Below are 54,410 nucleotides of genomic sequence, written 5' to 3' on the forward strand. Positions count from 1 at the left end.
GGCAACTCCCGGTAGAGCGCATTGAGGTCGCGCACCAGCGTGTGGACGCCGCGGTGCATCGGATGGTCGAGCAGTGCCCAGTCGAGCTCGGCGTCGTGGTTCCATTCCTGCCACTGGGCCAGTTCACCGCCCATGAACAGCAGCTTCTTGCCCGGATGGGCCCACATGAAGCCGTAGTAGGCGCGCAGTCCGGCGAAGCGCTGCCAGTCGTCGCCCGGGCACTTGCGCAGCATCGAGCCTTTGCCGTGCACGACTTCGTCGTGCGACAGCGGCAGCACGAACGCTTCCGACCACGCGTAGACGGTGCCGAACGTCATGTCCTGGTGGTGCCACGCGCGGTGAATCGGATCCAGCGACAGGTAGCGCAGCGTGTCGTGCATCCAGCCCATATTCCACTTGAAGTCGAAGCCGAGCCCGCCGCTGGCCGCGCTGGCTGTCACGCCAGGCCACGCTGTGGATTCCTCGGCAATGGTGAGCGCGCCGGGGCAGCGTTCATGCACGACGGTGTTGAGTTCGCGCAGGAAGGCGACTGCCTCCAGGTTCTCGCGTCCGCCGAAGCGGTTAGGCACCCATTGGTCGGGGGCGCGGCTGTAGTCGCGGTAGAGCATGGAGGCCACCGCATCGACGCGCAGGCCGTCGACGTGGAAGTGTTCGAGCCAGTGCAGCGCGCCCGCCAGCAGGAAGCCGCGCACTTCGTTGCGCCCAAGGTTGTAGATCAGCGTATTCCAGTCCTGGTGGAAGCCTTCGCGCGGGTCTTCGTGCTCGTAGAGCGCGGTGCCATCGAAGCGCGCCAGCCCGTGTGGATCCGTCGGGAAATGCGCGGGTACCCAATCGAGGATGACGCCGATGCCGTCGCGGTGACAGCGATCGATAAAGGCCGCGAACGCCTGCGGGGGTCCCAGTCGCGCCGTGGGCGCGTAGAGCGACAGCGGTTGGTAGCCCCACGAGCCGCCGAACGGGTGCTCCGTCACGGGCAGCAGTTCGATGTGCGTGAAGCCCAGTTCGTGGACATAGGGGATGAGCCGGTCGGCCAGCACCTCCCAGCCGCGTGCCGGGTCGTTGGCCGCGCGCAGCCAGGAGCCGACGTGGACCTCGTAGATCGACAGCGGCGCCGCATACGGATCGACGGCATTGCGCAGGCGCATCCACTCATCGTCCTGCCACGCGAACGGAGGCGCGGAAACCTGCGGCTGCGTCACGACCGATGCCGTTGCTGGCGGCGCCTCGGTCGCCAGCGCGAGCGGGTCGGCCTTGTCGGGCAATTGCGCGTCATGCGGGTCCAGCAAGTCGAACTTGTAGCGGCAGCCGGGCCGCGCGCCCATGGCTTCGGGAATGAAGAGTTCCCAGACGCCGCTCGGGTGGCGCAGCCGCATGGGATGCCGCGCGGGCTGCCAGCCGTTGAAATCGCCGATGACCGACACGCGCCGGGCGTTGGGCGCCCACACCGCAAAGCGCACACCCTGGACGCCGTCCACGTTGCGCCACTGTGCGCCAAGACAGGCCCCAAGCTCGAAGTGCCGGCCTTCGGCAATGAGGTGCAGGTCCAGCTCGCCCAGCAGCAGTCCGAACGCATAAGGATCGTGGCTCACCTGCTGAGTGCCGTTGTGCCAGCGGACCAGGAGCTGGTAGACGGAGACCCCGGCGGGCAGGCGGCCGGTGAACACGCCGCCCGCGTGCAGCGGCGTCATGGGGGCCAGCGGTTCACCCCGCGAATCGGCCAGCATCACGGAGTGCGCCCCGGGCACGCAGGCGCGCACGATCAGCGTATCGCCGTCGCGATGCGGGCCCAGAATCGCAAACGGATCGCGATGCCGACCTTCAACCAGCGCGCCCAACTCGCCGTCGGATATGGTTTGCGTCCGTCGCTCGGGCGGCCGGGTGTCGACTCGGTTCATTGCGCCTCCAGGTTTCCGGCCATGAGCTTGCGCACCATGCGCGCGAGCCCGCTGGCCGGAAGGTCGATCCAGGCGACGCGATTGGCCGCTTCATATTCGACTTCGTACGCAGCGCGTTCCAGCAGGAACAGATCGAGTAGCGGCTGAAACTGCGCGTTGTCGGCCCACGGCGTGCCGGAGGCCTCCATATGACGCCGGTAGCAGCCCAGGAAGGCGTCGCTGGCGGTTTCGCGGAAGCGTTCGAGCAAGCCGCCGCGGCGCTCCGCTAGCGCGGGCGGCAACTCCGCGTGGGTGCGTTCCTGCCGGTCCGTGCCAACGGTCGCAGCGGCGTAGTCGATCGAACGCAGCAGCCCCGCAACATCGCGCAGTGGCGAGGTTTTGCGCCGGCGCCAGTCGAGTGGCTGACCCGGCTCGCCTTCGAAATCCACCAGGTAGGTGTCGTTCTGCGCAATCAGCACCTGGCCCAGGTGGAAGTCGCCGTGGAATCGTGTCTGCAGGCTGCCGGGCGCGGCTGCGGCAAGCCGGTTGACCAGTGCGGGCAGGGCGTCGCGCGCCTTCAGCAGCGTATCGACGTCGGCCATGAAGCGCTTGCTTGCGGATTTCGGGTCGTTCTGCGCGCGCTTTTCCAGCAATGCCAGTGCATGCGTGATAGCCGCCATGGCCTGCTCGGCCCACTGCCGCGTTTCAGCATCGGTAGCCGGCCGCGGGGCAAAGGCGGGATCGTCGGTGGGACGCGCGAGCACTGCATGCAACTCGGCCAGCCGTCGGCCGAGCGTGCCGGCCATGGTGGCGTAGCCGTTCATCGCTTCGGCGAACTCGTCCGCGCTTTCCTGCGCGGGCAGCGCGTCATCGATCACGCGACTGAGGTAGTCGAGCGTCCAGTCCCAGCCGTTGCCCTGGTTCAGGATGTAGCCCTGCACCATCATCAGCGTATGGGGCACGCCGTCCGCGCCGGTCCGGACCACCTCGCCCAGCAGGGGAGGGGAATGCGGATAACCCTGCGCCGTCAGGTAGCGCGTCATCTCCACTTCCGGATGTGTGCCGCCGGAGAGGCGCCGCACCAGCTTGAGCACGGCCGTGTTGTTGTACGCCAGCGAGCTGTTGGACTGCTCCGCTGACATCCACTGGATTTCCTCCTGCTCGGGCTGTACCGCGGACAGCCCGGGCTCGGAGCGGAAGCGGATGGTCTCCTGTGGCCCCTGCAGTTCGGCGTCTGCACGCAGCGCGCGGATGACCTCGCGCGCGAACGGTTCCAGCACGAAGCCATCCGTGGCCAGTCCTACCCGGCTGCCCTGGCGTACGCGCGCCATCGACAGCCCGTGCGCCAGCTGGGACACGCTATCGGCACTCTCGCGGTCCCACAGCACCCCAAGCGGAAGCTGGTAGCGCTCGGTACGGCCGCCGGAAAGCCTGACTTCCACTTCGCCGAGATAGATTTCCTCGCCTGTGGTGCCTTTGGTGAACGGGGCCATGTAGGCGAGTGTGGCGCGCTGGATGCTGTCGTCCTTCGCGCCGAACCAGCGCCGGCGGCGGATATAGGGCGGCAGCACTTCATCGTTGAGCATGCGGCGCGCGGCCTCCGTCAGTTCGGGCCGCCCCTTGTTCTGCAGCACGAGCGTGATCTGGTCGGGCATCTGTTCCGGGGCCGAGACGTGCCAGGCAGGCGGATGGGCATCCTCGCTGAGCACGAACCAGTAGAAGCCATAGGGGGGCAGCGTCAGCAGGTAGGTCAGCGTGCCGATCGCGGGGAACGGCGTGGCGCCCATCATCTCCACCGGCACGCGCCCGTTGAAGGCCGAAAGATCGAGTTCCACGGCCTGCGGCGCCCGCGACAGGTTCGCGACGCACAGGATGTGCTCGCCTTCGTACTCGCGCAGATAGGCCAGGATCTTGCGGTTTCCCGGAAACAGGAAGCGCAGCGTGCCCCGCCCGAACGCGCGGTGCTTGCGCCGCAGCGCCAGCATGCGGCGCATCCAGTTGAGCAGCGAATGCGGATCGCGCGCCTGCGCTTCGACGTTGACGGCCTCGTAGCCGTACAGGGGGCCCTGCAGCGGCGGCAGCACCAGGCGCTCGGGGTCCGCGTGCGAGAAGCCGCCATTGCGGTCGGGCGACCACTGCATCGGCGTGCGCACGCCGTCCCGGTCGCCAAGGTGGATGTTGTCGCCCATGCCGATCTCGTCGCCGTAGTAGATCACTGGCGTGCCCGGCATGGAAAACAGCAGGCTGTTCATCAGTTCGATGCGACGCCGGTCGCGTTCCATCAGCGGCGCCAGCCTGCGCCGGATGCCAAGGTTGATGCGTGCGCGCCGGTCCGACGCATAGACTTCCCACAGGTAGTCGCGCTCACTGCTGGTGACCATCTCGAGCGTCAGTTCGTCATGGTTGCGCAGGAAGATCGCCCACTGGCAGTCGGTCGGCAGCTCCGGCGTCTGGCGCATGATGTCGGTGATCGGGAAGCGGTCTTCGCGTGCGATGGCCATGTACATGCGCGGCATGAGCGGGAAGTGGAAGGCCATATGGCATTCGTCGCCCTTGTCGCCGGTGCTGCTGCGCCCGAAGTACTGCTGCGCATCTTCTGGCCACATGTTGGCCTCGGCGAGCAGCACGCGTCCCTGGTAGTGGGAATCGAGATGCGAGCGGATATGCCGGATCGCGGCATGAGTCTCGGGCAGGTTCTCGTTCGTGGTGCCTTCGCGTTCGACGAGGTAAGGCACCGCGTCCAGCCGCAGCCCGTCCACGCCGATGTCCAGCCAGAACCGCATGACCGACAGCACCTCGTTCATGACCTGCGGGTTGTCGAAGTTCAGGTCGGGCTGGTGCGAATAGAAGCGGTGCCAGAAGTACGCGCCGGCGACAGGGTCCCAGCTCCAGTTCGATTTCTCGGTGTCGCAGAAGATGATGCGGGTGCCGGCATAGGCCTGGTCATTGTCGGCCCACACGTAGTAGCGGCGCGCGGCGGAGCCCGGCTTGGCCTTGCGCGCGCGCTGGAACCACGGATGCTGGTCCGAGGTGTGGTTGATGACCAGTTCCGTGATGACGCGGATGCCGCGCGCATGCGCAGCCCCGACGAAGCGGCGGGCTTCGGCGAGCGTGCCGTAGTCGGGATGCACGTTGCGGTAATCCGCAATGTCGTAGCCGTCATCGCGCCGCGGAGACGGGTAGAACGGCAGCAGCCAGATCGTGTCAATGCCGAGGTCGACCAGGTAGTCCAGCTTGGCCAGCAGGCCCGCGAAGTCCCCCACGCCGTCGCCGTTCGCGTCGTAGAAGGACTTGATATGAAGCTGGTAGACCACCGCGTCCTTGTACCAGAGCGGATCCGCGTTGAGCAGCAGGGCGTTGGCGGGTTCGGTCAGGCGTTTCATCCGTATCTCCGTATGCCTTCGGTCGCCGCGCCTTCATGCGCCGTGCGGATCGGCGGAGGCCGGAGGCCTGGCATTGCGCTGTACCGGCTTGCCGATTGGGGTGATGTGCCACAGCGCAAACGGCAGCCGCGCCGGGTCAAGGCGGATGCGCTGGCGCTTGCCATGCCATGCGAAGCGGTGTTCGTCCATCAGGTCCTGCACGGCAACGCTGCCGTGATCCGGGAGGCCCCATTCCCATAGCGGGATTTCCACCGTGGCTTCCTGCGGCGCGTGCGGGTCCATGCTGATCGCCGCGAGCAGCACGTCGTCGCCGAATGTGGATTCCGTGCCGGGCACGAAGCGCGCGAAGTAAAGCACCGCGTCGTTGCCCGCGGGATAGATGCGCAGGCCCAGGTGGCTTTGGAGTGCCGGATGGCCGAGCCGGATCTGGTTCAGCCGCGTGATTTCCGCCACGATGTTGCCGGGCTGGTGCCAGTTGCGGGCACGGATCTGGTACTTCTCGGAGTCGAGATATTCCTCGCGCACCTTGCCGTCGAGCACCAGAGGCGCGGACTCGCACAGCTCGAACCCGCTGTACATGCCCCACAGGCCGGACAACAGCGTGGCCAGCGCCGCGCGGATCAGGAACGCCGGACGTCCGCCACGATGCAGGAAGTACGGGTTGATGTCGGGTGTGTTGACGAAGAAATGCGGGCGGAAGAACTCGCGCAGCGGCCCCTGCGTGAGCTCCGTCATGTACTCGGTCAGTTCGGCGCGCGTATTGCGCCACGTGAAGTACGTGTATGACTGGGTGAAGCCGAGCTTGGCCAGCCGCGCCATCATCTTCGGGCGCGTGAACGCTTCGGCCAGGAAGATGGTGTCGGGGTGCCGTGCGCGCACGTCGGCAATCATCCATTCCCAGAACGGCAAGGGCTTGGTGTGCGGATTGTCCACGCGGAAGATGCGCACGCCATGCTCGACCCAGAACATCACCACGTCGCGCAGAGCCTGCCACAGTGCCGCGGCGGCTGGCGCGGCCGCGTAGAAGTCGACATTGACGATGTCCTCGTACTTCTTGGGCGGGTTTTCGGCGTAGCGCAGCGAGCCATCGGGCCGCCGCGTGAACCACTCGGGATGCTGCCTGAGCCACGGATGGTCAGGTGAGCACTGGATCGCGAAATCCAGCGCCAGCTCCAGACCCGCCGCTGCCGCCGCGCGCCCCAGCCGCCGGAAATCTTCGAAGGTGCCGAGCTGCGAGTGCAGCGCATCGTGTCCGCCGTCTTCGGCCCCGATGGCATAGGGGCTGCCGGGTTCCTCAGGGCCGGCGCGCAGGCTGTTGTTGCGGCCCTTGCGGTGCGTCTTGCCGATCGGGTGGATCGGCGGGAAGTACAGCACATCGAAGCCCATCGCGCGGATGGCGGGCAAGCGCGCGATCACGTCGTCGAAGGTGCCATGGCGGCGATCGTCATCGCTTGCCGAGCGCGGGAACAGTTCATACCAGCTCGCGAAGCGGCTGGCCAGCCGTTCCGCTTCCACCGGCAGCGGCACCGGATGCCGGCTCGCGAACGGGCGTCCCTCTGGTTTCTGCATGGCGGCCTGCATGACCGCGGCAGTGCGAGGCGACAGCAGGATCTCGAGGCGTGCGGCGTCGTCGCCGGCACTGGCGGTCAGTTCATCGACCAGCGCCGCGAGATCGCTGTCCGGCGGCGGGGCATCGCCCTTCGCGGGCATCAGCGCATCGGCCACGATCCGGGCGCCTTCTTCGATTTCCAGCGAAATGTCTACGCCTGCCGCGCGCTTCTTGCCGATCTCGTCGAGCCAGCTCGCAAAGGCATCGCGCCACGCCTCGACCGTGAACTCGTGGCGGCCCAGCGCGACAAGCGGGAAGTTGCCGGTCCAGCGGTCGTTGACCACCAGCCGCATTGGCGCTTCGTGCCACGTTTCCTCACCGGGCGCACGCCACAGGACGGCGGCTGCCAGCTTGTCGTGGCCGTCCATCCAGATATCGGCGCTGACCTCGACCCGTTCGCCGACCACGCGACGCACTGCAAAACGCCCGGCATCGCAGGCGGGCTCGACAGCTTCTATCGCAATGCGCGGCGACGCCAGCGCGGCCACCACGCTACCGAGCCCGCTGGCCGTGATCGTTTCGCCGGGCTGCGGTGCGCGCACCACCGGTCGCAACGGCGAGGGTACGGCGCGATACAGGCGGATATCGGCAGGGGCCAGCGTGATGTCGGCCAGCGCGTCGAGGATCGTATCGGCGTCGACGCTGCCGCCCGGGCCGCCGTCGGATGCTTCGAGGCTTGCCGTAGCGCGCGGCAGCGTGGACAGCACGCGGTCGACGCCAAGCGTGCCCGGCTCCTGCGTGTCGGGGTTGACGACCACGGTCAGCGCCGATTCGGGCAGTGCCGCGCCATCAAGGCCATCCTGTGCCTGCAAGCGGGCGAGCACGGTGAGCGGCGCGTCGGGGCCGCTCAGCAGCCGTACCGACACCGCAGGCACCAGCGCGCGTGCGGAAAGCCAGGCATTGGCCTGCAGCACTTCATGGGTGATGTCATACGGCGCGCCATCCTGCGCGCCACCGTCGTCCGCCAGCGGATCGTGCGCCTGCGTGCCGCCGGTTTCGAAGCCGGCCGGCACCAGCAGGCCGTCGCCAATGGCGGCCGCCGTCCACAACGCACGGCGTGCGGACAGGGCATCCTGGCTCGCTGGGGACTGTGCTGGCGCTGCCAGCACGCGCCCGAAAGGCCGCAGTCGCGCGATTTCCTCGGTCAGCCACGCGCTGCGATAGTCCCACCACGGCAGGGAACAGAACGCGCCATCGAACTGCCCCGGCAAGAGGCCTTCCAGTTGCGCCGGAGTCAGCCCTGGTGTCCAGGCCAGGAAGAGAGGCCGCCTGGCCTGCTGTGTCCCGGCGTCGCCACGCAACGCCCCGGTCAGTGCGGCCCAGTGGCGTCCAGGCACGCGCGCTGGCGCGCGCAGGCAAAAGCCGGCAACTCCTGCTGCCATTGCCGCACGCAACTGCATGGCCCACCAATCGACTAGAGCGGTAGCCACGTCTGACCCGTGCCAGCGCAGTCGCGCGCCGGGCAGGTGATTGTCGGTATCGTGCGGGGCGAAGGCGGGCGCGGCGTGATCGATCCACGCGGGATCCATCACGGCGGCGCCGTTGTCCTGATAGCGGTCCAGCGAAACGTCGAGCAGTGGCGTAAGGCCGTGCCGGGCGCAGAGCGCGCACAGCGCTGACAACTCAGGCAGGGCGTCCCGGTTGGCCGGCACAACGGCGGGCCGGCCGGAAAGCAGGACGTGGTCAAAGCCCAGCGCGGCGACACGCCGCAGTGCATCGTGCTGCGTGTCGGGCTGGTCGGAAGTTCGGTCGAGAGTGATCTGGCAGATCCGCACGTAGTATTCCCTTGGCTGGTTGGGCCTGCATGCCCCGTATCCCCAGGCAGTACACAATTGGACTGAAGCCATGCGAAGTGCGTGCCAAGGCCGATTCCGTGCCGGCCCAACCCCGCGCTACTAACGCCGGCAACGGCGAGCGGCGGGGCGGTGTGCAACCGGCGTGGACGTTCGTCCGGGTAGTCCGTGTAAAAGGTGCAGCCGCCACCCCCGCGTTTGAAAAAATTGCCCTGGTGCAGATAGCGCCCGTGATGTGCGCGCGTAGCGGGGCCAGGTACGCTTCATGCTCGCTGGCAGGCCAGCCATGCAGCGGGGAGCAGACATGCAAGACTGGCTGGAAGCCATGCAGTGGCCGGCCATGGTGGCCACCGTGATCGCGACCTGGTTCGTGGGATCGCGTTCGGTCGCGCGGCGGCGCGCCGGGTTCTGGATATTTCTCGTCAGCAACCTCCTGTGGATCGCATGGGGCTGGCAGGGCGACGCGTACGCGCTGATGCTGCTGCAGGTGGCACTGGTGGCAATGAATGTGCGCGGCATGCGCAAGGCGGACAAGACCTGGCGCGAGACGGGGAGGTCGGGTTCCCGATGAAACGGGCTGACGGCGGAGATGTTTGCCGCTGTCAGCCACGACTGGCGCCTGTTGCCGATGGTGCCGGCCAGCTTACTGCTTCGGCAACGGATTCGGAGAATCCCCCTTCGGGCCGCTCGGCGCTTCCGCAGTCGGTGCGGGCGGTGTCCCTTGTTCACGTGGCTTCTTGTGGCGAGCGGTGGTGCCGGATTGCTTGCTTGGCGCCTTGTGCATCTTCTGGTCGGTCGCTGTGCTGGTGCCGGTGCCCGAGTTCATATCCGTCGCGGCAGGTGCATTGCGCCCGCCAGGCGCGCCTTCCATGGAGGTCGGGGGTTGGCTCGGGTTCGGCACATTGGGCGATGCGGGGGCCTGCTGGCCGTACGCCGGCAGGCAAAGCGCGGTACTAATGACCAGCGCGCTGGTGGCGAGGGTGCGTTTCATAGCGGTCTTCTCCAGTTGTCGTCATGGGACGAGCGGACGGCGCTGGTGTTCTGGCTGCCACGGCTGGTGTTGCCACGTCGGGCCAGTTCGCAGTAGTGGCACAGCCGCCCCAGCGCCCAATTGGCGGCGGCCTCGCGCACGGTGGTTCGCGGCATGCCGCCGCGGCCCGCAATTCGGGCCGGGCGCACGGTGCGGCACGGATTCAGGTGGGCGATGGCAGCGAATGGCAGGCTGTTCATCGTCCGGGCAAGCGGGTGACCGATGCGCCGTTGATCTTCCCCGGCGCGTGGGTTTCCGTGGGGTGGCCAGTTTCAGGGCCTCGCTTGTTCTTTTCCCGCACGAACGTCAGGACGCCATTGCGCTCGAGCACGACACGGCTGATACCCTCCAGCGTTTCGGCCTGCAGCGACGACCGCAGATTGGCCTTCAGATCCTCCTCGCTGACCATGGCCTGTGCGACGCGGGCATGGTCGACATCGCCGTCCTTGAGCAGGTCGATCGCCTGCCCGCTCGTGAAGCGGTCGAACCTGGGATAGCGCGACGACAGCCAGGCCACCCCGCGGTGCATCAGCACCAGCATAAGCGCGGCGGCAAACGCGGTCGGGAACGACGTGGCGCCGACGACGGCGCGTGAAAGCACTGCGCCGAGCAGCAACACCACGCACAGGTCGAACGCAGTCTTCTGCGCAAACGACCTGCGGCCAGCTACGCGCAGTAGCAGCCAGGTCGCGAGAAACACAATGACGGCACGCACAGCCCCCTGCCACCAGGCGAGGTGGTCGCCTTCGCCGAGCACGGCGTGCATGAAGCCGTTCAATGAATCCATGGCGCTCTGTGTGGGTTCGCGATGACTGACGCGGCGGCAGGTTTCGTGCCAGCCCGTCAGGTCACCTTGCCGTCGTTTCGCGAGGTTTATGCCCTTGCGGGCAGCAGAAAGTACATCCGGACCCAGCGCATCTTGTAATTCCTGCCCGCCCAGGTGGCCGTCGCGCGCACCTCCGTGCCGGCGGCGACGTGGCTTCCATCTTGCGTGGCGGCGCTGTGACCCCGGCGCGCCTGAGGGCCGGACAGCAAATCGACGGAGACAGACATGGATCGAAGCCGCAAACCATCAGCACCGGAGATGCCATGGCGCGAACCGCCGCTTGCGGATGCCGACATGCGCAGCCATTACGTGGGCGCGTATGGCATTTTCGACTACGACCAGCCGGTAGATCCGGCCGAACTGGCGGAGCCTCGCAGTCGTGGCGAATGGGCGCAAAGCCCGGAGGGCCATGGCCAGTTCCGGTACGACGCGCCTTCGCAAGCGGACGCCTACGATCAGTTCACGGGGGTCAACGAACGCGCATCGCGCAGCGGACACGGACAATACGCTGGCGAGCGTTACCGGCCCCAGGGACCGCGTGGCTACCAGCGCAGCGACGAGCGGATCCTGGAGGACATATGCGACCGGCTGACGCGCAGTGGCCGTCTCGATGTGAAGGATGTGGAGGTTCGCGTTGACAGCGGCGTGGTCACGCTGGAAGGCTGCGTGCCGGACCGCCTGCAGAAGTACCGTGTGGAGGATATCGTCGACGACGTCTTCGGCGTGCGCGACCTGTTCAATCGACTGCGGGTAAGCCGGTAGCCGGCGCGGCGCCCTGCATCGCGCGCGGTGCGGGACGCCGTGGCTTCCCTCACCGGGCAACTCAGTGCCGTTCAACCGGCAATCTTCAACCCGCGATCGCGCTCAGATCCGGACCCACGTTGCAGCCAAACGTCCGTACACTGCCGTCGGGTGCGTGGACCAGCAGGTCCACCTTCTTCCGCCGTGCCAGCGCAGTGGCGGCGCTGATCGCGGCTTGCTGCGTGGCATGGTGGGATTCGGCGTAGCGCGCGCCTTCGTGAATCACATCCCAGCCGTTTCCGTACGGGACAACGTGTAGGTTGCTGCCCATCTCTGTCTCCTGAAGCGCCGATGGTTGCGGCGCTACATCTATTGTGGCGCCTGTGGCAGGGATGTCTATCGGTCACCATCTGACAAGACGGGAGCAGCAAAGCCGACATCGGGCGGAAATTTCTGGTCATTTGTGCTTGCTCTTATAAGCTAAGCTGGACGACGATCGCCTGCAAAGGAGCAAGCCATGCGTGCAAGATTTGCGCGGGGACTGACGCAGTCTCCAGTGACTGTGGTGGCCCGCGCTTTTGATGGCGATGTGGGCTGGATGCCCCAGATCGGGGACCTCGTGACGGTCTACAGCCAGGACCAGGACACCGAGTTCGATATCCGGCTCAGCGAAGTGGTGGACGCCGGGCGCTGGCGCGGCGTAGTCTACGCGATCAGCCGTGGCCCCGAAGTACTCGTCACCGCGGAAGGGCTCGAGATCGACGATGTAGTGGAGGTCATGCGCGAGGAGATTGCCGCAGTGATTCCGTGCAGCCATCCGCACTGAGATGGCAAGCGCCCGATGGCTTCCCGTCGGGCGTAGTTGAATGCAGCGTGCCGGCCGTCAAGCGTGCTCGGCCTGGCGCGGCACGCCAAGCCACATCGACACTCCGCTTGCCACCAGCAAGGCCGCCAGCAGGTACAGCGCATTGTCGAGGCTTCCTGTCTGAACCTTGATCTGGCCGATCACCCATGGGCTGACAATGCCGCTCGTGATGCCGACGCTGCTGATAAAGGCGATGCCGGCTGCGGCGCCGCTTGCGGGCAGATGCGACGGCGGCAGCGACCAGAACACCGGCAGTGCGGCAAAGATCAGTACTGCGGCCATGGACAGGATCGCCAGCATCGCCGCCAGGCTCTGCAGGTGCAACGTGAGCGCAGCCAGCGCCAGTGCGCCGCCGACCGTACACAGCAGGAAATGCCGGTGGCGTTCACCGCTGCGGTCCGAGTGCCGCGCGATCAGGATCAGGCCAACCGCGCCAACCGCATTGGGCACGACCGAATAGAGGCTGATGGAAACGACATCAGTAATGCCGAAGTCTCGGATCATCAGCGGCATCCAGAAGCTCAGCGCCAGCGAGCCACAGGTCAGCGAAAAATAGATGAACGCGAACAGGTACACGCGCGGGTTGCGCAGCACCTGCAGCAGCGCCTGCAGCGAATGCGCCTTGACGCCGTGATCCTGCGCGCGGGCACGCTCCAGGAACGCCTTTTCGCCGTCGCTGAGCCAGCTTGCCTGGCGCGGCTCATCGACCAGGAAGAACGCGGCGATCACGCCGAGCACGATGGCCGGCGCACCTTCGATCGCGAACATCCATTTCCAGCCCTGCATGCCGAACACGCCGGCCATGTCGCGCATGATCCAGCCGGACACCAGTCCGCCCAGCACACCTGCGATCGCCACGCCCGCGAAGAAGATCGCCATGACGGCGGCGCGGCGCTTTGCGGGAAACCAGTACGTCAGGTAGAGCACGATGCCGGGAAAGAAACCGGCCTCGAATACGCCTAGCAGGAAGCGCAGCGTATAGAACTGCGTCGGCGAGGACACCGCCATCATGCCGACCGATGCCACGCCCCACAGCACCATGATGCGCGTAAACGTGCGGCGCGCACCGAAGCGTGCGAGCAGCATGTTGCTGGGCACTTCGCACAGCACGTAGCCGACGTAGAAGACCGCCGCGCCGAGGCCGTACATGGCATCGCTGAAGCCGAGATCCTGCTTCATCTGCAACTGCGCAAAGCCGATGTTGATGCGGTCCAGGAATGACACCACGTAACACACGAACAGGAACGGGATCAGGCGCAGCCAGATCTTGCGATACAGCGCGTCTTCTTCGTGCGCGGCGTAAGCGGGGGCCGCAATCGCCCCTGAGGCCAGATTGCTCATTTGCTTTGTCTCCGGTGTGAGCGCCGCCCGCGCCGGCGTTTTCTACGCCTTCGCAACGGGTCGGTGCGGGAAGGGGTGGGGCACGCGCGCGGCGTGCCCGCAGGGTCAGTTCGCGGTGGTGGTATCGCCCGCGATGCCTTCGCGTGCGGCGTGCATCGCGGCGAGCAATACGTCGTGGTCGCCGATATGGTTGGCCAGCAACAGGATGAGCTGCGCGTTGGCCGCCTGGCTTTGCGCGTCATCGAGATCGCGGTGCATGTCGATCAGCGCTTCATAGAAGTCGTCAGGACGTGCGAGGTTGGGCTCGGTGTTGAGCGTGTGCGCCTGGGTGTCTTGGGCGTGGGCCGGCATGGCGATGTCTCCGAATTCTGTATGGCGGCGGGTTGGCTTATGCCGCCATCGCGGCCGATTCATGGGCCTTGCTCGCGGGCAATTGCGCACCGCTTGCGCGCGCCAGTGCGTCGCGGATACGCTGCGCGTCGATGCGGCGCCAGCGTGCGCAGACATGCTGGTCCGGCCGGATCAGGTAGAAGGTGCCCGGCGCGGCGTTGTAACGCTGAGCCGCAAGACCTTCGTCGTCACGCAGAATCGCGGTACCGGACACGGCTTGCGTCGATGTGCCGAGGTACACGATGCGCAGCGGCAGGCCCGACTTTTCGATCTGTTCGAGCGCAAGGCGGCTATCGCCGTCGAAGCTGTCGGGCGAGCCGAACACCAGCCCCGTGAATTCCCCACCGAGATGCTGGAGCAGCCAGCCCGCACCATGCGCGTCGGAAACGGGGGCATCCACGCAGGCCGTGCCCGGCACCATCGTACCGCCGAAGCCATCGACGTCCGGCGTGTTGAGCGGCGAGCCGTGCAGCACCGCAGGCACTGACAGGCGGCCGCTGTTGACGAGCTTGCGCGCAAACGCGTGGCGCCGGGCCAGGCCCAGCACCGCATCGCGGAATACGCGGCTGACCTCGCTCTTGGGCGTGATGAAATCGGTCGAGCGGGTGGAGTTCAGGATGTTCTCGTCGGCTGCGTACTCGCGTTCGCTCGCGTAAGTATCGAGCAGGCTGTCCGCGGCGCGGCCGTCCAGCACATAAGCGAGCTTCCACGCGAGGTTCTCGGCATCCTGCACGCCGCTGTTGGCGCCGCGCGCACCGAACGGGGAGACACCGTGCGCGGAATCGCCGGCAAACAGCACGTTGCCATGCCGGAAGCTGTCCATGCGCAGGCACGAGAACGTGTAGACGCTGACCCACTCGAGCGTGAATTTCGCATCCGGGCCGAGCAGCGCCTGCACACGCGGAATCACGCGTTCCGGCGTTTTCTCCAGCACGGGATCGGCGTCCCAGCCGAGCTGGAAGTCGATGCGCCAGACGTTGTCGGGCTGGCGGTGCAGCAGCACAGACTGATGCGGGTGGAACGGCGGGTCGAACCAGAACCAGCGTTCGGCGGGGAAGTCAGCCTCCATCTTCACATCGGCAATCAGGAAGCGGTCCTTGAAGGTCCGGCCCTTGCTGTCCAGGCCCAGCAGCTTGCGCACCGGGCTGCGCGAGCCGTCGGCTGCGACTACGTAGCGGGCAGCGAGCGTGTAGCAACCGTCCGGCGTCTCGATGGTCAGCGCGACCGTCTCTTCGGGCGTGCCGGGCTGGCGCTGTTCGAGCCCGACGACCTTGTTGCGCCACCGGATCTCGATATTGGGAAGTTCCTGCGCGCGTTCAAGCAGGTAACCTTCTACGTAATACTGCTGCAGGTTGATGAAAGCGGGGCGGTGATGGCCCGCTTCGGGCAACAGATCGAAGCTGTAGACCTGCTGGTCGCGCAGGAAGACGCGGCCGACGTTCCAGCTCACGCCCGTATCCACCATGCGCTGGCCGCAGCCCAGGCGGTCGAAGATATCCAGCGTCCGCTTGGCGAAGCAGATCGCGCGCGATCCCGTTGACAGCGTGCAGTCGTCATCGACCAGCACCACGCGCACGCCGCGCTGCGCCAGGTCGATGGCCGTGGCCAGGCCGATAGGCCCGGCACCGACCACGACGACAGGATGGACCGCGCCGCCCGCTTGCCCGTCGCGCTGGTCCGCGCACGGCTGGTACTCGAATGACAGGCGCTGGTAATCAATGGCGCTGGCGATGGTCATGCCTATGTCTCCGTCCACTCTCGTTCAGTCTCTTGTATGTATCGTCTGCGCGTCAGTCCTGCAGAGCCGCCCACATTTCCTTGTCGCGCTGGGCCGTCCAGATGCGCGGGTGGCCGATGCCGCTGGCCTCGTCAAATGCGCGCGAGACGTCGAACGGCAGGCAATGCTCGTAGATGAAGACCTGGCCGAACTTCGGGTCCATCGCCAGCCGCGTATGTGCCATGGCGGCCTTCAGGTCGAGCTTGTCGGCTACGGCTTCCTTGCCGGCCTGGAACAGCGTGGTGACGAAGTCCTTGGTGTAGGTGATGCCCTTGCTGACCTCTTCGGGCGTGGTCAGCGCCGGGCCGCGGCCGGGCACGAGTTTTTCGGGCTGCAGCGCGGCCAGCGCATCGAGCGTGGCGGGCCACTCGGCGAGCTGGGCGTCGCCGCAGTAGCAAGCCGCGTCGTATTCGACCAGGTCGCCCGAGAACAGCACCTTCTGCGACGGCAGCCATACCACCGTGTCGCCCTTGGTGTGACCAGAGCCCAGGTGGGCGATGCGGACTTCCAGCTTGCCGAGGTACAGGGTGATTTCCTTCTCGAACACCAGCGTCGGCCAGGTCAGGCCCGGCACGGTCTCCACGCCGGCAAACAGACGTGGGAAGCGTTCGATTTCCGACTTCATGTCGGCCTCGCCACGCTCGACGATCATTTCATAGGTACCGCGGCTGGCGATGACCTGCTGCGCGCCCTCGGCAAAGTACGCCGATGCGCCCAGTACGCGCACCGCATGGTAGTGCGACAGCACCACGTACTTGATCGGCTTGTCGGTGACCGACCGGATCCTGGCGATCAGGTCTTGCGCCATGGCCGGCGTGGCGGTGGTGTCGACGATCAGCACGCCGTCGTCGCCGATGATCACGCCCGAGTTGGGGTCGCCTTCGGCCGTGTAGGCATAGGCGTTCTCGGACAACTGGGTGAAGGTGATCTGCTTGGCTTCCAGGTCGGCCTGGGATGCGAATGCCTTGCTCATGCTGTCGGTCCTTTTGGTGGGGGCAGGGCGAGGCAGCCGCATAAGCCGTATGCGGTACTGCAGCTGTCTCGCCCCGTTTTCATGGATCTTGGTTCTGTCGCAGCGCCGGTCGGCGCGCTGTGCGACGGGGGTACTGTCATCTTAGGAAACCGGGCTAAATTAATCAATAGCTAAGCGGTTAGCGTATGGTTAATTTACGGGGCGGATGGAAAATGCGCGGGTAAACACCGATGCCGGGAGCCGGTGCCGGTGACGTTCGATTAATATCTGGGGTTTCCGGAGAGGACGATGGCGGCAGCGGGGCGCAAGACGGCGCAGGCGGAAGGCGAGGAAAAGGTGCAGCGCGGCATCCAGAGCGTGGAGGTCGCCGGCCGCTTCCTGGGCGCGCTGGCCGCCGGGCGCGCGCCGATGACGCTGGCCTCACTCGCGGACGCCGCACAGCTAGCGCCTGCCCAGGCCCATGCCTATCTGGTCAGCCTGACGCGGCTCGGGCTAATCAAGCGCGATCATCTGTCGGGCCGCTACGAACCGGGTCCGCTTTCGCTGCAGTTGGGCATGCTGCATCTCGATTCCGACGCTGCCTACCGCGCCGCCGTGCCACGCGTGGATGAACTGGCCGAGGCGACCGGCTTCAGCGTGGCGATCAGCATCGCCGGCCCGCACGGGCCCGCCATCGTGCGCTATGTGCCGGCCGCGGCGCCGCTCCATGTCAACCTGCACGTCGGCACCGTGATGGCGCTGGCCGCGACGGCGACGGGACGCGTGTATTGCGCATTCGAGCCGCGCACGCGCTGGGACGCGATATGGCGACAGCAGCAACCGCATGCCACAGCGGCCGATGCGGCAGCGTTCGACGACAGGCTGCAGGCAATCCACGCACGCGGCATGGAGCGCAGCATCGACACGCCAAGCCCGGCCGTGAGCAGCCTCAGCGTACCGGTGCTCGATACGGATGGCGCATTGCGGCTGGTGCTGACCGTGGTGGGATCGACGGGCGCCATCGACGTCGACTGGCAAGGACCGGTGGCAAAGGCGCTGCGGGCCACTGCCAGGGCCATCAGCGCAGACCTTGGACAAGCATGACGACGCAAGCCGCCCCGAACGATGACAAAGCCGCTGACGGCGGGAAGCCCCAACGCGGCATCCAGTCGCTCGACAGTACCGGCCAATTGCTGGCGGCGCTGGTGGCGGCAGGCCGGCCGCTGCCGTTGCGCGACCTTGCGCAGGCCGCGGGCATGGCGCCGGCCAAGGCGTTTCCGCATCTGGTCAGCCTGCAGAAGACAGGGCTGCTGGCGCGCGATGCCGCCGGCAACTTCCTGTGCGGGCCGCTCAGCCTGGAACTCGGCCTGATCGCGCTGCAGCGCCTGTCGCCCACGCGCGAGGCGGAGCCCGAGATCATCGAACTGGCGGAGGCCACGGGCCTGAGCGTGGCCATGGCGGTGCTCGGGCCGCTGGGGCCGACCGTGGTGCGGCTTGAGGAATCGGCGCGGCCGCAGCATGTGAGCCTGCGCGTCGGCACGGTGCTGTCGCTGGTCAATACCGCGATCGGCCGCACCATGGCGGCCTATTTGCCGGAGAACGTACTGGCTGGCTTGCTGGAGCGTGACGACCTGCGCATGGCCGGCGTGCGGCGCGCCGATGTGCTGCTCGATGGCGGGGGCCTTGTACCGGACTACGCCGACCGGCTAGCGCACGTTCGTGCCGGACAGGTCGACAATGCGCTGAGCCGGCCTGTGCCCGGCATCGACACGCTGGCGGCGCCCGTGTTCGATCACACGGGCAGCCTGGCGCTAGTGGTGGCGGTGATGGGGTCCACAGGCAGTTTCGACAGCGGCACGCAGGGGGCTACCGCGGATCTGGTGCGCCACGCGGCGCACCGGCTGTCGTGGCGCTTCGGGGCCGTGCAGACGCCGCGCTGAACTTCCCTTTGCTTGAGGCGCTTACTGTTCCACGCGGATGTTCGCTGACTTGATCAGCCCATCCCACTTCTCGTACTGCGCGCGGATATAGCTGCCGAACTGCGCAGGCGTGGACGGGAACGGCACCGTGCCCTGGCTGGCAAGCTTGCTGGCCATTTCCGGCTGCTTCAGCGACGCGACGATCTCGCTGTTGAGCCGGTCGACCACCGCCTTCGGCGTGCCGGTTGGCGCCACGACACCAAACCACGCAGTCAGTTCATAGCCGGGAACGCCGGCAGCCGCCAGCGTCGGCACACCGGGCAGTTGGTCGGAAGGCTTCTGCGTGGTGACTGCCAGCGCGCGCACGCGGCCGTCGCGGATATACGGCAGCGCGGTCGATACGCTGTCGAACATCATCGTCAGCCGGCCGCCGATCAGGTCGGTCATGGACGGGGCGCTGCCCTTGTACGGGATATGCGTGATGCTGACGCCCGCCATATGCGTGAACAGTTCGCCGGCGAGATGCGACGAAGAGCCGTTGCCGAACGACCCGTAGGTCAGCTTGCCGGGTTCCTTGCGCGCGAGTGCGAGCAGTTCCGGCACCGTGCGCGCAGGCACCGAAGGATGCACGACCAGCACATTGGGCAAGTAGGCGACCGAGGCCACCGGGGCGAAATCCTTGAGCGGATCGTAGCCGGGCTTGTCATAGAGGCTCTTGTTGACGGCCAGCGAGCCGAACGTGCCGAAGAGCAGGGTGTAGCCATCGGCCGGGGCGCGCGCCACGGCAATCGCGGCGATATTGCCGCCCGCGCCGGGGCGGTTGTCGATGACCACGGGCTGCCCGAGCCGCACCGACAGCGCATTGCCGACCTCGCGCGCGAGCAGGTCGGTCGCGCCGCCCGGCGGAAAGGGCACGACAAGCCGCACTGGCTTGTCCGGGTACGCCGCCAGGGCACTGCCGGCCGCGGCCAGCGAAAATAGCAGCCCTGCGGCCGCATGCCTGATCCAACCCTTCATCGCTGTCTCCTCTGTCGTGTTTTGCGATGCAAAGCGGCAGTGTGTCGCAGCGCGTGAACGCGTGGGTTTCGATTTGGCAAAGGCCGCCTTTGCAGCGCGTTGCCGTCAGCCGGCGGGCATGCCGAGCATTGTCAGCGGATTGCCGCCGCGCTCGTAGACTTCGGCCGCTTGCAGCAGCGCGCCCAGTTCGCCGTGGCCATGGAGCACGGCGTCGCGGATGGCCTGCGTGACCGGAAACGTGTCTTGGATATCGCGCCGCGTGCCGTCAGGCTGCAATGGCGCCAGCGATAGCACGCCGGTCAGGAACGCCGCATCGGCCAGTGCGGCATCGTGCGGGCGGACGTGGCGCGCTGCCTGCGCCATGAAGCACGCGCGCCGTTGCGCGGCCTGGCTGCGCAGGCTGGGCTCGCCGGGCAGGCGGAAGCCATCGGACATCTGCAGCAGGCGCACCCAGCGCTGCACGCTGTCGGGCCCGAGCGCCTGCAGCAGCGCGCGCACACTGGCAATGCCGCCGCAGGGCTGGACGCCCGTGGCCACGGACAGCCGCAGCAACTGGGCGATGATCCCCGGGTTGGCGTGGAGTTCGGCCAACAGTACGTCGGTATGCGCGCCGTGCTGCAACAGCGTCTGCAGCCGCGCAAGTGCGCCGCGGTCGAGATGCGGCAGCGGGGCGGTCAGCGGCTCCGGCCGGGCAAAGTGGTAGCCCTGGAACAAGTGGAAGCCGAGCCGCTGGGCGAGCGCGAATTCTTCGGGGCCTTCGATTTTCTCCGCAATCAGAAGGCGGTCCGCGCGCAATACCGCGTCGGCCAGGCGCGGCAGTTCGGCGCGGCTGGCCAGCCTGAAGTCCACCTTGACGAAGTCGACCGCGGGCAGGGCCTTGCGAACGTGGGCGGTCAGGGTGGCCACATCATCAAGCGCCAGGCGGTAGCCGGCCATCCGCAGCCATGCCAGGCGGCGCAGCACGCAGGCATCCATCGGCACGTTTTCCAGCACCTCCAGCACAAAGTGCCCCGGTGGCACGAGCAGCAGCAGGTCGTCGAGCAGCAACTGGCGGCCTAGATTGATGAATCCGGCATGTTTGCGCAGCGTCCAGTCCAGCCCCGTGCCGCCAAGCGTGCGTGCGATGACATGGGCGGTTGCAGCGGTGTCGTCGATGACGTTTGCCCAGTTGCCGCCGGCTTCCCGGTACAGCAGTTCGTAGGCCTGCGGCGCGCCGGCGGCATCGACGATCGGCTGGCGGCCGAAGTGCAGCACCTCGGCATCGCGAAGGCCGGGCATTGGCATGGCTGACAGGGAATGTATCGAGTGCTGCATAGGAAAATTCCAGGAAAAGACCGGTAAATTCCTGATGCGGATTAAGGGGGTAAATGCGCAGAAATCGTCTGATTGCGATTTCCCGGCAGCTCCGCAAAATCAAAAATCCGATCTGGCGCAACAGGAACCATTAAGAAAGCGCCGCGATGATAGAAATGGTGCCCGCCGACTTCCTTGATCCGCGCCAATAAACCTGGCTACGCAATCGCTATGGCCTTTTCTGACAACGGTTTGCAGGCATAGCTGCATCATGGTCGGAAAACTCCTAGTGCCAATTCGGAAACTACAGATTGCTCCGTGGACGTACGTCAATAAAATTGTATTCAAGGTTTTTGTGATTTGGTTTTCCCAGTTAATTTGATTATCTGGAAAAAACCAGCAGATAAACCGTCCAGTGTGAAACTCTATGCCGAGCTCCCAATCATGTTGCTGACCACCCGCCCACCATCGCCCGATTCGATCCCGTGCTGCGCCGGATGCTCCATGGCACGTGTTTGCCTGGCCGGGAACTGCGATTCCGACGGCGAGGGACCGGCGGACGGACTGGCCCAGCGCGTGATCCGCCTGCGCAAGGGCGAACCGCTCTACCTGCTGGGCGATCCGCTCGCCGCGCTGTTCGCCGTCCGCGTGGGGACCGTCAAGACCCACGTAGCCACGGAAGACGGGCGCACCCAAGTGGTCGGCTTTCATTTCCCGGGGGAGGTCGTCGGCCTGGACAGCATTGGCCGGCGCCAATACGCGTCGTATGCCACGGCGCTTGAAGACACCAAGGTCTGCATGATCCCCATGGACGTGCTGCGGCCGCTGGCGGCCTGCACGCCTGCGCTCGCAAGCCGTGTGTTCCGCGCGCTGGACGGCTACGCGCAACGCACGCGGGCGCTGCAGACCTTGCTGGCGCTGATGACCGCGGAAGAACGCCTGGTCACCTTCCTGCTATGGATCTCGGAGGGGTTGGCGGCACGTGGCTTTTCGTCCAGCGAGTTCATCCTGCGCATGAGCCGCGAGGAAATCGGCAGCTATATCGGCCTGACGCTGGAGACGGTCAGCCGGCAATTTTCGCGGCTGGCGGAATGCGGGCTGATCCGTGTGAAGCACCGCAGCGTGGCGCTGGTCGACAAGGCCGGGCTGCGCGCCATTGCCGACCGTTCCGCGATTTCCCCGATTCCGCCCGGCACCAACCGCCGGCGAGGTGGCGAGCAGCGCGTGCCGGCACAGGCATTGCGCACGTCGGCACCGGCATGGGCAACGCGGACCCAGCCCGCGACCGCCGCGATGCAGGCAGACAACCCGAAGATAAACCCGTTTGCATGGGAGGCTGGCAATGGACAGCAATGACCTGGTACGTGAGATCAAGGACGTGAATCTGGCCTATCTGCTGCTGGTGCAGCGCCTGATGCGCCAGAACGAGGCCGAGGCACTGTTCCGGCTCGGCATCGGCAAGGAAGTCGGCCACGCGTTGCGGGCGCTTTCGCCCGCGCAGATGCTGGCGCTGGCGCGCTCGAGCATGGTGCTGTGCCGGTTCCGGCTGGACAACGGTGCGTTGCTCGAAGCGCTCGCGGGCATCCGGCCCCAGCACGAGCTGTGCAATATGCATACGGCCATCGTGTTGGCCGCACAGGCCCTGGAGGAAGGACGATGAAAACCACTGCGCAGACCGCACCGGCGCGCAGCGCGCTGCAGGATGCCAGCGATACCCAGCTTGCCATCGAACTGATCGGCCTCGGCGCGCGCCCGCAAGTCGTTGAGGCCGAGGTCACGCTGTCGCGCAGCCGCGTGTACCGGCTGTACCGCGAATTGACGGGAGGCTCCCCGCCCAAGGGCATGCTGCCGTTCTCCGCCGACTGGTTCGTGACGTGGCGGCCCAATGCGCACGCGTCCTACCTGCTCAGCGTGCACGAGTACATGCAGCAGCGCGCGGGGTTGCCGGGCATTCGCGCCGTGCTGAACAGTTACCGCGTCTATGCCGAACACATGAAGGCCAACAACGAGGAATGCCTGATCAGTTTCACTCGCTTCTGGACCCTGGTGCGGTTCTGTGAAGGCGGGTTGCTGCAGCTGTCAACGTGCCCCTGCTGTGGCGGAAGATTCGTGACGCATGCCCACGAGCCGCTGGCATCCTTCATTTGCACGTTGTGTCAGCCACCGTCGCGGGTGCGGCGCAGCGTGCGCCGCGAGACGCCGCATGCCACCGCCAACGCGCCTGCGGCCGTCCTCGGCAACCGGCCGCCAGTCGCCATGCCGGGGTTCGGGATGGTGCCTGCGCTATGAGGGCCGTTGTGCCACCGCGATCCCGCGCGCCTGGCAGTCACTCGATACACGCCCGGCAGCCTATGCCGCACAACTGACACCGGAGGCTCTATGTCAGGCAATGGAACCCCAATCCCGACCCCTTACGCCGACGCGCTGCTATCGCCTGTGCGAGCCGGTGCATGGGACAGGCTAGGACCGATGATGCGGCCCCTGGCGCGCGCCGAGTTCACTGGCACCATGAAGCCGCGCGATATCATCAACGCGCTCGGCGGCGACGAAGAACGCGGGCGTTGCGTACGCGTCGGCCTGCAGGTGCTCGAAGAGGCAGTGCGGCCGCCCGCGCGCGCGGTGGTGACCATCGGACCGGGACGCTGGGCGAGCCTTGACTTCTACATCGATGCGGACTGCCGTACCTGCTGCGAGCTGGATGGCATCTTGCAGGATGGACTGGCCGAGCGCATCACCAGCGTGTTGCCGCCAGGGCTGTCGCTGGGCATCCGCCCACTGGCCGAGTATGTGCAGGCGGCCACGCCAGAGGCTGATCCCGGCATCGCCGACCGCTTCCGCGCATGCGCGCGCGACATGCTGCACCGTGGCGGCGAGATGAACCAGCGCTTGTCGGCGGTCTGCGCTTACCTGTCCGCGATGTACGCAGCACGCGCGGCAGTCGGCCGTCTCGGCTATCTCGACCAGAGCCTGCTCGAAGACGGCCAGGAGGCGCTGAGCTGGCGGCTGCGGCGGCACCGCAGCGTGGAAGGGCGGGCGCTTGCGCAGCGGCTGGAGCGGCTGTCTCATGCGGCGGAGGGCGCGCTCTATGAGTTCAGTACCCATTTCAGCTTCGAGAATGCGAGCTACCAGTTCGAGCTGATGCGCCGCTTCCACGACCAGCTCGAACAATTCCGCAAGGCCTGCCGGACCGACGCCGACGGCTGGTCCGACCTCACCAGCCGCGCGGCCTACGCGAACGGCAAGCGCTGAACACCGGCAGGCGGGCTCCGTTCAGATGCCTGCCATGCAGGTGTACTTGATCACCAGGTAGTCCTCGATGCCATAGTGCGAACCTTCGCGGCCGACGCCCGATTGCTTTACGCCGCCGAACGGCGCAACCTCGTTCGAGATCAGCCCGGTGTTCACGCCCACCATGCCGTACTCGAGCCGTTCCGACACGCGCCAGACGCGGCCGAGATCGCGCGCATAGAAGTAGCTCGCCAGGCCGAATTCGGTGTCATTGGCCATGGCCACGACATCGTCCTCGGTCTTGAAACGGAACAGCGGCGCCAGGGGCCCGAAGGTCTCCTCGCGCGCCACCAGCATGTTCGGCGCGACATCGGCCAGCACGGTCGGCTGGAAGAAGGTGTGTCCAAGCCCATGCCGATGGCCGCCTTCGAGCACGCGCGCGCCCTTGCCCAGCGCATCGGCAATATGCTCTTCGACCTTGGCCACGGCCTTCTCGTCGATCAGCGGGCCGATGCGCACGCCGTCCTCCATGCCGTTGCCGACCTTCAGTTGAGCCACTGCCGCAACGAGCTTCTGCGCAAACGCGTCGTAGACCTTGTCCTGGACGTAGATCCGGTTCGCGCAGACACAGGTCTGGCCCGCGTTGCGGTACTTGGAGATGATTGCGCCTTCCACCGCGGCGTCGAGGTCGGCATCGTCGAACACGATGAACGGCGCATTGCCGCCAAGTTCCATCGATACCTTCTTGATCGTCGACGCGGTCTGGGCCATCAGCACGCGGCCGACTTCGGTGGAGCCCGTGAAGGTCAGCTTGCGCACCAGCGGGTTGCTGCTCAGTTCGCCGCCGATCGCCCCTGCCGAACCCGTCACCACCGACAACACGCCGGCGGGGATACCGGCGCGCTCCGCCAGAACCGCAAGTGCCAATGCCGTCAGCGGCGTCTGCGAAGCGGGCTTGACCACCATGGTGCATCCCGCCGCCAGCGCGGGGCCGGCCTTGCGGGTGATCATGGCCGCCGGGAAATTCCACGGCGTGATGGCCGCGCACACGCCTATCGGCTCCTTGGTTACGACGATGCGTTGGCTGCTGACCGGTGCGGGGATGGTCTCGCCGTAGACACGCTTGCCCTCCTCGGCGAACCACTCGATGAACGATGCCGCGTAAGCAATCTCGCCCTTGGCCTCGGCAAACGGCTTGCCTTGTTCGGCGGTCATGATGCGGGCGAGGTCGTCTTGGTTCGCCAGGATCAGCTCGAACCACTTGCGCAGCAGCGCGGAGCGCTCCTTGGCCAGCCGCGCGCGCCAGGCAGGCAGCGCGCGGTTGGCAGCCTCGATCGCGTGGCGGGTTTCTGCGACGCCGAACTGCGGCACCTGCGCCACAAGTTCACCCGTGGCCGGGTTGGTCACGTCGATGCGGCGTTCGCCGTCGGTCCAGCGGCCGTCGATATAGCACTGCTGGCGCAGCAGGGAGGGGTCTTGGAGCTTCAGCATGGTCGTTCGTCCATTGAAAAAACTGCCGGAAAGGAGATGGCGCGATCGAAGCATTGTAATCGCCACTGAATATCCCGACGGGTGCCAGATGTGGCATGCCCTGCGCATGGATGGGCGATGCCGGGTTGGTTGCCGCAGGACGTTATCAATTCTGATGATGCGGCGAGCCGGCGCGGTCGCTAGAATCCCGCCGAAAAATATTCCCGTGCAGGGTTCAAGCACGGAACACGCCAGCCTGGTGCGCTATTGCGCTAGTGCGGCGATATCAGACCACAACAAAAAACGGGTAGGGGGTTACATGATCCAACGCATGCTTCTGGCAACGCTCGTTGCCAGCACGCTCGCGGGCTGCGGCACGCCGATGGCGTTGCGCGAGACCCGCACCGGCGGCGACGCTTCGCCGGCCGTACGGACCGACATCACGGGCAAGCCGGACCTCAAGGCAGTCGGCTATGGCGACACGGTCGCAGTGTCACCGGGCAATATGAAGGCCGTGTTCGCATCGACACCGCTGACTTACACGCTGTTCGAAGACTCCTTCACCACCACGGCCGAACTGGAAAAGCGCGAGAAGACCTTGTCGGTCAATCGCAAGGACATGCCCAACCTTGAACTGCTGAAAGCAGAGATGTCAAAGGGCATGATCCGTACGAACATCTACATCAGGCAGGACGACCCGGATCCGAACAAGTTCGACCGCACCATCCGCATGATTGCCATCAATCGGGGCGAGAAGCCGTTCCGCGGCGACCTGACCATCTATGACCTGATGCCGCCCGAGCTGCAGTTCGTGTCCGCCAGCGACGCGACCAAACTGGTCAGCCAGCAGGGCGTGAAAGCCTTCCTGTCCGTGGTGCCCATCGTGCAGTACGTGACGTTCGCCATGGACGACTACGCCAAGTCGGACGAGAAGGTGCCGATGACCCACGCCATGCTCGACCAGTTGCACAAGTACACGATGCAGCGCCTGGTGCTGGATCCGGGCCAGGCCGTCGGGTTCGAGATGAAGGTCAGGTACATTCCGCCGACCGCCGAAGAACTGGCCGAGCTGCGCGAGACCGCCACGCCGCTGCAATACCGTCAGCGCTGAGCCCGTCATGCGTCCATGCAATCCTTCGCGCAAGGGCAGGCTGGCGCGCCTGCTGCCGCTGGTGGCGGGTGTAGCGCTGGCCTGGTCGACGAACGCGGGTTCGGCCTGGTTCGACACCGACGAAAAGCGGCTGGTGCCTGAAGCCGACAAGTTCGTACAGGACAAGCCCGAAGCGCTCCGGCGCTTTCTCCATACGCTGTACATGGAGGGCGAGTGGAATGCTGTGCTGAACCTCGACCTGCTGTCGCTGGCCGCCATCGAGGTGAAGCGCCATGACCTGGCCGAGCGCGCGCTGGACATGGCGAACGAACGCATCCTGCGCATCTATGCCGATGATCCCAATGCGGAGAAGGCACGGTCGTTGTGGTCCTCCGAAAGTGTGAAGGACTGGAAGGGCGAGCCCTATGAACGCGCGATGAGCTTCTACTACCGCGGGCTGCTATACCTGCGCGCGGGAGACTACCAGAACGCCCGAGCGGCCTTCCTGCAGGCAGATATCCAGAATGCCTTCGGGCAGTACGAGAAGTACGACGCCAACAGTTTTGCGCTGATGCGCTGGCTGGCGGCGTGGGCATCGCACTGCGACGGCGACAGCCGCATGGCCACGGAACTGGCCGCAGGCGCCACGAAGGGTGCGCCGGATCCGTTCTTCCGCACCGTGGGCACGCAGTTCCCCGCGCACCTGACCATCTATGAGATCGGACTCGGGCCCGAAAAGGTCACGCTGGGCGAGACCAAGAGCGTGCTCGGCTTTCTGCCGGAACCCGATGTCAGCGGGCAGCCGCGCGTGAGCTATCAGGGCACCTCGCCGGCGCCCCTCGCCGCGGACGTGGCGGCCAACATCGACTGGGTGGCCATGACGCGCGGCGGCAGGCCCATCCAGGGCATTCTCGACGGCAAGGCGCTGTTCAAGCAGAACGCCGCTGCGGTGGCCGATGTGGCCGGCGCCCTGTCGCAGGGCGCGGTCTATGCCGCCTTGTCGAATGTGGGCAAGGACAACGCGTCGGTGGCACGCAGCCTCGGCTCGCTGGGTCTTGCCGGATCCATGGTCGGGCTGCTGGCAGATTCGCTGTCGCGTGCCACCAATGCCGAGGCCGACACGCGCTATTGGGCATCGCTGCCGAAGAAGATCTATGTACAGGGGCTTGCGCAGTCAGTGCCGGACGGCAATATCCGCTTTGCCACGGTGGGCAACGCCACTGCGCGGGCGCCAATGCTCAGCGGCAAGCAGGGCAAGTGCTCGTTTGCGTGGAGCCGCGAATTGTCGGCGCTGGCAGCCGAGGAGGGCGGCGTCGCCAATCCATCGCCCTGGCCTGCCGAACCGGTCGAATCTGGCCGGGCCCAGGCCAACACCGTGTTCCGCGAGCAGATTCGCTCGTCGTTCTGATATCAAGGCAAAAACAGACTCATGAGCCTCAGCCTTCGCCATGCCCTCGCCGCCGCGGCGCTGCCCTTTCTCGTTACCGGATGTGCGATGCAAGGTGCCGGTGTACCGGCCATCGATGTGGATCTCACGCGCAAGGGGCCGGTATCGGGTGTGGGCATCGAGGGCCAGGATATCGTGGCGGTAACTGACCAGATGATGCGCGATATTCTCGCCGATCCGGCGTTCGCCAATACCGCGAAACGTCCGCGCGTCATCATCGACAGCGCGTACTTCGTCAATGAGAGCTCGCAGCCCATCAACCGCAACCTGATCACGCAGCGGCTGCTGGTCAACCTGAATCGCGCTGCGCGCTCGCGCATGCAATTTGTCAATCGGGCGCAGAGCGCGATGGTGGAACAGGAGCGCGCGCTCAAGCGCGCCGGCGTCACGGATACCGGCACCACAGGCATGACCAAGGCCACCCTCGGGGCCGATTACCGGCTCTCGGGGCGCATCGGTTCCCTGGACAGCCGTAGCGCGCAAACCGGCATGATCCAGCGCTACACGCAGATCGCTTTTGAACTCACGGACCTCGAATCTGGCGAGCTCATATGGAGCGGGTTGTACGAGTTCAGCCGCGCTGCGACCGACGACATCGTCTACCGGTAAGTTGCATGCAAGGTGTCTTGTTCTACGTCCTGAATGCATGCCTGATCGCGAGCGCCGGTCCGCTGGTCGCGCAAACGATCATTCCCGACAGCGCATTCCGCAATGACGGCACGACAGTGCTGCAGCCCGCGACGCCGTCCGGCGCACAACGCGATAGTGGCACGGCAGCATTCCGCAGTGCCTATGCGCGCGCCGGATCGCCCCGCTTTGTCGTCCTGTGGGACCAGGAGCTGGGCGACACACTGAGCGGCGGACGTGCGATGCGCACGACGATTGAAACTGCCGGCTCCATGCATCGCCAGCGCAGCGCTGGCGCGACACGTGTCACGACCGAAGCCCTGCAACCGCCGGCTTCGCGCGCCATGCCGACTGACCGCTCAGACGCATTGGTGCGCGGCGACTTCCTCAAGGCGCTCGCCGACGCGGGCATGCGGCTGGTCGACAGTGAAGTCGTTCTGCGCAATGTGGCGACACCATCGATGCGCGATGTCGCGCAGGCTGGCGCGCTTACCACGCAGCAATTGGAAATGCAGGTACTGCGCGAGCACGCGCAGTACCTGCTCAAGGTGCACCGCATTGGCAATACGCCGACGAGCGCAGATGCCGTGTTCCAGGTTTCCGCGCTGCGCCTGACCGATGGCGCATTCCTGTCGTCGCTGACCGTGGACATTGCCGCTGTGGCCCGCAGTGCCAGCACGCCTGTGCACTTTGTCGCCGACCCGCAGGGCGGCTATCGCGCCGTGCAGGCCGTGGCAGCGCCTGGCAGCGTATTGGCGGGGCAGATACTGGCGCGCCTCGCGGACGCGCTGGCACACTGAAGCGGCAGCGCCGTCGCGAGATCAATGCGCTGATGCGTTCGTTTCGCGATCGGGTTCGAGGCCCCAGTCGCCGAACTCCATCCAGTCGTCGCCGAGCAGTTCGGCAGGATGTTGGGTGCGGCTGGAGCCATTGCCGCAGCCCATCGATTCCTTGGGGCAATACTTGTCGCAGCCCCAGCAGATGCGCTCGGGATGGCTGGGATGCAGTGGGAATTTCTTTGCCATGGTGACGCGGGCGATACACTGCGCCCATGTAACGAGAGTGCTGAGTGTTGACTCTTGTCAGTATGGAGCGATCGCGCGGTCCGTCATTTGCTGCAAATCAAATCGCACGGACTCGGCAGCCAGCCGGCTCAGCCCGAGAACGCCTGCGCCGCCAGCTTCATCAGCAGGCCACTGGCCAGGCAAAGTGTGACCCAGCCGGCCAGGATCAGGGCATTGTCACGAAGTGTCATGGCGTGCTCCGGTGTTGCCTCGACTGACGCGACGCCGGCTCAGGCGCGCGCGCCATCGCTGTACGGGTCGAAGCTGCGGAACTGGTAACCATAGCGGTCGCCTGCGTGTGTGTCGGCCACGAAGCGGGCCCCGTCGCTGTACGGATCGGCATTGCGCACGCGGTATTCATAGCCATAGCGGTCCCCGGCGTGGGTGCTCACCGGCGTGGCGGCACGGGCGACACCGACAGCCGCTGCGAGCGACAGCAGCAGGACGGAAGCAACGATACGTACAGTAGTGGTGCGCGACATGGTGATCTCCAGTATGGTTGAATTTTTCAGAACGCTTGCCGCATCAGGCGTGTCGTTCATGTCAGCAACTATAGAGCCGAGATCGAGGTCATTCTGGACGGCGCTTAGGACGAGTTATTCAATTAATTTGAATTTATGGCGGCTGGCTGAATATCAGCGAACGAGCAGGGTGCCAACCAATAAAAAAGGTTCTTCACCGATTTCCGGGGAAGGCCGCCCGGATCTTCAGGAAGAAGTAATGGTCATCACGGAAGCCATAGGCCATCCGTTTGATGACCTTGATCCGGTTATTAATGCCCTCTACCAGATTGGTTCCCAACGGCCAGCGGCTATGAGCCAGGATGCCTGGCAGGTATGGCTTGAGGCGTTTGGCGAACAGGCACAGAGGTACGATGCCGCTGGCCATTGCGCGCTCGTACCACCCTTGCCAGAAGCGCCGGGCGTAGCCGGGATGCCGGTATGTCCAAAGCGTCTTGAGATCGTCCTTGAGCACGTAGACGGTCATCAGCGCCTGGTTGGCAGCCAGTATTTCATCAAGCCGGATCTGATCGGCCTCACGGGTGACGTTCTCCCGATTGCGCAGCAGTAACCAGCGAGAAGACTTCACCACCTTACGGGCGGCCTTGTCGCCGCGCAGCCGATTAGCCTCGTCCACCCTAACCCGGTCGATGACTTCACGGCCGTACTTGGCCACCACATGGAAGAGGTCATAGACGACCTGTGCTTGTGGGCAATGCATCTGCACTTCAAGGTCGTAAGCGGTATTCATGTCCATCACCGCGGCGCGAAGCTGGGCGCAGCCTTCGGGACCAAGCAGCTTGAAGAAGGGTCGGATTTCCTCTCGCGAACGTCCGCGCCCAACCCAGAGTACCCGCTTGCTCGACGGCTCGACGATGACCGTGGCATAGCGATGGCCCTTCTGGATAGCAAACTCGTCCATCGCGATCACGGTGACGCCTTTCAGGTCGACCGGCCCCAGTTCCCGCTCCAGATAGCGCAGGTCGATGCGCTTGACGGTAGTCCAGGCCAATTGGTAGAAGCGCGCGACATGGCGCAACGACATGACTTTGCACAGTCGCGCTACGCTGGCGGCTAGCCGCGTTGTCACCCGCGCATAGGGTGCGAGCCAGTCCAGGCGCTCCAGCTTCGGGCCACATCGCCGGCAAGCCAGACGAAGTCGCGGCACGACCAACTCCACCGGAATCTCGAACATTGGCAGATCCCGCACGCGCCGCTCTACCCGATCGTGGATGCTGCTAACGCCCCGACCACAGCCATCGCAGCACCGTCTCCGGCGCCCCTTAGGTTCCAGCCGGACGATGCAAATGCGCTGCCCATTACGGGTCTCCTCCCAACTATCGCGCAGGCGATAGCCTTCCCAGCAGCCGAGCTGGGCCATACAATCGCGCAGGGCCAACCTCCACCTTCCTGATTCTTGTTGTGTCGCAACTCCAAGATAACAGTGGTGGGCGTGTTGGCCCTTTTTGTTTCTAAACGGTCACGCAGATCGGCGAAGAACCATAAAAAAGCCGGAGGCGGCATCAGCAATGCCAACCTCCGGCTTCAGGCAGGCGCCGAAGCGCCTGCGGCACAATGAATGCCTGTTAGCCCTGGACGGAATCCAGCGCCGCGTTCAGCGTCTTGCTCGGACGCATGATGGCGGACAGCTTCTCGGCGTCCGGCATGTAGTAGCCGCCGATATCGACCGGCTTGCCCTGCACGTCGGACAGTTCGCCAACGATAGTCTTCTCGTTGTCGGTCAGTTGCTTGGCCAGCGGTGCGAAGGTGGCAGCCAGGGCGGCATCTTCGGTTTGCGCGGCGAGTTCCTGGGCCCAGTACATGGCCAGGTAGAACTGGCTGCCGCGGTTGTCGAGCTGGCCGGTCTTCGGCGACGGGCTCTTGGCGTTGTCGAGCAGCTTGCCTGTGGCGGCGTCCAGCGTCTTGGCGAGCACCTTGGCCTTGGCGTTACCGGACTTGATGCCCAGCTCTTCCAGCGACACAGCCAGCGCCAGGAATTCACCGAGCGAGTCCCAGCGCAGGTGGTTTTCTTCCACGAGCTGCTGCACGTGCTTCGGTGCCGAACCGCCAGCGCCGGTTTCGTACATGCCGCCACCGGCCATCAGCGGAACGATCGACAGCATCTTGGCGCTGGTGCCCAGTTCCATGATCGGGAACAGGTCGGTCAGGTAGTCGCGCAGGATGTTGCCGGTCACCGAGATGGTGTCCAGTCCGCGGATCACGCGCTCGAGCGTGTAACGCATTGCGCGGACCTGCGACATGATCTGGATATCCAGGCCCTTGGTGTCGTAGTCCTTCAGGTACGTTTCCACCTTCTTGATCAGCTCGGCCTCGTGCGGACGATAGGCGTCCAGCCAGAACACCGCCGGCATGCCCGAGTTGCGCGCGCGCGTGACGGCCAGCTTGACCCAGTCGCGGATCGGCGCATCCTTGACCTGGCACATGCGCCAGATGTCGCCTTGCTCAACCTTCTGCGTGAGCGCGGACAGGACTTCGCCGGTCGCGTTGTCGACGATGCGGGCTTCGCCGTCTTCGGCGATCTCGAAGGTCTTGTCGTGCGAACCGTATTCCTCTGCCTTCTGCGCCATCAGGCCAACGTTCGGCACGGTGCCCATCGTCACCGGATCAAAGGCGCCGTTGGTCTTGCAGAAGTTGATGATTTCCTGATAGATGCGGGCGAAGGTCGATTCCGGGATCAGGCACTTGGTGTCCTTGGTACGGCCGTCGGCACCCCACATCTTGCCGCCGATACGGATCATGGCCGGCATCGAGGCGTCGACGATCACGTCGTTCGGCGCGTGCAGGTTCGAAATGCCCTTGGCCGAATCGACCATTGCCAGTTCCGGACGATGCTCGTGGCAAGCGTGCATGTCGCGGATGACTTCTTCCTTCTTCGACTCGGGCAGCTGCTCGATCTTGGTGTACAGGTCGACCAGGCCGTTGTTGACGTTCACGCCGAGTTCGTCGAACAGCTTCTGGTGCTTGGCGAAGGCGTCCTTGTAGAACACCTTGACGGCGTGGCCGAACACGATCGGGTGCGAGACTTTCATCATGGTGGCCTTCACGTGCAGGCTCAGCATGACGCCGGTCTTGCGCGCGTCTTCCATCTGGTCTTCGTAGAAGGCCAGCAGGGCCTTCTTGCTCATGAACATGCTGTCGATGATCTCGCCGTCCTGCAGCGAAACCTTCGGCTTCAGCACGATGGTCTTGCCGCTCTTGGTGGCCAGTTCCATGCGCACTTCACGCGCCTTGTCCAGCGTGATCGACTTTTCGCCATGGTAGAAGTCGCCGTGCTTCATATGGGCCACGTGCGTGCGCGAGGCCATGCTCCACTCGCCCATGCTGTGCGGGTGCTTGCGGGCGTAGTTCTTGACGGCGGCCGGCGCGCGGCGGTCCGAGTTGCCTTCGCGCAGGACCGGGTTCACGGCGCTGCCGAGCACCTTCGAGTAGCGCTTCTGGATCGCCTTTTCCTCATCGGTCTTCGGGTCTTCCGGATAGTCCGGAACCTTGAAGCCCTTCGATTGCAGTTCCTTGATGGCGCTGGTCAGCTGGAATAGCGACGCGCTGATGTTCGGTAGCTTGATGATGTTGGTGTCAGGGTCCTGCGTCAGCTTGCCCAGTTCGGCCAGGTTGTCCGGCACGCGCTGTTCTTCGGTCAGGAACTCGGGGAATTCGCCGAGGATACGGCCGGCTACCGAGATATCGCTGGTGACGACGTTGACATCGGCCGGCTTGGTGAAAGTGCGGATGATAGGTAGGAAAGCACTGGTCGCCAGCAGGGGGGCTTCGTCAGTCAGGGTGTAGATGATGGTGGGTTGCTGCGTACTCATTGCTTGCCTCTGGATCGGGGGGATGTCAAAGAATAGAACGACAAATGGAACCACTCGCCGGCGGCTGGGACCATTCAGCCACCGGCAAACACCGAATTTTGCCTGACTTTGCTTTCAGGCGGCTGACTTCCACCGCATTTCTTGCGCGGACATCGCCAATATGCCCAATTTTGGTGCGAAAATTGGGTGACAAGCCGGTCACATCCTTCGCTTGACGAAAAATTGGGCGGCCGGCATTGCGGTTGACGGAATATTTTGCCCCTGCCGCGCGTTTACCCGTAGAGCTGCCCGGCAATTCATGCGTGAGCAGCCTATCCTGAGGTCGTAAGGCATGGGTGCCGCGGCCCGGCCGACACTGGAGAAAGGTCATGCAAATCCGAACTGGCAGGTGGCTGGCGGCCGCCGCCTTCGTGCTGAGTGCGTGCGCGACGCTGCAGCCGGTCGAAACCGCGCAGAAGATGATCGGTAGCCCGGCATCGAGCGTGCGAGATGCCTTCGGCAAACCCACGGAGACCTACCCGCTCAGTGACGGCACCAGCCGCTGGATCTACTCCAAGCAACCGCTCGGGTTCGCCGTCTACGCGGCCGACTTCGACGCGTCCGGCAAGCTGACCAATTTCCGCCAGATGCTGACCGAGGAAGAAATCTATACCGCGCGGCCGGGCATCTGGACCAAGCGCGACATCGCCGAACGCTTCGGCATGCCACGCGAGCCGGTGCAATACTACCCGCTGATGAAACGTGAAGCGTGGTCGTACCGTCTATATGTGGCCGGCTACCAGCCTGCGCATTTCAGCGCGTATTTCGATGACCGTGGCGTGCTGGACAGGACGATGATCATCGTCGATCCGATCGGTGGCGACGACCACAGCAGCAGCAAATAGCAGGCGGACATCCAGTCATCAGGCGCCCCCCAGCTCAGGCGGCGCCGGGGAATTCATCGCCGAGCACCCAGCGGTCCGGCGCGTCTTCATGCGCAGCGGTCAGCAGGATGGCGTGACCGCAGTCTTCGCACCGGTAGGCAAAGGCGTGCTGCCCTGTGGCAGGGTGGACCTGGCCTCGCTTGACCAGGCGTGCATGCGGCGGGAAGTGGCCGGGCCGGTCGATCTGTGCCAGGCAAAGATCGCATAAGTGCATTGCTGACTCCGAAGAAAGCATTCCCCTCGAATACGGAAATGCTGTACTGCAGCATTTTCAGTATAGAGGGGATGCGCCAATGCCGTGATGACAAATGCGGCGCAGTTGGTTGAGTGATTAAAGCGGCATTTTCATCCTGCGCCCCCGTCGGGAACGACGCCTTCCCCTTTTGTGCCGCTTTAGGAATGTCCCCACATTTCCATTGGTATAAATACGAACATTTCCCAGCGGGATTCAGTAATTCCATAAATAATTCCTCGCCGCACCTCTTAATAGATTCCGCGTTGACAGGAAATCGACAGGGAAATGACAGCCAATCGACAGCGCAAACATGAAAAATCCATGTCGGATCGGCGAGGGGATATTTTCGGCATCACTTATTAATTTTCTTTAAAAGCCTGTCGATAGCCCTTTCGTCCTTCGGTGACATGAACGTTGTTGCGCAATATTAGCAACGGCAGGCACAAGATGCCGGAAAAGGAGACATTAGGACAATTACCTCAACGAATTGCATTGGGGTAAATATCTACGATGTCCTATTTCATGTCCCGTTGAGATAACAATACGTCTGATATACCTTTAGCGTCATTTCGAGAATCCACCAGTTTAGGCAACGCAAGCCAGCGTTGGCATGCACTGCCTGTAGTGGTATTGCCGGCGGTCTATGCCGGCATCGGCCTGACGCCCTCGGATAACCAAAAATGATTATGGACAGCCCTCGTTCGCCTATGCCCCGTTACCACCAGATCTATGTGGCGTTGCGCCACCAGATCGTCAGCGGGGTCTATGACAGATCCGGCCTTCCGCCCGAACTCAGGCTGATGGAGCAATACCAGGTGGCCCGCGTGACCGTGCGCCGCGCCATCATCGAACTGGTCAGGGAGGGGATGGTCTACCGGCGCCCGGGTCAGGGTACCTTTGTGAAGCTTGATCATCCGAGCCGCGCGGAAAGCCAGCCCAGGATTCAGGGCCTCCTGGACAACCTGATCGCCTCGGCCGAGCAGACGTCCGTGCGTCTGATCGAGTACGGGCTGCAGCCGTGCACACACGATGCTGCCGCAGGGCTGTCGATGGCCGAGGGGCAGAACGCCTTGCGCGTGGTGCGCCTGCGCAGTCATCAGGGCAAGCCGGTATCGCTGATCACGACCTATCTGCCGGCCCATTTGTCGCCGTTGCTGACGCCGGCGGAGCTCGAGCAGCATCCCATGCTGTCGCTGCTGGAAAAAGGCGGCATCCGCATCGGCGCCGCCGAGCAGTCCGTGTCGAGTTGTCCCGCGGACGCCACGGTGGCCCCATTGCTCGACGAACCCGTAGGGTCCGCGCTGCTGTCAGTGGTGCGCGTAGTGCGCGATGTCGACGGCTATCCCGTCCAGTGGCTTCATGGCCTGTACCGGCCGCATTGCTATGACTACCGCATGGCGCTAACGCGCGCGGGCGAGGCAACGACCCGCATCTGGCTGGCCAGCGACATCACGACCGGCCTGCGGTAACCATTTCCGGGGTAGAAGGGGCGCACAAAATGAGCATTGAACACTCGACACCGTGCACCGGCCGCACCGCGCGTATATATGCTGCCAGCGGCGCCAGTCCAGGCAAGCTGTTCCCCACCGCGCCCCGATTTTCCGCTTTCCTGTTTGCCGGCAAGGCCGGCTGCCAGAGTTGCACCTTTGTGTCTGCCGCCGCGAGATTGTTCTTCGGGGAACGGCGGTACGTGTTGCGTTACGGGGCCCGCCGCCTGGCGGGGCGCAACCGCAAAGGTGGAGCGCAAGTGCCACGCATCGAGGGAGTGCGCGGCGAATTGGCGGCCATTGCCGTGTTCGCCGCATTCGCGGCGGCTGCCGGTGTTTTTTTTACGTTGTGCTGGCCCGGTGCCGATGCGGGCCATCCTTGCGGGCCTGCCTGGTGCCTCGTGGAAATGTCCAACGGCGAAGCCGTCGGGAGCCGGGCATGAGGCCGGACATCATGCTGGCTGCCCATGGCCTGAGCTTCCGGCCCGGCGCCCATGCTGTGCTGAGTAATGTCTGGATGAATCTCGTTCGCGGGCGCATCACTGCGCTGGTAGGCCCCACCGGAGCGGGCAAATCGGCGCTGCTGGGCATCCTGTCGGGACAGCTGGCGCCGTGCTCGGGCGCCGTGAAACTGGACGGCCACAACATCACCGGCCTGACACCGCATGTCCTGAACCGGCTCGGCATATGGAGAGTCGGCCCGGCAGTGGCAAAGCCCGACGTGCGGACCGTGCGCGAGCGCATTGCCAGCGCGGCGCAGTGGCACGTGCGCGGACATCATGTGGCACTCGCCCAGGCCGATGAAGTGGCACGGTGTCTTGGCCTGGAACCGCAACTGCACAAGGCGGCGAACGGCCTGCCACCGGCCGCCCGCAGACGGCTGGCACTGGCTTGCGCGCTGGCAGCCCGGCCCCGGTTGCTGTTGCTCGACGGCCTGCTGGAAGGTCTGGATGCACGGGACACGGCGGCCATGGCGACTGTCATCCGCAGCCTGTGCGCGGACGGCGTGACAGTGCTGATGGCCGAGCGCTTCACGCAGGCGGTCTCGAAGCTGGCCCATAACGTGGTGGTGCTCGCCGGCGGCAGCGTGGTCGCGAGCGGTTCCGCGGACATATTGCGCGACCCCGCCATTGCCCACGCCTGCACGGAGCAAGGCGATGCCACGGCGGCGCAGGATCCGGGCATATCGCCAGGCGTATCCCTCCACATAGCCCCGCACATATCCCCACGCAAATCCTTGCCGCATTCCGGCCACACGGCTGCGAAGCCCGCCGCGACAAAGGCGCAGCACCACCACGACACACCCGTGGGCACTGCCACCGCGGGTGAAATCACGTCATCGAAAGAACCAGCATCTTCAACGCGAAACGACCCCTGATGTCCCTGGATGAGAATACCTTGCAACACCCGAAACGCGATGCGGACATTGAGCACGACCGCTACGCATGGTCCCGGCTCGCCGAACGGCGCCCGGTCGCGTGGCCCGGCGGCAAGCGCCTTGCCGTGTGGGTCAACGTCAGCCTCCAGTGGCTTCCGTTTCATGCCGGGGACGACCTGGCCGACGCGACCGCGCACCCGCCCAATTCCCATCCGGGCCTGCGCCATGACACGTTGCGCGACTACGGTAACCGGATCGGCATCTACCGGCTCCTGCAGGCTTTCGACCGCTATGGCGTCAGGCCAACCTTCGCCTGCAACGCGCGCCTGGCCCAGCAATACCCGGCGCTGATGCAGGAAATCGTCGCGCGCGGCAGCGAGATCATCGGCCATTCGTGGCACATGGACATGCCATGGCCGCACAAGCCGGACGGGCTGGATGTTGGCGACGAGCGCGCGCAGACCGCGGCATCGCTCAATGTGCTGCGCCGTGTGAGCGGGCGCGACATCCGCGGCTGGTTCGGGCCCGGGCACCTGCAAAGCGCGCATACGCCGGAGTTGCTGCGTGCGCAGGGAATCGACTACTTCTGCGACAGCGGCAATGAGGACATGCCGTACCGCTTCCATACGCGGCTTGGCGACCTGTGGTCCATGCCGCTGTCGAGCGAACAGGAAGATCGCTTCGTGTTGATGGAAAATTTCCATGCGGAGGGGGCTTGGCTCAAACAGTTCGCGGAGAGCTGCGATCTGCTGCTTGACGAAGCACGCGAGCAGGGCGGACGTGTTCTTTCGCTGTCATTGCACCCATGGGTGTTGGGGCAATCGCACCGAATCCGCTACCTGGAAGCCGCGCTGGAGTACGCGATGTCTCGCGAAGGGGTGTGGAGCGCCGGCGCCGGGGAGATCGTCCGGTCATTTGCGGCGCAGCATCATGCCACGGACGAGGCAGCATCATGACGGCGACGCGTTCGCCCGTCGGCGTGGTGGTCAGTGAAGCGGGGCTGTGCGACGGTCTGCAGTCGCTGCGCCAACGGCTGCCAGCCGCCGCCCGCCAGGCATGGATTTCCGCCGAAGCGGCCGCGGGCGTGCGCGATATCGAAGTCGGCACGCTTGCCGCTTTCGGTGTGCTGCCGCAGACGGCCGACTTGTCGGAAGCGGTGGCACATGCGCTCGCGGTTCCGGGACTGACGGTTGCGGCCCGCGTGCCCAATTTCATGGGCGCCGAACGCGCCCTTGCTGCCGGCGTGCACCGGATCGCCTTGCCCGTCTTCGCCGACGAAGCCGACAGCCTGCGCCACATGAACCGCACCCATGCCCAGATGCTGCGAGAGGTGCGCCGGATCGCCCAGCGCATCGGCGCCGTGCCGCGCCAGGCACGCCCGCGCCTGCAGGTGCGGCTGGAGATGGCATTCGGCTGCGCGCTCACCGGGCCGGCGGATGAAGCCGCCATTGCCTGCCTGGCCGAAACGCTGGCGGCGGCCGGCGCCGACGACATTGTCCTGTGCGATACGGCTGGCTGCGCCGATCCCCGGCAGGTGCGCCGGCTGACGCAGGCGGTCTGGCTGGCCGTGGGCGTGGAGGGGGCGCCGGGCATCCACCTGCTCAATACGCGTGGACTCGGCCTGGCCAACGCACTGGCTGCCGTCGAGGCCGGCATGACCGTCGTCCATGCCTCGCTTGGCGGACTCGGCGGCAACGTGGTCACCGAGGACCTTGCGTTCCTGCTGGAATCGATCGGCATCCCTACCGGCATCGACCTCGACGCACTGATCGCCGCGCGCACGTGCGTGGCGCAGTACCTGCCCGGCGTGGTGCTGCAGGGCTGCACCCCCGTGGCCGGCCTGCCGGCGGGCTTCCGTGGGCAGCCTCCGGAGAGCGTAACGAAGCCTTGCCCTATGGCCTCCGAAGCACCAAAGTAGAACGTGGGCCGGCGGGGCCGGTCAGCCACGGGAGACTGCTCATGGGTAAAAAGAAACAGGAAAAGTACGGTACCAATGATGCCGGGGGGGGTGCTGGCACTGACGCGAAGATGTCCGGCAAGCAGTACGAGGAAGAGCTGTACCGGCTCCATGTCGAGCTGGTGAAGCTCCAGGAATGGGCCAAGGCCACCGGCGCCAAGGTCTGCATCCTGTTCGAGGGCCGTGACGGCGCCGGCAAGGGCGGGGTGATCAAGGCCATGACCGAACGCGTGAGTCCGCGCGTGTTCCGCGTGGTGGCGCTGCCCGCGCCGACCGAGCGCGAAAAGAGCCAGATGTACGTGCAGCGCTATATCCCCCACCTGCCCGCAGCCGGGGAAATCGTGATCTTCGACCGCAGCTGGTACAACCGCGCCGGCGTGGAACGGGTCATGGGGTTCTGCTCCGAGGAGCAGGTCGATTCCTTCCTGCGCGCCGTGCCGCTGGTCGAGCGCGCCATCATCCAGTCCGGTGTGCTGCTGCTGAAGTACTGGCTCGAAGTCAGTGAAGCTGAGCAGACCCGCAGGCTGCAGGCGCGCATCAACGACCAGCGCAAGACCTGGAAACTGACCGACATGGATCTCAAGTCGTATTCGCGCTGGTACGACTATTCCCGCGCGCGCGACGCCATGTTCGCCGCGTCGGACACCGAGGAATCCCCGTGGTTCGTCGTTCATTCGGACGACAAGCGGCGCGCACGGCTGAACATCATCAGCCATATGCTTGACCGCATCCCCTACGAAGCGATTCCACGGAAAAAGCCGAAGCTGCCGGCCCGGCAAAAGCCACAGGGTTACCACGAGCCCGACCATCCGTACCGGCGCGTGCCGGACCGGTTCTAGGCCCGCCTGTTGGTTCAGCGAGCGGCTGCCCGGGTCGCCACAACGGGCAGCTCGCGGCGCAGGCTTGTCAGGCGACCTCGCGCATCGGGGCGTCGGACACCGACACCTGGACCCGGACGTGCTGCACGGCCGGGTAGCCGGCCGAGAACACCAACCGGCCCGCGCACCATGTGTGCGTCACCAGCGGCTGTCCGGCAACACTCGACACGGCGATCACATCGGCGCGCGCACCCGGCACCAGGCGGCCCCGGTCGCCCAGCAGGCACGCATCGGCCGGGTTGGCCGTGACCAGCGCGAGCGCCTCGTTGAGCGGCATTCCGGCTTGCTGTGCGGCGGCGAAGGCGGCCGCGATCAATGTCGAGGGCTGGTAGTCCGAGCACAGGATATGGCCAACGCCCGCGTGGATCGCGTCGATCGCGCGCATCGAGCCGCTCTGGCTCTTGCCGCGAAGCACGTTGGGCGCGCCCAGGATGGTCGGCAGCGCGTGGTCTGCCGCGGCCTGTGCGGTCTCTACATTGATCGGGAACTCGCTCATGCGCACGCCGAGCGTGTGCATCGCGGCAATGCGCTGTGGGGAATCGTCGTCGTGGCTCGCGGTCGGGATCTGCAGGCGATGGGCCTGTGCCAGCAGGCGCTGCACACGTTCATGCGCGCCATCGAGCTGCGCGGTCTTCTTCTGCGCGGCATTGACCGCCTCTTCGCGGCTCATGCCGTGGTTGCCCATCATGTACGACAGGTAGGCGTCCAGCGTTTTGAACTGGCCCTGGCCCGGCGAATGATCCATGACCGAGAGCAGGTCCACGACACCTTCGGCCATCAGGCCTTCGAGCACCGGCACGGCGCTGGCATCGGTTACCTCGTAGCGGCAGTGGATGCGGTTGTCGACGAGGCTGTGGTTGCGGTAAGCGGCCACGGTGCGCACCAGCGTGGAAGCGGTCTCGTTGTTGCGCACGCCGAACTGGTTGCTTGCGAACGACAGCGCGTGGTACGGCGTAGTAATGCCCGCCGCGGCATTGCGGCGGTCCACCTGAGCCACGGCAAAGTCCAGCGGGAACATCACGCCGGCGCGCGGCTCGGCTTCCTTTTCGATCGCGTCGGAATGGACGTCGATCAGGCCGGGCATGACGGTGTGACCGTGCAGATCGAATATTTGCGCCGAAGCGGGCACGGTATGCGGGGCGGGCTCGATCGCGGCGATGCGGCCGTTCTCGATCAGCAATGCGCTATCCGGCAACACGCGGTCGGGCAGTACCAGGGTGGCGTGCGTCAGGTAGATGGAAGACATTTCCGGTTCCTGTATCTCTGTATCTCGGCAACTGTCAGGCAGGGGCGTTCAGGCGATAGCCGTGGCAGGCTGCAGTGGCAGCAGGCGCGTAGCAACGGCTTCGCGCACGGCGTCGTCGTGGAAAATGCCGACCAGGCAACGGCCATCGGTCAGCGCTTCACGAATCAGTTCGACTACCACGGCGCGGTTGTCCGCGTCGAGCGAGGCGGTCGGCTCGTCGAGCAGCAGGATCGGATGTCCGCCGATCAGGCCGCGCGCAATGTTCACGCGCTGCTGCTCGCCACCGGAAAACGTCGCCGGCGGCAGGTCCCACAGCCGGCGCGGCACGTTCAGGCGTTCCAGCAGCACGGCGGCGCGGGCGCGGGCTTCTTCCTGGCTGGCGCCGCGCTGTTGCAACGGGTCGGCCACGACATCGAGTGCGGACACTCGCGGAATGGCGCGCAGGAACTGGCTCACATAGCCGATCACGTCGCGTCGCAGCTGAAGGATGACTTGCTCTGGCGCATGGCTGAGCGTCACCCACGGCGCGTCCTGCGCGGTGGTATCGCGCAGGCGGATCATGCCTTCGGTCGCCAGGTAGTTGCCGTACAGGCAGCGCAGCAGCGTGCTCTTGCCGGTTCCGGACGGGCCCGAGAGGACCAGGCATTCGCCGGCGGCTGCGTCGAAATCGATCGCCTGCAAGACCGGCAGCCGGATGCCGCCCTGGTTGTGCAGCGTGAACATCTTGCCGAGGCCACGGACCTCGATCATCGTCTGCTTGGGTGCGGCTTGTGTCATGGTCAGCCTTGCAGGATGGACGAAACCAGCAACTGCGTATAGGGATGCTGCGGATCGTCGAGAATCTGGTCGGTCAGGCCTTGCTCGACCACGCGGCCGCCTTGCATCACCAGCGTGCGGTGCGCGAGCAAACGGGCCACGGCGAGGTCGTGCGTGACCAGGATGGCGGCGAGATCGAGATCTGTCACCAGCCTTCGCAGCAAGTCGAGCAGGCGCGCCTGCACCGAGACGTCAAGCGATGCCGTCGGCTCGTCCATGAAGACCAGCCGCGGATGCGTGACCAGGTTGCGCGCGATCTGCAGGCGCTGCTGCATGCCGCCCGAGAACGTGGTCGGCACATCATCCAGGCGGCCCAGGTCGATTTCCATCTTCTCGAGCCACGCGCCGGCAATCTCGCGCAAGTCGCCGTAGTGGCGCTCGCCGACAGCCATCAGCCGCTCGGCGATATTGGCGCCGGCGCTGACCTGCATGCGCAGGCCGTCCCGCGCATGCTGGCGCACGAAGCCCCAGTCGGTACGCGCCAGCAGGCGCATGCGCGCGCTCGACAGCGTGGCCAGGTCGGTCAGACCGGCTTCGCGCATGTCGTAGCGGACACTGCCGCGCTGCGGCGGCGCCTGCATCGACAGCGCCTGCAGCAGCGTGCTCTTGCCCGAGCCGGATTCGCCGACAACGCACAGTACTTCGCCGGGATAGAGGTCGAAGCTCACGTCATGGCAGCCATGCACGCCGTCCCAGGTGCGCGTGAGGTTGCGGACGGAAAGCAGCGGGGTGGCGCTCATTGTGCGGCTCCTTCGGCCCGCTGCGCGGCAACGCGGTCGCCGCAGTATTCCGTGTCGGAGCACACGAACATGCGCATGCCGGCATCATCGGTAATGATCTCGTCAAGAAAGCTGTCGGTCGAGCCGCACTGGGCGCAGCAGCTGCTCCATGTCTCGACGGTGAACGGATGGTCGACGAAATCGAGGCTCTTCACCGAGGTGTAAGGCGGCACCGCATAGACGCGCTTCTCGCGCCCGGCGCCGAACAGCATCAGCGCGGGGCTGCGGTCGAGCTTCGGGTTGTCGAACTTCGGGATCGGCGACGGACGCATCATGTAGCGCTGGTTGACGATCACCGGATAGTCGTAGGTCGTGGCGATATGGCCGTGATGGGCGATGTCTTCGTAGAGCTTGACGTGCATCGAGCCATATTCGGCCAGCGCGTGCATGGTGCGCGTCTCGCGCTCGCTAGGCTCCAGCCAGCGCAGCGGTTCGGGAATCGGCACCTGGAACACCATGACCTGCCCGGCGCGCAGCGGCGACTCGGGAATGCGGTGGCGCGTCTGAATGATGCTCGCTTCAGCGGTACGCTCGGTCGTCTTGACGCCGGTCACGCGGCCGAAGAAGCGGCGGATGTTGATGGCGTTGGTGGTGTCGTCCGAACCCTGGTCGATCACCTTGAGCACGTCCTGCGTGCCGATGATGGCGGCCGTCACCTGGATGCCGCCCGTGCCCCAGCCATACGGCAGCGGCATTTCGCGGCTGCCGAACGGGACCTGGTAGCCGGGAATCGCCACGGCCTTCAGCAGCGCACGGCGCAGCATGCGCTTGGTCGATTCGTCCAGGTAGCCAAAGTTGTAGTGGTCGTCGCGGGCGACGGTGGCGTTGGTCTGACTCATGCCAGCGTCTCCTCTTGTGGCTGGATACTCGATACCGCGGCGGCAGGAGCAGCTTCCGTACCCGCGGCTTCCTGCTCGGTGCGCAGGCGGCGCAGCAGTTCCAGGTTGGCCTGGAAGTCCACGTAATGGGGCAGCTTCAGGTGCTGCACGAAGCCGGAGGCCTCGACGTTGTCGCTGTGGTAGAGCATGAATTCCACGTCATTGGCCGGGGCGTCGGCCGCTTCGCCAAGTTCTGCCGCACGCATGGCGCGGTCGGCCAGCGCCATCGACATGGCCTTGCGTTCGCCGTAGCCGAACACCAGCCCGTAGCCACGCGTGAAGCGCGGCGCCTCGTTGGCGTTGCCGGTGAACTGGCTCACCATCTGGCACTCGGTCAGCTCGACCTCGCCGATGGTGATGGCAAAGCCCAGTTCCTCCACGAACAGCTCGACTTCGGCAGTGCCGTAGCGGATTTCCGCCGCGAACGGGTGCGAGTTGCCGTAGCCGCGCTGCGTGGAATAGCCCATCGACAACAGGAAACCTTCGTCCCCGCGCGCAAGGTTCTGCAGGCGTGCCGCGCGGCCGGCCGGCAACGTCGGCGGTTCGCGGGTCAGGTCGGGGGGAGCCGGGTCGCCCGGCGGAATGGCATCGGCCTCGACCAGTTCGTCGGCTTCGAGAAGCGCCGTCACGCGCGGCATGTCGGACGCCAGCGGCTCCGGCGACGGCGCCAGCGGAGCCGGATCGCGCTCGGCTTCGAGCGAGAAATCGAGCAGGCGCTGCGTGTAGTCGTACGTCGGGCCAAGTACCTGACCGCCAGGGACATCCTTGAACGTCGACGAGATCCGGCGTTCCAGGCGCATCCTGCCGGTATCGACCGGCACCGTGTAGCCAAAGCGCGGCAGCGTGGTGCGGTAAGCGCGCAGCAGGAAGATCGCTTCGATCTGGTCCCCCGCAGCCTGCTTGAGTGCCAGAGCGGCCAGGTTCGGGTCGTACAGCGAGCCTTCCGCCATCACGCGCGAGACGGCCAGGGGCATTTGTTCGCGGATCTGGGCCAGCGTCAGTTCAGGAACCGCGGTATCGCCGCGGCGATAGGCGTCGAGCATCTGATAGGAATTGAGGATAGCGCGCTCGCCACCCTTGACGGCTACGTACATCTCAGTCCTCCAGCTGCGTGGTGCGCGCCAGGGCGCAGAATTGCTCGCCGCTGGTCAGCAGCAGATCGACGCCGAGCGGGAACACCGCATGGTTGTCGCGCCATTCGGTGCGGAAGCCCGCAGGCAAGCCCGTTACGCGCACGGTCTGCGTGGTCTCGATGCCGGGGCCACGCAGCGTCAGGAGTTCGCCGGCTGCAAGGGATTCCAATTCGACGATCAGGGTCGCCGAGCGGTCAGGGTAGGCGGGCTCGCCCTGCGCGCAATCGGCCAGGGCCGGTTGCGCATGACCCGCGGGCACGCAGACGAAAGTGGCCGTGCGGACATCGTCCACGAGCGGGCAACCGCAGTGAAAACGCAGGAACGAGCGCACGGCGGCCGGTACATCGGCAGGCAGCCACACCGGCGTGTCGGCGTCCGCGAGCGTCAGCAGCAACGCGGCCTGCGCGGGCGAAAGGCCCTCCGGCACGCCGCTGGAGGCGGGCAGTTGCTGCACGGTGCCGGGCCGCGCCATGGCATCGAGCGTGGCGCGGAATACCTGCTGGGCGTCTTCGACCGGGTTGTCGAAACCCGGCAACAGCGTGGCGCTCGCGGCGGCAGTGGTGGTCAATGGAAGCGTCTGCATCTCAGTCTTCTCCTCGAACCATGGTGAAAAACTCCACGCGCGTCTGTGCGGCAACGCCCGCCCGATTGGCAGCACGCGCAGCGTGAGCCTGCGCTAGCGGGGCCAGCACGGTGTCGCGCACGCGCTGGTGCCAGTCGGCGCGCTGGAGCAGGGCGTCCAGCACGGCCGCCTGTTCGGCGTGGCGTGTGCCGCGGCCCTGTACGTAGGCGACTCCCGCGGTGCTGCCAGCCGAGGCGTCCTCGAGGACGATCGCGCAGCGTGTCACCGAGACTTCGCCGAGATTGAATTGCGCGCCAGTGCCGCCAGCACGGCCGCGCACCATCGCCATGCCGGCCTCCGGCTTGCGCAGCAGGCGGTAGGCGGGCAGTGCGCCTTGCCCGGAAAGTTGCGCGTAAGCCGCGTCAAGCGCATCCGGCTGCGCTAGCGCCAGAATCCGCAGCCAGCCCGCACGGGCAGCGCTAGCATCCGCAATGGTAGTGTCTTGCATGGTCACCCCTATACGTCTATACGTGTAGATGTTCACTGTATCAGCACGGCGACACTAGAACACACTGGTATGAAGCTTTCGTGACGGACTTGGCCGGTGCTCGGGCTCGAACGCCATGCGCCCGCGGCTGAGGCACAATCACGGGTATGGACCGGATAAACACACGCGAGCCGACGCAGCACTCCAGTGAAATTCGTTCCGGTGAAGGCTTGATGACAAAAGGCAAGGCAACACTAGGCAAGGCAAGACGATGTCTGATCAGGAAGTCGAACGAGGTTCCGGCGTTGCGGTATGGCGCCAGATTGGCGAGGCGCTGGCGCAGGATATCCGCAACAAGCTGTATGGCCCCGGCGAGCAACTGCCGCCTGAGCCCGAGCTGGCCAGCCGGTTCGCGGTGAACCGCCATACCATCCGCCGCGCCATGGGCGAGCTGGAGCTGAATGGTCTCGTGCGGATCGAGCAGGGCCGCGGCACGTTCGTCCAGGAACATGCGATCGACTATGCGATCGGTCGCCGCACACGTTTTTCGCAGAACCTGGCGGCACAGGGCATGCGCGGCCACGTCGAGATTCTCGAAAGCAGCATGGTGCGCGCGCCCGAGGTCGCCAAGCAGCTGGGCCTGCCGCGTACGGCGGACATCCTGCACGTCCAGGTGATCGGCAAGGCCGAAGCACGCACCATCGACGTCGCCGAGCATTACTTCGATGGCAAGCGCTTTCCGGCTTTGGCTGACGAGATCCGGGAGCAACTGTCGATCTCGCGCGCGCTCGCGCACTTCGGCATTGCCGACTACACACGCAAGTGGTCGCGCATCACCGCGTCGATGCCGAGCGCACCGGTCGCACGCCTGCTGAACCAGCCGAAGACGCGCCCCGTGCTTCAAGTGGAAGCACTCAACGTGGATATCGACGGTGCACCGCTGCAATACAGCATGACCCGTTTTGCAGGAGACTGGGTGCAGCTCACCGTTTCCGACAGCGAATCGCCAGTCATTCCATGAAGCCCGGAGACGCGCCAGCGCAACCGGCCAACGTGATATTGGTCTAGACATCTGGCCGTCATCTACGCGCGCTAACTTGCTATCCATGCATACCACTAGCCAAGCTACTTCGGCCCCGCTCGCGGGGATCACGGGCCGCCGCGTGCTGGGCACCGGCGGCATCGGCCCCGCTACGCTGGGATTCCGCGACGGTTGCCTGACACAGCCCGGGCAGCAGGTGCCGCAGGCAGGGCCATGCATCGATGCGGGCGACCTCCTCGTGCTGCCCGGCATCGTCGACATTCATGGCGATGCGTTCGAGCGCGCCGTGATGCCGAGGCCCGGTGTGAGCTTTCCCTATGCCACCGCTCTGCTCGATGTGGACCGGCAACTGCTTGCCCATGGCATCACGACCGAATTCCACGGCGTGACGCTGTCATGGGAAGGTGGCTTGCGCGGCGAAACCTATGCGCTGCGGATGTTCGAGGCGCTCGCGCAGCTCAAGCCGGTGCTCGGTGCCGAGCACATGGTCCACTTGCGTTTCGAGGCCTATCACGTGGAAGGCGTGGAAACGGCACTCGCCTGGATGGAAGCGGAGCGCGTGGGGCTGCTGGCCATCAACGACCATCTGCCGACCATGGCCCGTCGCATCGACGACGAGCGCAAGGTCTTGCAATACGCGGAACGGGCCGAGTGCGATGCCGAGACCTTCCGCACGCGCCTGCGCACCGCCAGCCGGCATGCGCAGGACGTGCCCGCGGCGATGTCCCGCCTGATCGCCGCGGCGCGCACGGCAGGGCTGCCCGTCGCGTCGCACGATGATCCGGACCTGGCCACGCGGCAGCACTATCACCGCCAGGGTTGCCGCATCGCCGAGTTTCCGCTCACGGTGGAAACCGCGCGCGCGGCACGGCAATTGGGCGATGACGTCGTATTCGGCGCGCCCAACGTCATGCGCGGCACCAGCCACACTGGCGCACCCAACGCGACCGAAATGGTATCCGCGGGCCTGTGCACGGTGCTCGCGTCCGACTACTACTATCCGGCGCCGCTGCAGGCAGCGTTCAAGCTCGCGCAGCTTGGCGTCGTGGACCTGCCCGACGCCTGGAAGCTGGTGTCGCGCAACCCGGCGCGCGCCGCCGGCCTGCGCGATCGCGGTGCGTTGATACCTGGCCTGCGCGCCGATGCCATCCTCGTCGACGACCGCCAGGCCGGCCTGCCGCGCGTCGTCGGCACCGTTGTCGGTGGCGAACTGCAGCACGCGGCCATGTCGCTGCCCATGACCGGTATCGACGGCGTAGCCGTGCCCCGCAACGACAGCATGGCGGCATGACCATGCAAGCCCATCGCTACGCCATCTACCTCGCTCCCGGCGGCCCGTTCCGCACGTTTGGCTGCCAGTGGCTCGGCCGCGACGCCGACACCGGCATCGCGCTTGCCCATGCGGATCGCCCGCAGGCATGGATCGATGCGCCCGCGCACTATGGTCTGCATGCCACGCTGAAGCCGCCTTTCAGGCTCGCCACCGGCACCGAGGCAGGGCAACTCGATGCCGCTGCCCGCGCCTTTGCGCAGGCACGCGCAGCGTTCGATGCGCCGCTGGTGCTGCGCTCGCTGCGCGGTTTCCTGGCCTGGTGCCTGGACGAGAACACGGCCGGCGCGCGCGACATGCACGCGCTCGCCGACGCCAGCGTGCAGGCGTTCGAGCCGTTCCGCGCGCCGGCCACGCCCGAGGAAGTGGCCCGACGCAAGCCCGATCAGCTCACCGCCGCACAGCGCCTGATGCTCGAAGCCTGGGGCTACCCGTATGTCTTCGATACGTTCAAGTTCCATATCACGCTGACCGGCATGCTTGCGCCCATGGATGCCGATGCCGCACTGGCGCGGCTGTCCGCCGATTGCCGCACGCTGCTCGAGTCGCCGCTGCACGTGGATGGCATCAGCGTTTTCGTGCAGCCAAAAGCGGGGCAAGACTTCGTTGTCGGCCGGCACTACGGTTTTGACGGACGCGTGCGCAATGGCGCCGGCGCCCGCTATCTCGAATCATGACCCGCACCGCGAACATCAACGGCACTGGCCTGTTCTATGTCATGGGGCCGTCGGGCAGCGGCAAGGATTCGCTGCTGCGCGCGCTGCATGACCGGCTTGGTCCGGACGACCGCGTCGTTGTCGCGCACCGCTATATCACGCGCGATGCCGATGCCAACGAGGCGTCTGTGCCGCTGTCAGCAGGCGAGTTTGCGCGCCGCGCGGAGCTTGGCTGCCTGGCGCTGCACTGGCGCAGCCACGGGCTGCACTACGGTATCGGCCTCGAGATCGAGCAATGGATGGCGCGCGGCCTGAAGGTCATCGTCAACGGCTCGCGTGAGTACCTGCCGCATGCGGTGGCACGCTATCCGGCATTGTGTGCCGTGCACGTCCGCGTCAAGCCGGAAGTGCTGGCCGCGCGGTTGCGGCAGCGCGGCCGCGAATCGGAGGATGCGATTGCAAGGCGGCTGGCGCGTGCGACCGAAGCGTTCGCCGTGCCTGCGCAGTGCCGGCTGGTCGAGATCGACAACAGCGGCGCGCTGGCGGATTCCGCCGAAGCTTTCGCGCGCCTGGTCGGCGTTGCGCCGGCATCCGCCTGAAGAACCAGCCGAAGCGCTCCGACGCCTTATGACGCGCTTTTGCCGCAGGGCCTGCCAGGAACGAGACAAGCTGCTAAACCCCAATACTAAAGCTAACCCCGTGCTGCCTGAACCCCAGCCCCCGATAAAACCCATGCGCCTGGACCCGCCGCACGCTGGACGATAGCGCCAGCTTGCAGGCACCGGCCTCACGCGCCAGCCGCATGGCTTCGAGCATCATGGCCTTGCCGACCCCGATGCCGCGCGCCGCCGGCGCAACGACCACGCCTTCGACGATGGCCTCGGGGCGGCCATCGTGAACCATCAGCGGAAACACCAGCAGACTGAACGTTCCGAGCGGGATATCGTCGCCATCTACCATCAGGTAGCAACGATAGAAGGGATACTGCCGCATGGCCGCATAACGCTCCCGCATGCTCGCAAGCGGCAGCACGGGTTCGTCATCCATCGTAGCGAGCAGTTCTGCGAGTTGCTGCAGTTCGGCGTCGCTACCCTGAACCTCGCGCAGCGTCAGTACTGACTCCCTCATGCCGCACGCAAGCAACGCGCAGCCATGTGCATGTAGTGCGTCACCGGCGGCGTCACCAGGTCAACCACCTTGGCCAGATCGTCATAGCGCCGCAGGCGCACCGCGGCATCCGCATGCGATCCAGCGGCGAACGCGCTCGCCTGGGCGGCATCGAAGGGCCCGCCCTGCAGCGCAAGGCTGTGCACTGACGCTTCGGACAGCGTACTGAAGTAGCCCGCATCCACCGCGCACAGATACCGCTTGGCCGCGACATGCAGTCGGATTGGCTCCGTGACATCCGGGCCGAACAATTCGGCCAGCGCATCCGCGGCGGCTTCCTGGTGCCGCATATCGGTGGTGCTGCTTTCGGCCAGCATCAGGTGGCCGACATCGTGCAGGAACGCGGCAACGATCAGCGGCTCGGGCTCGCCGGCTTGCTCCGCCAGTTGCGCGCATTGCAGCGCGTGGGCGGTCTGGCTGATGGCTTCGCCGCCGTAGTAGGCAGTACCGTGGCTGGCGAACAGCGATGCAATGCGGGGCAGGGTCAGCATGGAAATTTTGCGGGGAATTTTTGTGTCGATCAGACCAGCACCTTGCGGATCTGCGCCGAGATCACGTCAATGGCGGTCACGAAGACGATGATGATGATCATCACCGCGCAGGTCTGGCCGTACTGGAAGCTGCGGATGATTTCCCACAGCACGGTGCCGATGCCGCCCGCGCCGACGATGCCCACGACCGACGCCGAACGCACGTTGGATTCGAAGCGATACAGCGCGAACGAGAGCCAGAGCGGCAGCACCTGCGGAATCACGCCATAGATGATTTCTTCAAGAGGGCCGGCGCCGGTGGCGCGCACGCCTTCGACAGGGCGCGGGTCGATCGCTTCGACGGCTTCGGCAAACAGCTTGGCCAGCACCCCGGTGGTATGGATCCAGAGCGCCAGCACGCCGGCGAAGGGACCGAGCCCGACGGCCACGATGAACAGCATGGCGAAGACCATCTCATTGATGGCGCGGCAGGCATCCATGACACGGCGCGCCGGCTGGTAGATCCAGGCGGGCACGATATTGGCCGAGCACAGCAAGCCAAACGGCACGGCCATGAACACGGCAATGGCCGTGCCCCATACGGCGATCTGCACCGTGACGAGCATTTCGTCCAGGTAATGGCGCCAGTCGCGGAAATCGGGGGGGAAGAAGTCGGCGGCGAACTGCGCCATGTTGCCGGAATCGCGCAGCAGGTCCAGCGGACGCATGTCGGCGCCGTTCCAGGACAGGACAAGCATCGCCAGCACGATCGCCCAGATCAGCATCACGGAAAGCGGTGTGCGCGGGGGCCGCACCTGGCTCTTGGGAGAGGGCGGCAGGGCGTGCTTGGCAGTGGTGGTCATGGGGACAATCCGGTAATGCGAGAAGAGAAAATGCAATGCCGCGGCTGGCGGCATGCCGCCAGCCGCGGGTGGGACTTACTGTGTGCTGACAGCCTTGTCCAGGTCGGCCAGGCGTCGGCTCACGTCGGCGAGCTGCTTCTGCTTGTCGGCAGCGGCCAGTGTGGTGTCGGTCTCGATGCGAGCCTTTTCCTTGGCCAGCTCGATCTGGCGGATCGGCACGAGTTGCGCATCGGTCGACGGACGGAAGCCCTGGTACGTCAGCGTGGCCAGCACCTGCTTCTCGCGCGCGGGGTCAGGGCCCTTGCCGTAGTTGACGAAGAAGGTCTGGATCTTCTTCTTCACGTCGGCCGGCAGGTCCTTGCGATAAACGATCGGGTCGGCCGGGATCAGCGGCGACTTCCACAGCACGCGCACCTGGTCATACGGATTCTTGCCCGTGTTGATGCGATAGCGCTCGAAGTTCTCGGTGTTGTTCACGGCCACGTCCACCTGCTTGTTCAGCACCGAAAGCAGGTTGGTTTCGTGGTTGCTGATGCGAACGGCCTTGAACAGCGTCTTCGGCTCGACCTTGTGGGCGGCCCACAGGTAGTAGCCCGGCACGGCCGTGCCCGACGTCGAGTTCGGATCGCCGGCGCCGTAACTGAGTTCCTTGCCGCGCTTGATCACGTCTTCGACGTTCTTGATATCGCTGTCCTTGTTGACGATCAGCAGGGACCAGTAGCCCGGGTTGCCGTCCTTGTCGATCACCGAGGCGAACACTTCGCCATTGGCGCGGTCCACGGCTTCCATGGCCGACTTGTTGCCGAACCAGGCGATCTGGACCTTGTTGAAGCGCATGCCTTCGATGATGCCGGCATAGTCCGAGGCAAAGAACGGCTTGACGGTCGCGCCCAGCGTCTTGCTGAGGTCATCGATCAACGGCTGCCAGGCCGACCTCAGGTTCGACGACGACTCCGTCGAGATGAAGCCGATGTTCAGCGTCTTGGCGTCCTGCGCAAAGGCCGGCATGGCAACAACGGTCGATGCGACAACGGCGAGGAATGTTCTGCGAAGCATGGATGACTCCGGTTGGAATTCGGTTTGGCGAACGTGTTGAATACGTCTTGAGTACGCCTTGGATCTGGAAAAGAACGCGATGCAAGACAGCCGTCAGGCCGCTGCGATATTCATGCCCGCCAGCGCTGGCACGGGCACGGCGTCTGGTTCGCTGTCGAGGGTGTCGTGCAACAACTCCTCTGCCTCGGTGCCATACAGGTCGCGCAGCATGTCCGGCGTGAGCGCCGCGGAGGGGCCGTCATACACCACCTTGCCGTGGCGCAGCGCGACGACGCGCGGGCAGTAGCGCATCGCCACGTCAACCTGGTGCAGCGACACCACCACGGCCACCTGGCGCGTGCGGTTGATCTGCGCGAGCAGCGACATCACACGGCGCGACGACTCCGGATCCAGCGACGCGATCGGCTCGTCGGCCAAAATCACGCGGGCGTTCTGCACCAGCGTGCGCGCGATAGCGGCGCGCTGCTGCTGGCCGCCTGACAACGTCGAGGCGCGCTGGAACGCATAGTCGTCTATACCAACCTGGGCAAGCGCGTGAAGACCTGCCTGGATCTCGTTGGCCTTGAACAGGCGCAACAGGCTGCGCCACTTCGGCAGGCGCGACAGCATGCCGACCAGCACATTGGTCATCAACGGGAGACGGCCGACGAGGTTGAACTGCTGGAACACAAAGCCGATCTCCGAGCGGACGCTTCGCACATTGCGCGCCAGCCGCCCGTGGCGCTGGACAGCGCGGCCGTTCACGACGATTTCGCCCGCGCCCGCATCGCTGGTGACAAAGCCGGCGATATGGCGCAGCAGCGTGGACTTGCCGGAACCAGAGGCGCCCAGCAGGGCGACCATTTCACCGGGCGCGACGTCGAGCGTGACATCGTCAAGCGCCTTGCGGTCTGCGCGGAACGACTTGGTCAGGCCGCGGACTTCGATGGCATGCGTCATCTCGACTCCCTTGCTTGAATGACGAGCGCATTCTGGCGGCCGCCCGTGACAGAACGATGACG

56 protein-coding genes (1 of these 56 only partly in view) are annotated in these 54,410 nt (G+C 65.5%); 24 read left to right on the top strand and 32 right to left on the bottom strand.

The window, feature by feature from the left end:
* The 3 genes in view from glgB to K2O51_RS00255 are tightly spaced (at most 33 nt apart) and all read right to left on the bottom strand, a layout consistent with a single transcriptional unit that may run on beyond the window.
* Window positions 1-1,895 carry the 5' portion of a 1,4-alpha-glucan branching protein GlgB gene (gene glgB, locus K2O51_RS00245; protein ID WP_011300348.1) on the bottom strand. Its footprint begins 358 nt before the window's first position, so only the first 1,895 of its 2,253 coding nucleotides appear in the window; its start codon is at window positions 1,893-1,895; its stop codon lies off the left edge, out of view.
* Window positions 1,892-5,257 (bottom strand): maltose alpha-D-glucosyltransferase, encoded by a 3,366-nt coding sequence (gene treS, locus K2O51_RS00250; protein ID WP_220630322.1) that lies wholly within the window; start codon window positions 5,255-5,257, stop codon window positions 1,892-1,894. Before treS ends, glgB begins: the two co-directional genes overlap by 4 nt.
* A gap of 33 nt (window positions 5,258-5,290) precedes the next feature.
* On the bottom strand, window positions 5,291-8,641 hold the full coding sequence (locus K2O51_RS00255; RefSeq protein WP_220630323.1) for an alpha-1,4-glucan--maltose-1-phosphate maltosyltransferase: 3,351 nt from the start codon (window positions 8,639-8,641) through the stop codon (window positions 5,291-5,293).
* Between the two features lie 322 nt (window positions 8,642-8,963).
* Here K2O51_RS00255 and K2O51_RS00260 point away from each other — a divergent pair, with 322 nt between their 5' ends.
* Window positions 8,964-9,230 carry a hypothetical protein gene (locus K2O51_RS00260; RefSeq protein ID WP_220630324.1) on the top strand — a complete coding sequence of 89 codons (267 nt, stop codon included), beginning with the start codon at window positions 8,964-8,966 and terminating at the stop codon, window positions 9,228-9,230.
* A gap of 72 nt (window positions 9,231-9,302) precedes the next feature.
* On the opposite strand, the gene K2O51_RS00265 is transcribed toward K2O51_RS00260, so the two are convergent.
* The 3 genes from K2O51_RS00265 to K2O51_RS00275 are packed head-to-tail and all read right to left on the bottom strand — an operon-like array spanning window position 9,303 to window position 10,476.
* The gene (locus K2O51_RS00265; protein WP_011300344.1) at window positions 9,303-9,650 is read right to left on the bottom strand and encodes a hypothetical protein; all 348 of its coding nucleotides are present in this window, start codon (window positions 9,648-9,650) and stop codon (window positions 9,303-9,305) included.
* The gene (locus K2O51_RS00270; RefSeq protein WP_220630325.1) at window positions 9,647-9,889 is read right to left on the bottom strand and encodes a hypothetical protein; all 243 of its coding nucleotides are present in this window, start codon (window positions 9,887-9,889) and stop codon (window positions 9,647-9,649) included. The genes K2O51_RS00265 and K2O51_RS00270 overlap by 4 nt, the downstream gene beginning before the upstream one ends.
* Window positions 9,886-10,476 carry a DUF421 domain-containing protein gene (locus tag K2O51_RS00275; protein ID WP_220630326.1) on the bottom strand — a complete coding sequence of 197 codons (591 nt, stop codon included), beginning with the start codon at window positions 10,474-10,476 and terminating at the stop codon, window positions 9,886-9,888. Before K2O51_RS00275 ends, K2O51_RS00270 begins: the two co-directional genes overlap by 4 nt.
* A gap of 264 nt (window positions 10,477-10,740) precedes the next feature.
* On the opposite strand from K2O51_RS00275, the gene K2O51_RS00280 reads away from it, so the two are divergent.
* The gene (locus tag K2O51_RS00280; RefSeq protein ID WP_220630327.1) at window positions 10,741-11,277 is read left to right on the top strand and encodes a BON domain-containing protein; all 537 of its coding nucleotides are present in this window, start codon (window positions 10,741-10,743) and stop codon (window positions 11,275-11,277) included.
* An 85-nt stretch (window positions 11,278-11,362) separates the two neighbouring features.
* Here the strand turns inward: K2O51_RS00280 and K2O51_RS00285 are convergent, their stop codons facing one another.
* On the bottom strand, window positions 11,363-11,587 hold the full coding sequence (locus K2O51_RS00285) for a DUF2188 domain-containing protein (protein WP_011300341.1): 225 nt from the start codon (window positions 11,585-11,587) through the stop codon (window positions 11,363-11,365).
* Window positions 11,588-11,773: 186 nt separating this feature from the next.
* Here K2O51_RS00285 and K2O51_RS00290 point away from each other — a divergent pair, with 186 nt between their 5' ends.
* A complete protein-coding gene (locus tag K2O51_RS00290; RefSeq protein ID WP_011300340.1) occupies window positions 11,774-12,082 on the top strand; it encodes a hypothetical protein in 309 nt (102 codons plus the stop codon).
* Between the two features lie 57 nt (window positions 12,083-12,139).
* Here K2O51_RS00290 and K2O51_RS00295 read toward each other — a convergent pair whose 3' ends face one another.
* The 4 genes from K2O51_RS00295 to K2O51_RS00310 all read right to left on the bottom strand — a co-directional run bounded on the left by K2O51_RS00295 (window position 12,140) and on the right by K2O51_RS00310 (window position 16,602).
* Complete coding sequence (locus K2O51_RS00295; protein WP_220630328.1) at window positions 12,140-13,462, bottom strand: MFS transporter; 1,323 nt, start codon at window positions 13,460-13,462, stop codon at window positions 12,140-12,142.
* A gap of 105 nt (window positions 13,463-13,567) precedes the next feature.
* Complete coding sequence (locus K2O51_RS00300; RefSeq protein ID WP_011300338.1) at window positions 13,568-13,813, bottom strand: DUF2783 domain-containing protein; 246 nt, start codon at window positions 13,811-13,813, stop codon at window positions 13,568-13,570.
* Window positions 13,814-13,850: 37 nt separating this feature from the next.
* A complete protein-coding gene (locus tag K2O51_RS00305; protein WP_220630329.1) occupies window positions 13,851-15,590 on the bottom strand; it encodes an FAD-dependent oxidoreductase in 1,740 nt (579 codons plus the stop codon).
* A 52-nt stretch (window positions 15,591-15,642) separates the two neighbouring features.
* Window positions 15,643-16,602, bottom strand: a complete 960-nt coding sequence (locus K2O51_RS00310) for an MBL fold metallo-hydrolase (RefSeq protein ID WP_220630330.1) — start codon at window positions 16,600-16,602, stop codon at window positions 15,643-15,645.
* A 288-nt stretch (window positions 16,603-16,890) separates the two neighbouring features.
* Between K2O51_RS00310 and K2O51_RS00315 the strand changes: the two genes are divergently transcribed.
* Window positions 16,891-17,685: an IclR family transcriptional regulator gene (locus tag K2O51_RS00315; protein WP_011300335.1), complete on the top strand. Its 795-nt coding sequence runs from the start codon at window positions 16,891-16,893 to the stop codon at window positions 17,683-17,685.
* A complete protein-coding gene (locus K2O51_RS00320; RefSeq protein WP_220630331.1) occupies window positions 17,682-18,521 on the top strand; it encodes an IclR family transcriptional regulator in 840 nt (279 codons plus the stop codon). The genes K2O51_RS00315 and K2O51_RS00320 overlap by 4 nt, the downstream gene beginning before the upstream one ends.
* Before the next feature lie 21 nt (window positions 18,522-18,542).
* Here the strand turns inward: K2O51_RS00320 and K2O51_RS00325 are convergent, their stop codons facing one another.
* Both K2O51_RS00325 and K2O51_RS00330 read right to left on the bottom strand, forming a co-directional pair.
* The gene (locus K2O51_RS00325) at window positions 18,543-19,517 is read right to left on the bottom strand and encodes a Bug family tripartite tricarboxylate transporter substrate binding protein (protein ID WP_011300333.1); all 975 of its coding nucleotides are present in this window, start codon (window positions 19,515-19,517) and stop codon (window positions 18,543-18,545) included.
* Window positions 19,518-19,622: 105 nt separating this feature from the next.
* Window positions 19,623-20,795: an EAL and HDOD domain-containing protein gene (locus tag K2O51_RS00330; RefSeq protein WP_049796489.1), complete on the bottom strand. Its 1,173-nt coding sequence runs from the start codon at window positions 20,793-20,795 to the stop codon at window positions 19,623-19,625.
* Window positions 20,796-20,799: 4 nt separating this feature from the next.
* Here K2O51_RS00330 and K2O51_RS00335 point away from each other — a divergent pair, with 4 nt between their 5' ends.
* The 5 genes from K2O51_RS00335 (at window position 20,800) to K2O51_RS00355 (ending at window position 24,059) form a co-directional block, all read left to right on the top strand.
* On the top strand, window positions 20,800-21,009 hold the full coding sequence (locus K2O51_RS00335) for a hypothetical protein (protein ID WP_220630332.1): 210 nt from the start codon (window positions 20,800-20,802) through the stop codon (window positions 21,007-21,009).
* Between the two features lie 305 nt (window positions 21,010-21,314).
* The gene (locus tag K2O51_RS00340) at window positions 21,315-22,166 is read left to right on the top strand and encodes a helix-turn-helix domain-containing protein (protein ID WP_235679794.1); all 852 of its coding nucleotides are present in this window, start codon (window positions 21,315-21,317) and stop codon (window positions 22,164-22,166) included.
* Complete coding sequence (gene flhD, locus K2O51_RS00345) at window positions 22,153-22,470, top strand: flagellar transcriptional regulator FlhD (RefSeq protein ID WP_011300330.1); 318 nt, start codon at window positions 22,153-22,155, stop codon at window positions 22,468-22,470. Before K2O51_RS00340 ends, flhD begins: the two co-directional genes overlap by 14 nt.
* On the top strand, window positions 22,467-23,099 hold the full coding sequence (gene flhC / locus K2O51_RS00350) for a flagellar transcriptional regulator FlhC (RefSeq protein WP_011300329.1): 633 nt from the start codon (window positions 22,467-22,469) through the stop codon (window positions 23,097-23,099). Before flhD ends, flhC begins: the two co-directional genes overlap by 4 nt.
* Window positions 23,100-23,279: 180 nt before the next feature.
* A complete protein-coding gene (locus K2O51_RS00355) occupies window positions 23,280-24,059 on the top strand; it encodes a hypothetical protein (protein ID WP_182142221.1) in 780 nt (259 codons plus the stop codon).
* Between the two features lie 21 nt (window positions 24,060-24,080).
* Here the strand turns inward: K2O51_RS00355 and gabD are convergent, their stop codons facing one another.
* Window positions 24,081-25,529 (bottom strand): NADP-dependent succinate-semialdehyde dehydrogenase, encoded by a 1,449-nt coding sequence (gabD, locus tag K2O51_RS00360; RefSeq protein WP_041680187.1) that lies wholly within the window; start codon window positions 25,527-25,529, stop codon window positions 24,081-24,083.
* A 298-nt stretch (window positions 25,530-25,827) separates the two neighbouring features.
* On the opposite strand from gabD, the gene K2O51_RS00365 reads away from it, so the two are divergent.
* The 4 genes from K2O51_RS00365 to K2O51_RS00380 are packed head-to-tail and all read left to right on the top strand — an operon-like array spanning window position 25,828 to window position 29,472.
* Window positions 25,828-26,619: a hypothetical protein gene (locus tag K2O51_RS00365; RefSeq protein WP_245001816.1), complete on the top strand. Its 792-nt coding sequence runs from the start codon at window positions 25,828-25,830 to the stop codon at window positions 26,617-26,619.
* A gap of 7 nt (window positions 26,620-26,626) precedes the next feature.
* Window positions 26,627-28,006 carry a COG3014 family protein gene (locus K2O51_RS00370; protein WP_220630334.1) on the top strand — a complete coding sequence of 460 codons (1,380 nt, stop codon included), beginning with the start codon at window positions 26,627-26,629 and terminating at the stop codon, window positions 28,004-28,006.
* 21 nt (window positions 28,007-28,027) lie between these two features.
* A complete protein-coding gene (locus K2O51_RS00375; RefSeq protein WP_220630335.1) occupies window positions 28,028-28,654 on the top strand; it encodes a penicillin-binding protein activator LpoB in 627 nt (208 codons plus the stop codon).
* A gap of 5 nt (window positions 28,655-28,659) precedes the next feature.
* Window positions 28,660-29,472: a hypothetical protein gene (locus K2O51_RS00380; protein ID WP_220630336.1), complete on the top strand. Its 813-nt coding sequence runs from the start codon at window positions 28,660-28,662 to the stop codon at window positions 29,470-29,472.
* Between the two features lie 21 nt (window positions 29,473-29,493).
* Here the strand turns inward: K2O51_RS00380 and K2O51_RS00385 are convergent, their stop codons facing one another.
* From K2O51_RS00385 to K2O51_RS00405, 5 genes are all read right to left on the bottom strand, one after another.
* On the bottom strand, window positions 29,494-29,697 hold the full coding sequence (locus K2O51_RS00385) for a DUF3079 domain-containing protein (protein WP_041680465.1): 204 nt from the start codon (window positions 29,695-29,697) through the stop codon (window positions 29,494-29,496).
* Between the two features lie 269 nt (window positions 29,698-29,966).
* Window positions 29,967-30,218 carry a hypothetical protein gene (locus tag K2O51_RS00390; RefSeq protein ID WP_011300321.1) on the bottom strand — a complete coding sequence of 84 codons (252 nt, stop codon included), beginning with the start codon at window positions 30,216-30,218 and terminating at the stop codon, window positions 29,967-29,969.
* 193 nt (window positions 30,219-30,411) lie between these two features.
* Window positions 30,412-31,617, bottom strand: a complete 1,206-nt coding sequence (locus K2O51_RS00395; protein WP_011295769.1) for an ISL3 family transposase — start codon at window positions 31,615-31,617, stop codon at window positions 30,412-30,414.
* Window positions 31,618-31,822: 205 nt separating this feature from the next.
* Window positions 31,823-34,066, bottom strand: a complete 2,244-nt coding sequence (locus tag K2O51_RS00400) for an NADP-dependent isocitrate dehydrogenase (protein WP_011300320.1) — start codon at window positions 34,064-34,066, stop codon at window positions 31,823-31,825.
* Window positions 34,067-34,091: 25 nt separating this feature from the next.
* Entirely contained in the window at window positions 34,092-34,436 is a 345-nt protein-coding gene (locus K2O51_RS00405) for a hypothetical protein (protein WP_140950732.1), read from the bottom strand.
* Here K2O51_RS00405 and K2O51_RS00410 point away from each other — a divergent pair.
* Window positions 34,435-34,950, top strand: coding sequence for a hypothetical protein (locus tag K2O51_RS00410; protein WP_011300319.1), 516 nt, complete (start codon window positions 34,435-34,437; stop codon window positions 34,948-34,950). The two genes, K2O51_RS00405 and K2O51_RS00410, sit on opposite strands and share 2 nt — an antisense overlap.
* A gap of 34 nt (window positions 34,951-34,984) precedes the next feature.
* Here the strand turns inward: K2O51_RS00410 and K2O51_RS00415 are convergent, their stop codons facing one another.
* Window positions 34,985-35,203, bottom strand: coding sequence for a hypothetical protein (locus K2O51_RS00415; RefSeq protein ID WP_041680185.1), 219 nt, complete (start codon window positions 35,201-35,203; stop codon window positions 34,985-34,987).
* A gap of 728 nt (window positions 35,204-35,931) precedes the next feature.
* Here K2O51_RS00415 and K2O51_RS00420 point away from each other — a divergent pair.
* The 5 genes from K2O51_RS00420 to ppk2 all read left to right on the top strand — a co-directional run bounded on the left by K2O51_RS00420 (window position 35,932) and on the right by ppk2 (window position 40,885).
* Complete coding sequence (locus K2O51_RS00420) at window positions 35,932-36,693, top strand: GntR family transcriptional regulator (RefSeq protein ID WP_235679793.1); 762 nt, start codon at window positions 35,932-35,934, stop codon at window positions 36,691-36,693.
* Between the two features lie 457 nt (window positions 36,694-37,150).
* Window positions 37,151-38,089: an ATP-binding cassette domain-containing protein gene (locus K2O51_RS00425; RefSeq protein WP_011300315.1), complete on the top strand. Its 939-nt coding sequence runs from the start codon at window positions 37,151-37,153 to the stop codon at window positions 38,087-38,089.
* 20 nt (window positions 38,090-38,109) lie between these two features.
* Window positions 38,110-39,045 (top strand): polysaccharide deacetylase family protein, encoded by a 936-nt coding sequence (locus K2O51_RS00430; RefSeq protein ID WP_235679792.1) that lies wholly within the window; start codon window positions 38,110-38,112, stop codon window positions 39,043-39,045.
* Entirely contained in the window at window positions 39,042-40,007 is a 966-nt protein-coding gene (locus K2O51_RS00435; protein ID WP_011300313.1) for a beta/alpha barrel domain-containing protein, read from the top strand. The genes K2O51_RS00430 and K2O51_RS00435 overlap by 4 nt, the downstream gene beginning before the upstream one ends.
* Window positions 40,008-40,048: 41 nt before the next feature.
* Window positions 40,049-40,885 (top strand): polyphosphate kinase 2, encoded by an 837-nt coding sequence (gene ppk2 / locus K2O51_RS00440; protein WP_011300312.1) that lies wholly within the window; start codon window positions 40,049-40,051, stop codon window positions 40,883-40,885.
* 67 nt (window positions 40,886-40,952) lie between these two features.
* Here the strand turns inward: ppk2 and K2O51_RS00445 are convergent, their stop codons facing one another.
* Genes K2O51_RS00445 through phnG form a run of 7 tightly spaced genes read right to left on the bottom strand, consistent with a single transcriptional unit; the run spans window position 40,953 to window position 46,846 of the window.
* Window positions 40,953-42,170 carry an alpha-D-ribose 1-methylphosphonate 5-triphosphate diphosphatase gene (locus K2O51_RS00445; protein WP_011300311.1) on the bottom strand — a complete coding sequence of 406 codons (1,218 nt, stop codon included), beginning with the start codon at window positions 42,168-42,170 and terminating at the stop codon, window positions 40,953-40,955.
* Window positions 42,171-42,218: 48 nt separating this feature from the next.
* On the bottom strand, window positions 42,219-42,947 hold the full coding sequence (phnL, locus tag K2O51_RS00450) for a phosphonate C-P lyase system protein PhnL (RefSeq protein ID WP_011300310.1): 729 nt from the start codon (window positions 42,945-42,947) through the stop codon (window positions 42,219-42,221).
* A 2-nt stretch (window positions 42,948-42,949) separates the two neighbouring features.
* Complete coding sequence (phnK, locus tag K2O51_RS00455; RefSeq protein WP_220630338.1) at window positions 42,950-43,726, bottom strand: phosphonate C-P lyase system protein PhnK; 777 nt, start codon at window positions 43,724-43,726, stop codon at window positions 42,950-42,952.
* Complete coding sequence (locus tag K2O51_RS00460) at window positions 43,723-44,604, bottom strand: alpha-D-ribose 1-methylphosphonate 5-phosphate C-P-lyase PhnJ (RefSeq protein WP_220630339.1); 882 nt, start codon at window positions 44,602-44,604, stop codon at window positions 43,723-43,725. Before K2O51_RS00460 ends, phnK begins: the two co-directional genes overlap by 4 nt.
* Window positions 44,601-45,737, bottom strand: a complete 1,137-nt coding sequence (locus tag K2O51_RS00465; protein ID WP_011300307.1) for a carbon-phosphorus lyase complex subunit — start codon at window positions 45,735-45,737, stop codon at window positions 44,601-44,603. Before K2O51_RS00465 ends, K2O51_RS00460 begins: the two co-directional genes overlap by 4 nt.
* Window position 45,738: 1 nt before the next feature.
* The gene (phnH, locus tag K2O51_RS00470; protein ID WP_011300306.1) at window positions 45,739-46,359 is read right to left on the bottom strand and encodes a phosphonate C-P lyase system protein PhnH; all 621 of its coding nucleotides are present in this window, start codon (window positions 46,357-46,359) and stop codon (window positions 45,739-45,741) included.
* A gap of 1 nt (window position 46,360) precedes the next feature.
* Window positions 46,361-46,846 (bottom strand): phosphonate C-P lyase system protein PhnG, encoded by a 486-nt coding sequence (gene phnG / locus K2O51_RS00475; RefSeq protein ID WP_140950728.1) that lies wholly within the window; start codon window positions 46,844-46,846, stop codon window positions 46,361-46,363.
* Between the two features lie 250 nt (window positions 46,847-47,096).
* Between phnG and phnF the strand changes: the two genes are divergently transcribed.
* From phnF to phnN, 4 genes are all read left to right on the top strand, one after another.
* Window positions 47,097-47,846: a phosphonate metabolism transcriptional regulator PhnF gene (gene phnF / locus K2O51_RS00480; RefSeq protein ID WP_011300304.1), complete on the top strand. Its 750-nt coding sequence runs from the start codon at window positions 47,097-47,099 to the stop codon at window positions 47,844-47,846.
* Window positions 47,847-47,931: 85 nt separating this feature from the next.
* Window positions 47,932-49,158: an alpha-D-ribose 1-methylphosphonate 5-triphosphate diphosphatase gene (locus tag K2O51_RS00485; protein ID WP_011300303.1), complete on the top strand. Its 1,227-nt coding sequence runs from the start codon at window positions 47,932-47,934 to the stop codon at window positions 49,156-49,158.
* Window positions 49,155-49,874 carry a DUF1045 domain-containing protein gene (locus tag K2O51_RS00490; protein WP_011300302.1) on the top strand — a complete coding sequence of 240 codons (720 nt, stop codon included), beginning with the start codon at window positions 49,155-49,157 and terminating at the stop codon, window positions 49,872-49,874. The genes K2O51_RS00485 and K2O51_RS00490 overlap by 4 nt, the downstream gene beginning before the upstream one ends.
* Entirely contained in the window at window positions 49,871-50,452 is a 582-nt protein-coding gene (gene phnN, locus K2O51_RS00495) for a phosphonate metabolism protein/1,5-bisphosphokinase (PRPP-forming) PhnN (RefSeq protein WP_011300301.1), read from the top strand. The genes K2O51_RS00490 and phnN overlap by 4 nt, the downstream gene beginning before the upstream one ends.
* Window positions 50,453-50,525: 73 nt before the next feature.
* Here the strand turns inward: phnN and K2O51_RS00500 are convergent, their stop codons facing one another.
* The 5 genes from K2O51_RS00500 to phnC form a co-directional block, all read right to left on the bottom strand.
* Window positions 50,526-50,981: a GNAT family N-acetyltransferase gene (locus tag K2O51_RS00500; RefSeq protein WP_011300300.1), complete on the bottom strand. Its 456-nt coding sequence runs from the start codon at window positions 50,979-50,981 to the stop codon at window positions 50,526-50,528.
* A complete protein-coding gene (locus K2O51_RS00505) occupies window positions 50,978-51,511 on the bottom strand; it encodes a phosphonate degradation HD-domain oxygenase (protein ID WP_011300299.1) in 534 nt (177 codons plus the stop codon). The genes K2O51_RS00500 and K2O51_RS00505 overlap by 4 nt, the downstream gene beginning before the upstream one ends.
* Before the next feature lie 29 nt (window positions 51,512-51,540).
* Window positions 51,541-52,353, bottom strand: a complete 813-nt coding sequence (gene phnE / locus K2O51_RS00510) for a phosphonate ABC transporter, permease protein PhnE (protein ID WP_041680183.1) — start codon at window positions 52,351-52,353, stop codon at window positions 51,541-51,543.
* A 75-nt stretch (window positions 52,354-52,428) separates the two neighbouring features.
* Entirely contained in the window at window positions 52,429-53,409 is a 981-nt protein-coding gene (gene phnD / locus K2O51_RS00515) for a phosphonate ABC transporter substrate-binding protein (RefSeq protein ID WP_011300297.1), read from the bottom strand.
* Window positions 53,410-53,502: 93 nt separating this feature from the next.
* Window positions 53,503-54,348 (bottom strand): phosphonate ABC transporter ATP-binding protein, encoded by an 846-nt coding sequence (phnC, locus tag K2O51_RS00520; RefSeq protein WP_220630340.1) that lies wholly within the window; start codon window positions 54,346-54,348, stop codon window positions 53,503-53,505.
* Between the last annotated feature and the right edge of the window lie 62 nt (window positions 54,349-54,410).

Source organism: Cupriavidus pinatubonensis, assembly GCF_019602855.1.
GTDB lineage: Bacteria > Pseudomonadota > Gammaproteobacteria > Burkholderiales > Burkholderiaceae > Cupriavidus > Cupriavidus pinatubonensis.

What these genes read in the sequence shown, in the direction of transcription:
- treS (WP_220630322.1), bottom strand. Translation starts at nt 5,257, where the DNA reads ATGAAACGCCTGACCGAACCCGCCAACGCCCTGCTGCTCAACGCGGAT.
- K2O51_RS00260 (WP_220630324.1), top strand. Translation starts at nt 8,964, where the DNA reads ATGCAAGACTGGCTGGAAGCCATGCAGTGGCCGGCCATGGTGGCCACC.
- K2O51_RS00265 (WP_011300344.1), bottom strand. Translation starts at nt 9,650, where the DNA reads ATGAAACGCACCCTCGCCACCAGCGCGCTGGTCATTAGTACCGCGCTT.
- K2O51_RS00270 (WP_220630325.1), bottom strand. Translation starts at nt 9,889, where the DNA reads ATGAACAGCCTGCCATTCGCTGCCATCGCCCACCTGAATCCGTGCCGC.
- K2O51_RS00275 (WP_220630326.1), bottom strand. Translation starts at nt 10,476, where the DNA reads ATGGATTCATTGAACGGCTTCATGCACGCCGTGCTCGGCGAAGGCGAC.
- K2O51_RS00280 (WP_220630327.1), top strand. Translation starts at nt 10,741, where the DNA reads ATGGATCGAAGCCGCAAACCATCAGCACCGGAGATGCCATGGCGCGAA.
- K2O51_RS00285 (WP_011300341.1), bottom strand. Translation starts at nt 11,587, where the DNA reads ATGGGCAGCAACCTACACGTTGTCCCGTACGGAAACGGCTGGGATGTG.
- K2O51_RS00290 (WP_011300340.1), top strand. Translation starts at nt 11,774, where the DNA reads ATGCGTGCAAGATTTGCGCGGGGACTGACGCAGTCTCCAGTGACTGTG.
- K2O51_RS00295 (WP_220630328.1), bottom strand. Translation starts at nt 13,462, where the DNA reads ATGAGCAATCTGGCCTCAGGGGCGATTGCGGCCCCCGCTTACGCCGCG.
- K2O51_RS00300 (WP_011300338.1), bottom strand. Translation starts at nt 13,813, where the DNA reads ATGCCGGCCCACGCCCAAGACACCCAGGCGCACACGCTCAACACCGAG.
- K2O51_RS00305 (WP_220630329.1), bottom strand. Translation starts at nt 15,590, where the DNA reads ATGACCATCGCCAGCGCCATTGATTACCAGCGCCTGTCATTCGAGTAC.
- K2O51_RS00310 (WP_220630330.1), bottom strand. Translation starts at nt 16,602, where the DNA reads ATGAGCAAGGCATTCGCATCCCAGGCCGACCTGGAAGCCAAGCAGATC.
- K2O51_RS00315 (WP_011300335.1), top strand. Translation starts at nt 16,891, where the DNA reads ATGGCGGCAGCGGGGCGCAAGACGGCGCAGGCGGAAGGCGAGGAAAAG.
- K2O51_RS00320 (WP_220630331.1), top strand. Translation starts at nt 17,682, where the DNA reads ATGACGACGCAAGCCGCCCCGAACGATGACAAAGCCGCTGACGGCGGG.
- K2O51_RS00325 (WP_011300333.1), bottom strand. Translation starts at nt 19,517, where the DNA reads ATGAAGGGTTGGATCAGGCATGCGGCCGCAGGGCTGCTATTTTCGCTG.
- K2O51_RS00330 (WP_049796489.1), bottom strand. Translation starts at nt 20,795, where the DNA reads ATGCCCGGCCTTCGCGATGCCGAGGTGCTGCACTTCGGCCGCCAGCCG.
- K2O51_RS00335 (WP_220630332.1), top strand. Translation starts at nt 20,800, where the DNA reads ATGGCTGACAGGGAATGTATCGAGTGCTGCATAGGAAAATTCCAGGAA.
- K2O51_RS00340 (WP_235679794.1), top strand. Translation starts at nt 21,315, where the DNA reads ATGGCACGTGTTTGCCTGGCCGGGAACTGCGATTCCGACGGCGAGGGA.
- flhD (WP_011300330.1), top strand. Translation starts at nt 22,153, where the DNA reads ATGGACAGCAATGACCTGGTACGTGAGATCAAGGACGTGAATCTGGCC.
- flhC (WP_011300329.1), top strand. Translation starts at nt 22,467, where the DNA reads ATGAAAACCACTGCGCAGACCGCACCGGCGCGCAGCGCGCTGCAGGAT.
- K2O51_RS00355 (WP_182142221.1), top strand. Translation starts at nt 23,280, where the DNA reads ATGATGCGGCCCCTGGCGCGCGCCGAGTTCACTGGCACCATGAAGCCG.
- gabD (WP_041680187.1), bottom strand. Translation starts at nt 25,529, where the DNA reads ATGCTGAAGCTCCAAGACCCCTCCCTGCTGCGCCAGCAGTGCTATATC.
- K2O51_RS00365 (WP_245001816.1), top strand. Translation starts at nt 25,828, where the DNA reads ATGATCCAACGCATGCTTCTGGCAACGCTCGTTGCCAGCACGCTCGCG.
- K2O51_RS00370 (WP_220630334.1), top strand. Translation starts at nt 26,627, where the DNA reads ATGCGTCCATGCAATCCTTCGCGCAAGGGCAGGCTGGCGCGCCTGCTG.
- K2O51_RS00375 (WP_220630335.1), top strand. Translation starts at nt 28,028, where the DNA reads ATGAGCCTCAGCCTTCGCCATGCCCTCGCCGCCGCGGCGCTGCCCTTT.
- K2O51_RS00380 (WP_220630336.1), top strand. Translation starts at nt 28,660, where the DNA reads ATGCAAGGTGTCTTGTTCTACGTCCTGAATGCATGCCTGATCGCGAGC.
- K2O51_RS00385 (WP_041680465.1), bottom strand. Translation starts at nt 29,697, where the DNA reads ATGGCAAAGAAATTCCCACTGCATCCCAGCCATCCCGAGCGCATCTGC.
- K2O51_RS00390 (WP_011300321.1), bottom strand. Translation starts at nt 30,218, where the DNA reads ATGTCGCGCACCACTACTGTACGTATCGTTGCTTCCGTCCTGCTGCTG.
- K2O51_RS00395 (WP_011295769.1), bottom strand. Translation starts at nt 31,617, where the DNA reads ATGGCCCAGCTCGGCTGCTGGGAAGGCTATCGCCTGCGCGATAGTTGG.
- K2O51_RS00400 (WP_011300320.1), bottom strand. Translation starts at nt 34,066, where the DNA reads ATGAGTACGCAGCAACCCACCATCATCTACACCCTGACTGACGAAGCC.
- K2O51_RS00410 (WP_011300319.1), top strand. Translation starts at nt 34,435, where the DNA reads ATGCAAATCCGAACTGGCAGGTGGCTGGCGGCCGCCGCCTTCGTGCTG.
- K2O51_RS00405 (WP_140950732.1), bottom strand. Translation starts at nt 34,436, where the DNA reads ATGACCTTTCTCCAGTGTCGGCCGGGCCGCGGCACCCATGCCTTACGA.
- K2O51_RS00415 (WP_041680185.1), bottom strand. Translation starts at nt 35,203, where the DNA reads ATGCACTTATGCGATCTTTGCCTGGCACAGATCGACCGGCCCGGCCAC.
- K2O51_RS00420 (WP_235679793.1), top strand. Translation starts at nt 35,932, where the DNA reads ATGCCCCGTTACCACCAGATCTATGTGGCGTTGCGCCACCAGATCGTC.
- K2O51_RS00425 (WP_011300315.1), top strand. Translation starts at nt 37,151, where the DNA reads ATGAGGCCGGACATCATGCTGGCTGCCCATGGCCTGAGCTTCCGGCCC.
- K2O51_RS00435 (WP_011300313.1), top strand. Translation starts at nt 39,042, where the DNA reads ATGACGGCGACGCGTTCGCCCGTCGGCGTGGTGGTCAGTGAAGCGGGG.
- ppk2 (WP_011300312.1), top strand. Translation starts at nt 40,049, where the DNA reads ATGGGTAAAAAGAAACAGGAAAAGTACGGTACCAATGATGCCGGGGGG.
- K2O51_RS00445 (WP_011300311.1), bottom strand. Translation starts at nt 42,170, where the DNA reads ATGTCTTCCATCTACCTGACGCACGCCACCCTGGTACTGCCCGACCGC.
- phnL (WP_011300310.1), bottom strand. Translation starts at nt 42,947, where the DNA reads ATGACACAAGCCGCACCCAAGCAGACGATGATCGAGGTCCGTGGCCTC.
- phnK (WP_220630338.1), bottom strand. Translation starts at nt 43,726, where the DNA reads ATGAGCGCCACCCCGCTGCTTTCCGTCCGCAACCTCACGCGCACCTGG.
- K2O51_RS00460 (WP_220630339.1), bottom strand. Translation starts at nt 44,604, where the DNA reads ATGAGTCAGACCAACGCCACCGTCGCCCGCGACGACCACTACAACTTT.
- K2O51_RS00465 (WP_011300307.1), bottom strand. Translation starts at nt 45,737, where the DNA reads ATGTACGTAGCCGTCAAGGGTGGCGAGCGCGCTATCCTCAATTCCTAT.
- phnH (WP_011300306.1), bottom strand. Translation starts at nt 46,359, where the DNA reads ATGCAGACGCTTCCATTGACCACCACTGCCGCCGCGAGCGCCACGCTG.
- phnG (WP_140950728.1), bottom strand. Translation starts at nt 46,846, where the DNA reads ATGCAAGACACTACCATTGCGGATGCTAGCGCTGCCCGTGCGGGCTGG.
- phnF (WP_011300304.1), top strand. Translation starts at nt 47,097, where the DNA reads ATGTCTGATCAGGAAGTCGAACGAGGTTCCGGCGTTGCGGTATGGCGC.
- K2O51_RS00485 (WP_011300303.1), top strand. Translation starts at nt 47,932, where the DNA reads ATGCATACCACTAGCCAAGCTACTTCGGCCCCGCTCGCGGGGATCACG.
- K2O51_RS00490 (WP_011300302.1), top strand. Translation starts at nt 49,155, where the DNA reads ATGACCATGCAAGCCCATCGCTACGCCATCTACCTCGCTCCCGGCGGC.
- phnN (WP_011300301.1), top strand. Translation starts at nt 49,871, where the DNA reads ATGACCCGCACCGCGAACATCAACGGCACTGGCCTGTTCTATGTCATG.
- K2O51_RS00500 (WP_011300300.1), bottom strand. Translation starts at nt 50,981, where the DNA reads ATGAGGGAGTCAGTACTGACGCTGCGCGAGGTTCAGGGTAGCGACGCC.
- K2O51_RS00505 (WP_011300299.1), bottom strand. Translation starts at nt 51,511, where the DNA reads ATGCTGACCCTGCCCCGCATTGCATCGCTGTTCGCCAGCCACGGTACT.
- phnE (WP_041680183.1), bottom strand. Translation starts at nt 52,353, where the DNA reads ATGACCACCACTGCCAAGCACGCCCTGCCGCCCTCTCCCAAGAGCCAG.
- phnD (WP_011300297.1), bottom strand. Translation starts at nt 53,409, where the DNA reads ATGCTTCGCAGAACATTCCTCGCCGTTGTCGCATCGACCGTTGTTGCC.
- phnC (WP_220630340.1), bottom strand. Translation starts at nt 54,348, where the DNA reads ATGACGCATGCCATCGAAGTCCGCGGCCTGACCAAGTCGTTCCGCGCA.